We start from the raw sequence: 57,671 nt of genomic DNA, 5'->3' as shown, positions 1-57,671 counted from the left end.
ATATATTTTATATTAATAAATTTAATTTTTTAATCTTATAATTCTAGCACCTAAATTAATTAATTTATTTTCTATATTTTCATAACCACGATCAATATAATTAATATTATTAATAATAGTTATGCCAGTAGCGATACATCCAGCTAAAACTAAACTTATTGCAGCTCTTAAATCGGTTGCTTCAATTTCAGAACCATAAAGTAAATTTACACCTTGACAAAATACTTTATTATTTTTAATAAAAATTTTTGCTCCCATTTTTATTAATTCATATATGTATAAAAAACGATTTTCAAACACAGTTTCTGTTATTATACTTTTACCTAATGCAATACAATTTAATAAAGTAAATTGAGGTTGTATATCAGTAGGAAATTTAGGATATGGACCTGTAATAATATCAATAGCTTTAGGTCTTTTATTATTCATATTAAGGCTACACCAATCTTTACCTATTTTAATTTTTGCACCTACATGTTTTAATTTTTTAAACAAAATATCTAAATTTTTAGGATTAGTATTTTTACATAAAACTTTACCTCGAGATAGAGCAGCAGCTATTAAAAAAGTTCCAGTTTCAATTCGATCCGGCATTATAGTATAAATACCTCCTGTTAATTTTTTAACACCTTTAATTATAATTTTTTTGGTTCCTCCTCCTCTAATATTTGCACCTATCATATTTAAAAAATTAATTAAATCTTCTATTTCAGGTTCTCTAGCTGCATTTTCAATGATAGTTATATTATTAGCATAAATTGCTGCTAAAATACTATTTATTGTAGCTCCTACACTACTTTTTTTCATAAAAATGTAAGCACCCTGAAATCTATTATTTATAGATGCTATAATAAACTCATTTTTAATATAAATATTAGCACCTAATTTTTTTAAATTTTTAATATGTAAATCAATTGGTCTTCTTCCTATAGAACATCCACCTGGTAAATATATTTTTATTTTTTTAAAACGAATTAATAATGGACTTATTAACCAAATAGAAGCTCTAATAGATTGAATTAATTTTTTAGGAAGTATATAATTTTTATATAAGTTATTTGCATTTATTATTAATGATTTACCTTTTTTTATCTTTACACCTAATGTTAAAAGTAGTTTAATAGTTACATCTATATCTTTTAATTTAGGAATATTTTTAATTTCTATTAATTCATTTGTTAAAAGTGATGCAAATAAAATAGGTAAAGCAGAATTTTTTGATCCAGAAATATTAACTTCTCCTTTTAATTGTACTGGACCTTGTATCAAAAATTTATCCATATTAAACTCTATAAATACTAATAAAATGATTAAAAATAATTAATTTTTTTTATATAAAATTTATTTAAAATAAGTAAAATTTTAACGTTTCGAAAATTGTGGACTACGTCTTGCTTTTTTAAAACCAAATTTTTTACGTTCTACTTTACGATCATCTCTAGTAATAAAACCTGCTTTTTTTAAATTTTTTCTAAAAAAATTATCATATTTTATTAAAGCTCTTGTAATACCATGTCTAATCGCTCCAGCTTGTCCTGAAATACCTCCTCCTTTAACAGTAATATATAAATCAAATTTATTATGCATTTCAATTAATTGTAAAGGTTTTAATGCCATAATACGATGTGTATTTCTAGTAAAAAAAGTATTTATTTTTTTTTTATTAATTAAAATATTACCAGTTCCTATTTTCATAAAAACTCTAGAAGAAGAACTTTTTCTTCGTCCTATTGTATGATAATTACAATTTATTTTATTCATAAATATATATCCTTTATAAAATAATTAAATATTTAAAATATTATTTTTTTGTGCTATATGTTTATGTGTTTCCCCTGTATAAATTTTTAATCTATTTAACATTAATGTTCCTAATTTATTTTTAGGTAACATTCCTCTAACAGAATGTTGAATAACTTTACAAGGATTTTTTATCATTAATTTTTCTAATGAGATTTTTTTTAATCCACCTGCATATTCACTATGACTAAAATAAAATTTATTTTTTAATTTATTTCCAGTTATTTTAATTTTGTTGGCATTTATCACTATAATATAATCACCTATATCAATATGAGGTAAATATGAAATTTTATGTTTACCTATTAAGTAATGGGTGATAATACTAGATAATCTTCCTAAAATTTTATTTTTTGCATTTATAAGGAACCATTGACGATCAATTTTTTTATTTAACAAAATATTCATTTTATATATCCAAAAAATAAATAATTTAAATAAAATTATTTATTTTTAATTTTTTAATAAAAAAATACATATTTGTATTAAATTATGATAATATATACGCGTAACAAATGCAATTAGTCTTTTTATTTTTAAAATTATTTTAATAAAACAGAATAAATAATATAATAAATTTTTTTTTAAAAAAAATATTTTTCTTTTGTTTTTTTGGTGAACTTTATGAGTGTAATTTCTATAAAAAAAAAAAAAGCTAATTTAATTAAAACATTTAAAAATTTAATAAAACAAGAAAAATTTAGTACTCAAATTGAAATTGTTCGTGCTTTACAAGAAGAAGGATTTCATAATATTAATCAATCTAAAGTATCTAGAATGTTAACTAAATTTGGTGCAGTAAGAATTAGAAATACAAGAATGGAAATGGTATATTGTTTTCCCTTAGAATTAAATATTCCTAATACAACAAGTCCATTAAAAAATCTAGTATTAGACATCGATTATAATGATGTTTTAATTATTATTCATACAAGTCCAGGAGCTGCACAACTAATAGCAAGATTATTAGATTCTTTAGGAAAATCAGAAGGTATATTAGGAACTATTGCAGGTGATGATACTATTTTTGTAGTACCTACTCGTCTTTTTAAGACTATTAATTTATATAATTCTATCCAAAATTTATTTGAACAAAAATTATAATTATTAAATTTTTTTTGTTTTGATATATTTCATACCATTCATATAAGATTGAAGAATACTAGGTATTTTAATATTTCCGTTTTTAAGTTGATAGTTTTCCATAATTGCGGCTAATGTTCTACCTACAGCTAATCCAGAACCATTTAAAGTATGTATAAATTTAATTTTTTTATCTTTTATTCTTCTATATCTAGCTTTTATTCTTCTAGATTGAAAATCACCCATATTAGAACAAGAAGATATTTCATAATATTGTTTTTTTGAAGGAAACCATACTTCTAAATCATAAGTTTTACTTGATGCAAAACTCATATCTCCTGTACATAATAATACTTTTCTATATGGTAGATTTAATAATTGTAATATTTTTTCTGCATGTGTAGTAATTTGTTCTAAGGTTTTTATAGAATATTGTGGTTTTACTAATTGTACTAATTCTACTTTATCAAATTGATGTGTACGTATTAATCCTTTATTATATTGACCATATGAACCAACTTCAGATCTAAAACAAGGAGTATGAGCAACATATTTAATAGGCAATTTATTTTCTTCAATAATTTTATTATATACTAAATTAGTTAATGGTACTTCTGCTGTAGGAATTAAAAAATATTTACATGTACTATTATTTTTAAAATTTTGTATATGAAAAAGATCTTTACTAAATTTAGGTAATTGTCCTGTCCCATATAAAGTTTCTTGTTTTACTATATAAGGAACATAAATTTCTTGATAATTATGTTGATTTACATGAATGTCTAACATAAATTGAATAAGTATTCTATGTAAATAAGCTATTATTCCTCTTAGTACAAAAAATTTTGATCCACTTAAATTAACACCAGATTCAATATCGATTCCTTTATGTAATAAACCTAATTCTAAATGATCTTTTATCATAAAATCATAATCGGGTATTTTACCCCATTTTTTAATTTCTTTATTTTTTGTTTTATTAATTCCTATAGGAACTTCTTCAAGTGGTAAATTAGGAATAGAAGAATAAATATATTTTATATTTTTTTTAATATTATTTAATACAGATTTATATTTTAATATATTTTTATTGGTAACAATAGATTTTTGTTTTAAATCAGAAATACTATTAACATTTTTTTTAGATAAAATATAAGATATTTTATTTTTTTCTATTTGTAATTTTTCTATTTTAATTTGGAAAAATTTTCTTTCTTTTTCTAATTTATTTATTAAATTAATATCCAAATTAAAATTTCTTTTTTTTAAAATTGTATATACATAATTAATATTATTACGTAATAATTTTACATCTAACATAATGATTTTCTTATAAAAAATATATATAGTATTTTACTATAGAATTAAAATTTATATAAAATTTTTTTTAAAAATTATTAATTGTTTAATATTTTATATATAATATTAAAAATATTTTGATTAATTAAATAATATGAAAAATACAAAAAAAACACAATTACTTATTATAGGTTCTGGACCTGCTGGTTATACAGCTGCTATATATGCGGTAAGAGCAAATTTAAATCCTATTTTAGTAACAGGAAATAATATTGGAGGTCAATTAACAAAAACATCTAATATAGAAAATTGGCCAGGAAATTTTCCTAAAATAACTGGGCAAAAATTAATGGATAATTTACATAATCACACAGTATTTTTAAATACTAATATTATTAATGATACAATAACTAAAATTATTAATTTTAAAAAAACACCTTTTATTGTAGAAGGTAACATACATACATATGTATGTAATAGTATTATTATCGCTACAGGATCAAATCCAAAATTTTTAGGTTTAAATTCAGAAAAAAAATTTATAGGTAAAGGAGTATCTTCATGTGCTATTTGTGATGGTTTTTTTTTCCGAAATAAAATAGTTTCAGTTATAGGTGGAGGTAATACTGCCATAGAAGAAGCAATATATTTATCTAATATTGCATCTGAAGTACATTTAATACATAGAAAAAATATTTTTAATGCTGAAAAAATACTACTTAATAAATTAAAATTTTTAGTAGAAAAGAAAAAAATATTTTTACATATTCCTTATGTACTAAAAGAAATTTTAGGTGATGAAAAAGGAGTTAATAGTATTAATATTAATTCTATAAATAATAATAAAAATGTTATAAATATTTTAACATTTGGTGTATTTATATTAATAGGTACTACCCCTAATAGTAATTTATTTAAAAAATATCTAAAATTAGATAAAAATGGTTATATTACCATAAATAATGATAATTTAAATAATTTAAATTATACACAAACTAGTATTCCTGGTATTTTTGCAGCTGGTGATGTTATAGATAAAAATTATAGGCAAGCAATTACATCATCAGCTACAGGTTGTATGGCAGCATTAGATGCACAAAAATTTTTAAGTAAAATTAATAAATAATTAATTTTATTTTATATTATATTATATATAAAAAGTTTAACGACTACGAAAAATTATTCTACCTTTTTCTAAATCATATGGAGTTAATTCTACAGTAACTTTATCTCCGGTAAGAATGCGAATATAATTTTTTCTCATTTTACCTGAAATATGTGCAGTTATAATATGTCCGTTTTCTAATTTTACATGAAAAATAGTATTAGGTAATGTATTTAATACTACTCCTTGCATTTCTATATTATCTTTTTTAGGCATTACCATTCCTTATTAATATAATGATGTAATTATAATATTATATTATTTTTAATATAATTCCAGTAATATTCTTTTTTATTTATTAAATTATTATGTTTTCCTTTTTCAATTATAGAACCATTATTTATCAAATAAATATAATCCATTTTTTTTAAAATATGAATATTATGTGTTATAATTATAACAGTTTTTTTTTTAAAAAATGATAAAATTAACTTTATGATTTTAAAAGATGAATTTTCGTCTAATCCTTCTGTAGGTTCATCTAATAATATTAAATTTCCATTATGGATTATAATTCTTGCAATACCTAATTTTTTTAATTCTCCTCCAGAAAGTAATCTTCCTCCATCTCCCATCCATGTATTTAAACCTTCATTTTCTAATAATTTTTTTAAACCTACTAATTTTAAAATTTTTTTTAAATAAGAATCATTAATATTTTTATTATTTTGATTATTTAATAAGATATTATTTTTTAATGTATCACTAAAAAGATATATTTTTTGAGTCATTACACTTATATTATTTCTTAATGAAATTAAATCCCAATTTTTTAAATTATATTTATCTAAAAAAATTTTACCTTTTACAGGATCCCATGCTCTAGTTAATAACATAAATAATGTTGATTTTCCACTACCATTATGTCCAGTAATTGCTATTTTTTGATGTTTTTTTATATATAATGATATATTTTTTAAAATATATGGATTTCTTTTATTAAAATAAAAAGATAAATTATCTATTTTTAATAAAATTAAATAATTATTTATTTTTATATTATTTTTTACAAATAAAACAGTAGGTTTTTTTTCTATCAAATAAAAAATTTTTTTAGCTGATAAAAATATTTCATGAATATTTTGAAAAACATTGTTTAATGGAAATAATATTTTATAAAATGTAATAAAAAATAATAAAAATAATATTATTTGATATTTTGATATACTATTATAGTAATATATTAATACTAATAATAAATTAATATTAATTAATATATTCATTAATAATTTAGATTGAATATTATAAGTATTTTTTATTAATTGTATATTTTCTAATTTTAATTCTAAATTTTTTATTTTAAAAGATATATGTTTTATTCCTTCAAATATTTTATATTCTGTATGTTGTAATATAAAATTATTTATATAAAAAAAGTATTTTTCTTTTAAAAAAATATATTTTTCTCCTATTATTTTTCCTTTTTTATAAAAATAAAAAAAATAGAATAATATCAAAAATAATATAGTAACAAATAATATTATAAAAAAAATAAAATTTATAATACTTAAATAAGTTAAAACTATAATAGTTATTATAATAATAACTATTATTGGAACAAATATTTTTATATAGAAAAAATCTAAAATTTCAATGTCTGAAATTAACATATTTAAGATGTCAATATTAAATATTGAAATTAAATTAGTTGGATATAAAGGAAATATTTTATTAAAAATTAATATTCTAAAATTATTTAATAAATATAAAGTATTATTGTGTTGAATTATCTTTTCAAAATACTGTGTAATAGTTTTAATTATAAAAATTATTCTGATAAGAATTATGGGTATTATATAATTATAATATGTACTATTATTTTTTATACCGATTAAAAAAGTATAAGTTAATAAAGATCCAGATATTATAGATAATAATAAATTCATTAAATTATTAATTATTGCTAATAATATACCTAAAATAATTTTTTTTAAAAATTTATTATGATATTTTACATAATTTAATAAATAAAACATTTTAAAAAACTCTTTTAAGAAATAAATTTTCTTTTTTATATAAATTTTTATTAAATGATTTCATTATAATTTTCCCATTTTTCATATGCCAAATTTCATTATAATAATTAATTTGATCAATTTTATGTGTAATAGTGATACTTATTTTTGAAATTGATAAATTTTCTTTTATTGTTTTTATAATATCATTTTGGCTATTAATATCTATATTAGCTATAGGTTCATCTAATAATAACAACATATAATTTTTAATTAATGCTCTAGCAATTATTATTTTTTGCATTTGTCCTATTGATAAACATATATTCTCTCTATTAATAATAGTATTTAATTTATCAGGTAATTTTTTTAAAAAATTTATTATATTAATTCTTTTTAAAATATTATTTATTTTAATATTATCTAATTTTGTAGAAAAAAATAAATTTTTTTTAATTGTTGTGGCAAATAATTGAGGATTTTGTTGAACACATGATATGTATTTATACCAACTATATAAATTAATTTTATTAAATTCAATATTATTAATTTTTAAAGATCCTTCATATGGTGTGATTCCAAGAAAAACATTAAATAATGTGCTTTTACCAGCTCCATTAGGGCCGGTAATAACTATATTTGTTCCAGAAAATATTTTGAATGATAAAGGACCTATTAGTATACGTCCTTTATTGTTTTTAATTACTAAATTATTAGCATGAATTGTTAATTTTTTAATTTGTTTTAAAAAAAAATTTTTTTTTGTATTTAAAATAATAGATTTATTACTTAATAATTTTAAAATATTATTTACGGCCCCAATAGCTTTAGATTTTATATGATATAATTTACCTAAATTATTAAAATTTTGAAAATATTCAGAAATAATAATAAGTATAAAAAAACTATGTAATATTCCGATATTTTTATGATAAAAGCCAATATTAATTATATGTAAATATGAAAAACTGAAATACATAATTACAAAAGCTAAAGTAATAGAAGAAAAAAAATCTAAAATTGTAAAAGTTAAAAAAACAATTTTTAATATTTCAAAATTTTTTTTTCTAAGTTCTTCAATAAATAATATCATTTTGTTTATTTCAATTTTTTGAAAATTAAATATTCTAATAGTTTCTATCCCTTTTAATCTATCAAAAAATATTCCACTTAAAACAGATAAAATTTTAAAATTTTTTTTATTTTTATTTATAGTTTTATCTCCAATTAATATTATAAAAAATATTATTAATACACTAATAATAATAATTATTATTCCAAATATCCAATTAATTGCAAATATAGTAATTAGAGTTATTAATGATGATATTTGAACTGTAAAATATTGAGGTATATATTGATGATAATAATCATGCAAATTTTCTATATTATTTATAATTAAAGATAAATCAGATCCTAAAGCTTGTTTTTTAAAATAATTAAAATATTGAGATGTTAATTTACGTAAAATTTTTTTTCTAATAAAAATTTTAATTTTTTGACTATATAAAAAATTATATTTATCTATTAAAAAAGATAATAATGAATTTATTATTAAGCATAAACATATTATGTTGTAATAATAAAAAATATATTTTTTATTTACTTCTAAAAAAAAAAATTCTATTATTTTTGCTAACACCAAATTTTTTATTATTAAAATAAGTATATTAATAAAATTTAAAAAATAAGATACCATTAATATTTTTTTAGCTAAAAAACTATTTTTTTTTAACCAAAAAAGTATTTTTTTTTCTTTATATATATTCATATTTATTAAATAAATTTATAAAAATAAATCTATACTATGTTGAATATATCAACATAGTCTATAAAAATAATTTATAATTGTTCTTCAATTCTAATTAATTGATTATATTTAGCATTTCTATCAGAACGACTCATAGAACCAGTTTTAATTTGATCTGCATTTGTACCTACAGCTAAATCAGCAATAAATGTATCTTCTGTTTCTCCTGATCTATGTGATATAATAACTTTATATCCTGATTTTTTAGCCATTTTTATAGTTGATAATGTTTCTGTAAGAGATCCAATTTGGTTTAACTTAATTAAAATAGCATTAGCAATATTATTTTTAATACCTTTTTGTAAAAATTTAATATTTGTAGCAAATAAATCATCTCCTACTAATTGAATTTTATCACCTAATGTTTTAGTTTGATATATAAAACCTTTCCAATCATTTTCATCTAAACCATCTTCTATCGAAGTAATAGGATATTTTTGAATTAAATTATATAAAAAATGTGTAAATTCTTTAGAAGAAAGATTAATATTTTCACTTTTTAAATGATATTTATTGTTAAAAAATAATTCAGATGCTGCGCAATCAATAGCAAAAGTGATATCTTTACCAAGAATATATCCTGCATTTTTAACTGCTTGTGATATCATATTGAATGCTTCAGTATTATTTTTTAAATTAGGAGCATATCCACCTTCATCTCCTACTGATGTAATTAATTTATTTTTTTTAAGTACAAATGATAAATGATGAAATATCTCTGACCCATAACGTATTGCTTCTTTAATATTTTTGGCACTAATAGGTTGAATCATGAATTCTTGTATATCCAAATTATTATTGGCGTGTTTCCCACCATTAATAATATTAATCATAGGAATAGGCATAAAAAAATTTTTATTTACACCACCATAAATATTACTAATATGTTTGTATAATGGTATATTATGAAATAAAGCAGATGCTCTAGCATTAGCTAAAGAAACAGCTAAAATAGTATTAGCTCCTAAATTAGATTTATTTTCAGTATTATCTAAATTAATCATAATTTCGTCAATATATGATTGATCAAATGAATTTTGATTAATTAAATATTTATTTAAAATAGTATTAATTATTTTTACTGATTTTAGAACTCCTTGTCCTAAAAATCTTTTTTTATTATTATCACGTAATTCTATTGCTTCTTTAGTTCCTGTAGAAGCTCCAGAAGGAACAGAAGCAATCCCGATAATGTTATTATTTAAATGAACTTCTGCTTCGATAGTAGGATTGCCTCTAGAGTCAATAATTTCTCTACCTATTATTTTTTTTATTTTAGACATTTTATTTCCTTAATATAATTAATAAATATTAATAATAGATTATCTAAGATCTATATACTAAAAAGTATTTAAAAGAAATATAAATTTTTATTTTTTTTTATATAATTTCTATTTATTAATCTTTTTTTTGTTTAAACCTTTTAATAGAAGATAAAATTTCTGTTTGTGCTTGAAGTAAATTTCCCCAACTTTTTGTTTTACACCATTTTTCATTTTCTAAATCTTTATAATGTTGAAAAAAATACATAATTTGTTGTTGTAATAATTTTGGTAAATCTTGAATTTTATTAATTAATAAATATTCTTGTGAAATTTTATTATGTGGTACTGCTATGATTTTTTTATCATCTCCTGATTCATCTATCATATTTAATATTCCTATCGGACGACATCTTATTACTGTACCAGGAATAATAGAATATTTAGTTATAACAACTACATCTAATGGATCATCATCTAATGATAATGTGTTATTTATATATCCATAATTACATGGATAAAACATAGGTGTAGTAATAAAACGATCTACAAATAGTATTCCATATTTTTTATTAATTTCATATTTTATTGGATTTGAATGGGAAGAAATTTCAATAATTACATTAATATCGTTAGGAATATTTTCTCCAGAAGAAATGTTATTATAATTCATATTATTTTAAGCCTTTAATTATATTAAAAATTTTATATATACAAATATTATAAATTTTATAACTTATATATTTTAAATATATGTATAATAATAATTATTACTAATACTATTTTTATAATAAGTAAATGTTTTGTAAAAAAAGGTAATATTATGGCTAGAGTTACAGTAGAAAAAGCTGTTCAAAAAATAGGTAATAGATTTGATTTAGTTATTTTAGCAGCTAAAAGAGCTAGACAAATACAAATAAAAGGTAAAATTCCATTACTGTCAGAAAAAAATGATAAAGCAACTATTTTAGCATTACGTGAAATAGAAAAAGGGTTAATTAATAAAGAAATTATTAATAATTATGAAAAAAATAATATAGAAGAAAAAATTAAATCTATAGATTTAGATAATTATTGATTTAATATTTAGATATTATTTATTTAAAAAATACTTTTTCTATAAATTATTTAATGTTAAAATTAAAAATCAATATTTAATACTTTTAAAGCATTTTCTTTTATAAATAATTTTCTAGGTTCAACTTCGTCACCCATTAAAGTTGTAAATAATTTATCAGCTAAAATTGCATCTTTAATTGTTACTTTTAACATATTACGAGTTAAAGGATTCATAGTAGTTTCCCATAATTGATTTGGATTCATTTCACCTAATCCTTTATATCTTTGTATAGAAAAACTTTTTTTAGATTTTTTTAATAACCATTTGATTCCTTCTTCAAAAGAATTAATGTTTTTATATTTTTCTCCTTTTTTAACACGGAAAATACCTTTTTTTTGTAAAGAATGTAATTTATTACCTAATAAACATATTTTATTATATTCATTACTCATAAAAAAATTTTTATTTAATAAATACTTATTTATATTTTCATATTTATTTTCATAAATTATTAACTCAAAAATATTTTTATTAATGTTTTTATTCATATTACTTGAATATTTAATATTTAAATAATTTTTATTTAAAAATAAAATTAATTCATGTAACCATAAATCTATATTTACAGAATTATTTAATAAATTTAATTTTTTATTATATAATAATGCATGTAATATTTTATTATTAATATTATATTGAGAAAATTTTATAATTTTTTTAATCGAATTATATTCATTCATTAATTCTATTAATTTTTTATCAGTTAATTTTTCTTCGGTTTTTTTAAAATAAAAAACAGCTTTTTCTACAGCTGAATTTAACATAAATATTTCCATTTCTTCATTATTTTTAATATAAAATTTTTTATTGCCTTTTTTAATTCTAAAAAGTGGAGGTTGTGCTATATATATATAACCTTTTTCAATAATTTTAGGTATTTGACGATAAAAAAATGTTAATAATAAAGTACGAATATGTGCTCCATCTACATCTGCATCTGTCATAATAATAATATTATGATATCTTAAATGATCTAAATGATATTTTTCTAGATTAATATTAAAACCTAACGCTGTAACTAAAGTTATTATTTCTTGTGAAGTAATAATTTTATTAAATTTAGCTTTTTCTACATTAAGAATTTTACCTTTTAAAGGTAAAATTGCTTGTGTTTTTCTATTTCTACCTTGTTTTGCTGATCCTCCTGCTGAATCTCCTTCTACTAAATAAATTTCAGATAATGCAGGATTATTTTCTTGACAATCAGATAATTTTCCTGGTAGTCTTGATATACTACTTATATTTTGATTTTTTATTATATTTTTAGTCTTTCTAGCAATATCTCTTATTTTAGCTACATTAATAATTTTTTCTACAATATTTTTGGCATCATTTGGATTTTCTAATAAAAAAAACATTAATTGTTGATTTACATAACATTCTACTAATGATTTTACTTCTGATGATATTAATTTTTCTTTTGTTTGAGAAGAAAATTTTGGATTTAAAATTTTTATTGATATAATTGCGGTTAAGCCTTCTCTAGTATCTTCTCCCTTTAAATTAACATTTTTTTTTTTATTATATCCTTCTTTATCTATATAAAGTTTTATTGTTCTTGTTATAGCTGCTTTTAATCCAGATAAATGAGTACCTCCATTTTTTTGAGGTATATTATTAGTAAAACAATATATTTCTTCATTAAATGAATTATTCCATTGCATGGCAATTTCTATATCAATGTTATTATTTTTAGTATAACAATAAAAAATTTGTTTATTAATAAAATTATTATTTTTACTTAAATATTTTATATATTCTTTTATACCTCCCTTATATTGGAAAACATCTTTTTTTTTTTGTTTGTTATCAATAATTGAAATAATTAATCCTGAATTTAAAAAAGATAATTCTTTTAATCTATTAGATAAAATTTTATAATTAAAATTTTGGATTGTAGTAAAAATATCGTAATTAGGCCAAAATCTAATATGTGTCCCAGTAGTATTACTAATACCAATAATTTTTAATCTTTCTTGAGGTATTCCATAATAATATAATTGTTTATATGTTTTCCCATTTCTTTTAATAATAAGTTCTAATTTTTTAGATAAAGCATTTACTACAGAAATTCCTACTCCGTGTAAACCTCCTGATAATTTATAAAATTTATTATTAAATTTACCTCCTGAATGTAATATAGTCATAATAACTTCAGCAGCTGATATTTGAGCTTCTTTATGTATATCTGTAGGTATACCTCGCCCATCATCAAAAATAGAGATAGAATTATCTTTATGCATAATTACTTGTATGTTTTTGCAATAGCCAGAAAGAGATTCATCTATTGCGTTATCTATTACTTCGAATACCATATGATGTAATCCTGTACCATCATCTGTATTCCCAATATACATTCCTGGTCTTTTTTTAACAGCATCTAATCCTTTTAGAATTTGAATACTTGATGAATCATAATATTTATTTGTCAAATTTAATTCTCATTTTGTTTAAAATTAAAAAAATTTATATTTTCATTGGCATAATTAAATAAATTTTATTTTTATCATAATTATCTTCTATTTTAATACTAGAAGTATTATCAATAAAAGATAGTTTAATAAAGTTACTTTCTAATATATTAATAACATCAATTAAATAATTAATATTAAATGATATTTGGATATCATGCGTTTGTTTATTTCGAAATTTTTCTATTTCTAATATTTCTTCAGCTTTTTCATTATTAATATTACTAGTAAAAATTTTTAAATATTTATTACTAAATAATAAATTAACTCCTTTTGTTTTTTCATTTACTAAAATAGAAATTCTGTTTAAAACATTTTTAAATAATATACGATTAATTTTAATTGTTTGATAGAATGATTTCGGTATAATTTGTTGATAATCAGGGAAATTACTTACAATTAATTTAGATATAAATTTTAAATTTTTAAAAGTAAAACAAATATAATTATTATTAATCTTAATATTAATTAAATCATTAGTATTATTAATTATTTTAGATAATTCAAAAATACTTTTACGAGGAATTATAATACTATAATCTATAAGATTTTTATCTAAAATATATTGATAAAAAGATAATCTATGTCCATCTGTTGATATAATGTTTAAAATATTATTTTTAATTTGTAAAAATAATCCATTTAAATATTTTCTTACATCATTATTTGCTATTGAAAAATATGTAGCATATATTAATTTTTTTAATATTTTATTTGTTAAATTAAATTCTATATCATGTTTTAAAAAATTTATATTTGGAAAATTATTTGCAGGTAAAGTAGTTATTATAAAATAACAATTTTTTGTAGAAATAATCATTTTATTAATATTAAATACTATTTTTATATTATCTTCTTTAGAAAGGGAACGACATATATTATAAAATTTCTTTCCTTGAATTATAACAGAGTAATTTTTATTTAAATATTTACTTTTAATAAAAGATGTAATTTCTATTTCTAAATTAGTACTTTTAAATAAAACTATTCCATTATCTAAAACCTCTATTAAAATATTATTAAGATTAGGATATAAAGATTTATTACTAATAATATTAGTAACATATTGTAATGGTTTAATTATTAATTCTCTATTAACAATAATATTATTTTCCATAATTCTTATTTTAAAATTAATGTATAATATACAAATTTTTAATTTAAAATAATAAAAAAATATATATAAAAAAATTATTTTATGTGATAATTATTATATATTACTTAAATATAAGTGTAAACTAAATGAAACGTACTTTTCAACCATCTATTTTAAAAAAAAATAGATCTCATGGTTTTAGATGTAGAATGAAAACAAAAAATGGTAGACAAATTATAAATCGTCGTCGTGCTAAAAAACGTATTTATTTAAGTATTTCAGATAAAAAAATTAGATAAAAATGTTTAATTTTACAAAAAATAAACGTTTAATTTCATTAAACTTTAATTTTATTTTTAAAAAAAATAATAAACTAAATAATTCATATTTTATTATGCTAAATAAAAAAAATAAAATTAAATATCCTAGAATAGGAATAATTATTCCCAAAAAAATAGTTCATAAAACATATATTAGGAATAAATTTAAAAGAATCATTCGTGAATATTTTCGTTTAAATCAATATTCTATTTTTAATAGAGATTATGTTATTATTTTATATAATAAAAATATATTAAAAATTAATATTTTTTCTTTTAAAAAACATTTAGAAAATATATGGTTTTATTTTAAAAAATAATTTTGTATAAAAATAAGTCAAATTTATTATTTTACGTTATAATTAAATTTATATTTTTTAATTAAAAAATGAGATATGAATCATGAATTCAAAAAATAATATTTTTCTGATTATTTTTTGCTTATTTTGTTTTGTTATTTTAAATAATTGGCAAACAATATTTAGTTATACAAAAAACAATATAATAAAAAATATTATTAATAGTAATCATATTAATTTAAAAAAACAATCTAGAAAAAATTTTAAAAATATAAAAAAAGATAATATTTTAATTAAAACAGATAAATTTTTTATATCTATAAATCTTTATGGAGGTACAATCGAAAAAGTACAATTATTAGATTATTTTGAAAAATTACATTCTAAAAAATTTTTTACTTTACTAAGAAAAAATACTGATTTTATTTATCAAATAAAAAGTGGTGTCATAAAAAATGACAAATTTAAAAAAAATATTAATTTTTATAAAAATTCTAAATTTTTTACAAATTCAAATTTTTTTACATTTAAAAAAAATCAAAACATATTAAAAATACCTTTTTTTTTTATTAAAAATAATATTTTATATGTAAAAACTTTTATCCTTAAAAAAGGAAGTTATTTAATTAAAATTCATCATCAAATTTTTAATTTGGATAATAAACCTATCAGTATAGGTATTTTTGGTCAAATAGATAAATCAAGCATTACTCCTCAAAAATATTTAGATAAAAAACATAATAATGTCACTATGAAAACATTTGACGGAGTAGCTTTTTCAACAAAAAATACAAAATTTAAAAAATATAAATTTCCTTATATTTTAAAAAAAAAAAATATACAGTTTAAAACTTATAATGGATGGATAGCAATGTTACAACAGTATTTTACTTCAGTTTGGATTTTTCCTCATTTTAATCAAGAAAATACTGTTTATATAAAAAAAATATTTACTAATATAATTAGTATTGGTTTTAAATCTCCATTTTATTTAATTTTACCAGGGCAAAAACATAATTTTACATCTCAATTATGGATAGGACCTAAAATCCAAAAAACAATGTCTACAATTGCACCTTTTTTAGATCTAACTATAGATTATGGTTTTTTAGGATTTTTATCTAAATTATTATTTAAATTATTAAACTTTATTTTTAGTATAGTAAAAAATTGGGGAATTTCAATTATTATTATTACTATTATAATAAGAATATTAACATATCCATTATCTAAACAACAGTATATAACTGTTACTAAAATGAGTGATTTACAACCAGAAATACAAAAAATAAAAGAAAAATTTTCTAATAATAAAGAACGTTTAAATAAAGAAATAATTTCATTATACAAAAGAGAAAATTTAAATCCTTTTGCTGGATTTTTTCCATTTATTATACAAATGCCTATTTTTTTAGCTTTATATTATATGTTAATTAGTTCAATTGAATTAAGACATGCTAAATTTATTTTTTGGATACAAGATTTATCATCAGAAGATCCATATTATATATTACCAATAATTATGAGTATTACTATGTTAGTTATACAATATTTTAGTCAAAATAAATATGAGAGTAATAATTTTATAAAAAACAAATTTACATATATAATACCTATTGTTTTTAGTTTCTTTTTTTTATGGCTTCCTTCTGGATTAGTTTTATATTATATAATTAATAATTTAATCACTATTTTGCAACAAAAATGGATTATTTATCAAATAAATAACCAAAATTATAAAATTTTATAATTAAGTTTAAAAAATTTATGGAAAAAGAATATTATACAATAATTGCACGAGCTACTTCTTTAGGTCAAGGTAGTATAGGAGTTATTAGAATATCTGGTAATAAAGTTACTAGTGTAATTAAACATATATTAAAGTTAAAATATATAAAACCAAGATATGCGCATTATCTACCATTTTTTTATAAAAATAAAATTATAGATAAAGGTATTGCATTATTATTTCCTAAACCTAATTCTTTTACTGGAGAAGATATTTTAGAGTTACAATGTCATGGAAATTCTATATTAATAGATTTATTAATAAATGATATTATAATAAATATTAATAACATTAGGATTGCATATCCAGGAGAATTTTCTAAAAGAGCTTTTTTAAATAAAAAAATAGATTTAACTCAAGCTGAAGCAATTGCTGATATTATTTCTGCTAATTCTAAACAAGCTATTTTTTCTGCAATGAATTTAATGAATGGTAAATTTTCTTTATTATTAAAAGATTTTAAAAATTTAATTATTAATATAAGAGTAAAAATAGAATCTTTTTTAGAATTTAATTATGAAAGTGATTTTTCTATTTTTTGTAAAAAAATCTTTATAAAATTAAAAGAATTATTAAAATTTTTAATAAAAATAATAGAATATGTAAAAAATGGAATAAGAATTAAAGAAGGAATTAAAATAGTATTAATTGGTCCACCTAATTCTGGAAAATCTAGTTTAATGAATTTAATAACTAATAAAGATGTTTCTATAGTAACTGATATTCCTGGTACTACTAGAGATGTTTTATATGAAAAAATTTATGTTAATTCAGTACCAATACAAATTGTAGATACAGCAGGTATTAGAAATACTAAAAATAAAATTGAAGTTATAGGTATAGAAAAAACATTTCAAGAAATAAAAAATACAAATTATATATTTTTAGTAGTTGAAGATCAAATTTCAGAAAAAAATTTATCTCAAATAATTAAAAAATATTTAAAAAATTTCATGAATAAAATACCTATTATTATCATACGTAATAAAATTGATATTACAAATAATAATTCAGAAATAATTTATAAAAATTATTATGTAATTATAAAATTATCTGTAAAAAATAAAAAAGGAATATCTATTTTAACAAATTTTATAAATAAAAAAATTATAAATACTAACAATAATGAAGATCAATTTACAGCTAGAACAAGATATATGGATTCCTTAAATTCTATTTACAAATTATTAATAAAAGGACAAGAAAATTTTTTAAAAACTTATTCATTAGAATTAATTGCTGAAGATTTAAGACTAATACAAAAAAATTTAGATTTAATTACTGGAAAATTTACTTCTAAAGATTTATTAAATAATATTTTTTCACAATTTTGCGTTGGTAAATAATTATTATGCCTGAATTACCTGAAGTAGAAGTTATTAAAAATATAATAAAACCTTTATTACGAGGAAAAATAATTAATTATTCTATTGTTAGAATTAAAAAATTAAAATATATTATTTCTAATAATATTATTAAAATAAATAATCAAAAAATTTTAAATATTAAAAGAAGAGGAAGATATATTTTATTAATTTTAATTAATAATACAATTATTATTCATTTAGGTATGACAGGGAAATTATTTATTATGAATAATATAAAAAATTCCTCTCAATATCATAAACATGATCATATTGATTTAATTATTGATAATAATTTAATTTTAAGATATACAGATGTAAGAAAATTTGGGTTTTGGTTATGGGAAACGAAAAATTATAAAACAAATATTTTTTTAAAAAAATTAGGTCCTGAACCATTAACTAATGAATTTAATAATTTATATTTATATAATATTAGTAGGAAAAAGAAAATTCCTATTAAAATATTAATAATGGATAATAAAATTGTAACAGGTATAGGTAATATATATGCAAATGAGTCATTATTTCTATCAAAAATATTACCTATACGTATATCTAATAATTTAAATTTTCAAGAAATTACATTTTTAGTAAAAAATATAAAATTTATTTTAAATAAATCAATTAAATATGGAGGTTCTACTATTATTAGTTATCAATTACCTAATAAAAATATTGGTACTTATTCTAAATATTTCTATGTTTATAGAAAAGAAAATAAATTATGTAAAATATGTCATACAAAAATTATAAAGATAAATCAAAGAAACAGAAGTACTTTCTTTTGTAAGAAATGTCAAAAATAATATATATTTAACATCTATGATATTTATTCTAATAAAGAATTAATTTCATTAAATATTTTATATTTACCTAAAAGAATTTTACTTATAATTACTAAAAATAAAGATATTACTATTAATATAGTTGCTAAAACATTAATTTCAGGAGTAATGCCTATTTTCGCCATTGAATAAATTCTTAATGGTAAAATTTCATATTCTGGTCCAGTTACAAATGTTGATATTGTTATATCATCCATAGATAAAACAAAACTTATCAACCAACTAGAAATAATAACAGGGAATATTATTGGTAATATTATTTTTGTTAAAATAATAGTTTCATTAGCACCTAAGTCTTTAGCTGCTTCTATCATACGAATATCAAAATTTTTTAATCTAGAATAAATATTAATAACTACATATGGGAAACAAAATGTAATATGAGAAAATAATAAAGACCAAAAACCTAAAGGAAAATCTAATAAAATAAATAATAATAATAAAGAAATTCCCATTACAATATCAGGAGAAATAATTACTATAAATAATAAAATATTTATTAAAAATTTTACATATACATTATAATAATATAATGATAGAGCTGTTAATAAACCAATTAAAGTTGTAAAAGTTGCTGTAATAATACTAACACATAAAGAATGATATGTAACTCTTAACAAAGAGCTATTATGTATAGTTAAAAAATACCATTTAGTACTAAATCCTTCCCATATAATTCCAAAACGTGATGAGTTAAAAGAATTTATTATTAATAATATAATAGGTATATAAAACCATAAATAAATTATATTGATAAAAATTATTCTACATATATATTTAAACATTTTTTTTAAATTCCTTTTTATTTAAAAAATTTATAATTTTAAAATATAATATTAAAAAAATACCAGTAAATAATGTAATTATATTACTTGTTGCAGCTCCTAAGGGCCAATCTCTGATATAAAGAAATTGATTTTTAATTATATTTCCAATTAATAAATTTTTAGAACCACCCATTATATCAGAAATATAAAACATTCCCATACTAGGTAAAAAGACTAATAAGCAACCTGCAATAATTCCTGAAGTCGTTAAAGGAATAATTATATGAAAAAAAATTTTCCATGGTTGAGCACCTAAATCTTTAGCTGCTTCTATATAAAATCGATCTAATTTTTCTAAACTAGAATATATTGGTACTATCATAAAAGGTAACAAAATATATATTAATCCTAAAATAACAGCACTAGTAGTATAAATTATATGAATAGGATAATGAATAATTTTAAAATATAATAAAATATTATTCAACCAACCATTAACACCTAAAAAAATTTTTAGACAATATATTCTAACTAAAGAATTTACCCAAAAAGGTAAAAATAAAAAAAATAACATTAAAGATTTTTTTTTTACAGATATTTTAGTTAAACACCAAGCGAATGGATAACCTATTAAAAAACATATTACTGTTGTAATTAATGAAATTATTAAAGTATTTATAAATACTTTAATATATAAATTATTAAATAAATTAAAATAATTATTGAAAGAAAAATTAAATATTATTGAGTCATGATTATCTTTTTTTAGAAAACTAATAATAATTAATATTATGTTAGGTAAAAAAATAAATAATGATAACCAACTAATAATTAAAAAAATTGTAATTTTTTTAATATGTTTTATTATTTTTATCATAAGGTAATACAATCTCCCATGTTTCAATCCAATTGATTAACATTTTTTGATTAAGTGGATGATCAACATAAGGATCATTTTCATTAAAAAATTCACTGACAGTAATAATTTTACCATTATTAAGTTTTAATATAGATTCTAATGTCATACCTTTATAATTTTTTTCTTGTATATAACCTATTAAACCTGTATTTTCATCAGTATTTTGATTAATTTTTTTTATTTTTAAATCTTCTGGTCTTAATAAAACATGTATTTTTTCTCCAGAAGCAATTTCAAATGGTACTTTTATAGTACAAATATAATTTTCTAAATTAGCTTTAAATTGATTACCACTAATTTTTTCTAAAATAGAAGCATTAAATATATTGATATCTCCTATAAATTTTGCTACAAATAAATTTTTAGGTTCTTCATATATTTCTCTAGGAGTACCATCCTGTTCTATTTTACCATTACGTAATAAAATAATTCTATCTGATATACTTAAAGCTTCTTCTTGGTTATGTGTTACTAATATAAAAGTAATACCTAACTTTCTTTGTAATGCTTTTAATTCATTTTGCATTTTTTTCCGTAATCTATAATCTAAAGCTGATAACGATTCATCAAGTAATAATAATCTTGGTTGATTTATTACTGCTCTTGCAATAGCAACTCTTTGTTGTTGTCCTCCAGATAATTCATGTGGTTTACTATTTATAAAATTTTTTAATTGTACTATATCTAAAATTTTTTCTACTTTAGTAATTATTTCTTGATATGTTTTTTTTTGCATTCTTAATCCAAAAGCTATATTATCAAATACAGACATATGAGGAAATAATGCATAACTTTGAAAAACAGTATTAATTTGTCTTTTTTCAGCTGGATATTTTGTTATTTCTGTATTGTTTAATAAAATTAAACCACTATCTACTTGTTCTAAACCTGCTATTAAACGAATAATAGTAGTTTTACCACAACCTGAAGGACCTAATAAAGTAACAAATTCTCCATCATTTATATTTAAATTTAAATTAGAAATAATTTTTTTGCCGTAAAAAGATTTATTAACATTTATAAGATTAATTAATACTTTTTTAAAAATTTTTTTTTTCATAATAATACTCTGAAAAATATTATTTTTTATTTAACTTTAAAAAAAGTTAAAATAATAATTTTAAATATTAAAATTTTATTTTTTAATACAATTATTGTAAATATTTTTTTTATAATTTTAAATTAATGGTATTCCTTTTTCAATAATACCACCTCCTAAACAAATTTTATGATAATAAAATACAGCCGATTGTCCTTGTGTAATACTAGAAATTGGAGTATAAAAATATACTTTAATTTTATCTTTATTTAAAGATATAATTTTACAACTAATATCTTTTTGACAATATCTAGTTTTAATTGTACATGTTTTTTTTATTATTTTAGGATAATTAGTAATCCAAGTAATTTTTTTAATTATTAATCCAATAAAATATAAATATAAATTTTTTCTATTTTGTACAACAATTAAAATATTATTTTTGATATCTTTCTTATATACATACCATGGTTTATTTTTATAAAACATTAATCCACCTAATCCAATTCTTTTTCTTTGTCCTATAGTATAATGAATTAATCCTTTATGTTTTCCTATAATATTACCATTAATATCTGTGATATTACCTTCTAAAGAAGGTAAATATTTATTTAAAAAATTAGGAAAATTTTTTTTACCTATGAAACAAATTCCCATTGAATCTTTTTTAAATGCATTAATAAATTTAAATTTTTTAGCAAAATATCTTACCTCTTTTTTTTTTAAACCTCCTATAGGAAATAAAATTTTTTTTAATTGTTTTTCTTTTATTGTATATAAAAAATAACTTTGATCCTTATCAGAATCTAAACCTTTTAGTAAAAAATAATGATTTTTAATTTTTTTACAACGAACGTAATGTCCTGTACTGATAAAATCAGCTTTTAAATTTTTTATAGCGAAATTCATAAAATATTTAAATTTGATAATTTTATTACATAAAATATCCGGATTTGGAGTATTTCCTTTTTGATATTCAGAAAGAAAATTTTTAAAAACATAATTCCAATATTCAAAAGAAAAATTTATTTTATGTAAAGGAATATTTAATTTTTTACATATAATTTCTGCATAATATAAATCTTTTTCGCTATTACAAATATGATTTGTATCATCTTCTTCCCAATTTTTCATAAATAATCCTTCTACTTGATAATTTTGTTTTTTTAATAACCAAGCAGAAAAAGAAGAATCTATTCCTCCAGACATAGCAATTATAACTTTTTTTTTAAACATTATTATGTATAATGATATTTTTATATAAAATATAATAATAGTATTTTTTATAAAAAAAAAATATATTTATTAATAAAATTTTTATATTTTTTCTATAATATCTATACCTAAAAGGTATAATCCTTGTTTTAAAAATAAGGATGTTAAAAAAACAATTTTTAATCTACTAATTTTTAGTTTAGTATCTTTTATATTTAAAATATTACAATTTTCATAAAAAGCAGAAAATAATACTGTAATTTTATATAACCAATTACACAATAAATGAGGAGTTCCTTTATCAACAATTTTAAGGATAATTTCTTCAAAATCTAAAAATAATACAGCAAGATTGAATTCATAATCAGAAATAAAATTAATTTCTAAATTTAGAAAATTATTTAAATTAATATTAGCTTTTTTTAATAAAGATAAAGTCCTTACATAAGCATACTGAATATATAAAGAAGTATTTCCATTTAATGATAACATTTTTTCCCAACTAAAAATATAGTTATTAATTCTATTCTTAGATAAATCAGCATATTTAATAGCACCTATTCCAATTTTCTTAGACAAATTTTTTAATATTTTTTTTTTAATTAAAGGATTTTTTTCTAAAATTATATTTTTAGATCTAATAATAGATTCATCAATTAAATGATTTAATTTAATATTTGTTCCTTCTCTTGTTTTAAAAGGTTTTTTATCTTTATTTAGAATCATACCGAACATATGATGTTCTAATTTTAAATCATCAGGTATATATTTAGCAATTCTTACTATTTGAAAAATTTGATTAAGATATTGATTTTGACGTGAATCTACATAATAAATAATTCTATTTGCTTTAAAAAAATCGTAACGGTATTTAATACATGCGATATCTATTGTAGCATAAAGATAGGCACCGTCTTTTTTTTGAATAATTACTGCCATTAATTTCCCTTTTTTATTTTTTTTTCCTTTAATAGGAATCATAATTGTTCCGTTATTATTAACGGCAATTTTTTTTTTTTTTAAATCTTTAATAAGATTAGGGATCATATCATGATATTTACTTTCACCCATAGTATCATGATGAGTAAGTTTAATGTTTAATTTATTATATAATTGATAATTATAATTCATAGTAATATTAACTATTTTTTCCCATATCTTTAAACAAGAAATATCTTTTTGTTGTAATTTTACTACATAATATTTAGCTAATTTAGTAAAATTAATATCTTCAATATATTTTTTTTGTGCTTGTTTATATAATTTTTCTATATCAGAAAGTAAAAAATCTATTTTTTTATTCTTTAATTTTAAAAAAGCAATAAGTATACCAAATTGAGTACCCCAATCACCAATATGATTAGATTTAATAACATTATGTCCAACAAAAGAAAGGATACGTACCATAGAATCTCCTATAATTGTAGATCTTAAATGTCCTACATGCATTTCTTTTGCTATATTAGGACTAGAATAATCAACAACTATATTTTTAGATATAATTTTTTCTGTTAATCCTAATTTTTTAGAAGTCATTAATAAATTTATTTGATTAGATAACCATTTTTTATTAAGGGAAAAATTAATATATCCTTTTTTAGATACAGTAATTTTAGATAAAATATGATTCAATTTTAAATTTTTTACTACTTTTTTAGCAAGATCATTAGGATTTTTTTTTAAATGAATAGCTGCAGAAATAATACCGTTTATTTGATAAGTTCCAAATATATTTTTTTTACATGCACGTAAAATAACATTATATTTAGATGGGATACCTGCAAGAATCATTGATTTGTGAATATTTATTGAAAGAAATTTTTTTATATTCATATATTTCCTTTTTTTATATATATAAAATATGTAATAATATTATATTTTAGTATATTAATAAAATAAATTTATAATTAAGTTAAAATTTATTTGTTTTTTATATATAAATTTTTAAAAAATATTATTTATATTAATAAATAAATTATTATTAATAATATTAAATATACAATAAATATGAAATATTATAATATTTGTTATAAATTTTTTATTATTATAATAAAAATAATAATTCTATATATTTTAATATTTTATATATATAAAATATAAATTTATAATTTAATAAATTGAAATATTATATTTTCAATTATTAAATAAATTATAAATATATAAATTTTTATTTTATATAAAAATAAATTTTATATTAAAGTTATTAATTATATAATAAAATTTTTTATAAAAAGGTTTTATAAATGATAGAAAAAATTTTTTGTGGTGAAATTAATAAAAAATTTCTCAATCAAGAAATTGTTCTTTACGGATGGGTACAAAGTTATAGAAATTTAGGAAAATTAATTTTTATTAATTTAAAAGATAGAGAGGGTATAATTCAAGCAGTTTTTAAGCCTGAATATAAAATAGCTTATGATATAGCAAATACATTACGTAATAATTTTTGTATAAAAATTAAAGGAAAAATAGTAAAAAGAAAAAAAAAAAATATAAAATTATTAACAGGAGAAATTGAAATTATTGTATTTGATATTTTGATTTTAAATAAATCTAAATCTTTACCTATAGATACTAATATTAGTAATACAGAAGAAATTAGATTAAAATATAGATATTTAGATCTAAGACGATTTAAAATGATTGAAAATTTAAAATTAAGATCAAAAATAACACATTATATTAGAAATTTTTTAGAAAAAAATAAATTTTTAAATATTGAAACTCCTATATTAACAAATTCTACATTAGAAGGTTCAAGAGATTATTTAGTACCTAGTAGAATTGCTAAACATCATTTTTATGCTTTACCACAATCTCCTCAAATTTTCAAACAATTATTAATGATTTCCGGATTAGATCGTTATTATCAAATTGCTAAATGTTTTCGTGATGAAGATTTACGTTCAGATCGTCAACCAGAATTTACACAAATTGATATAGAAATGTCTTTTATAAAATCAGATAAATTTAGATTATTTATAGAGAAAATAATATTTTATATATGGAAAAAAATAAAAAATATATCTTTAAATAAATTTAAAATTTTTACTTTTAAAGAATCGATGAAAATTTTTGGAACAGATAAACCTGATTTAAGAAATAAATTAAAACTTGTAGATTTAAGTAGCTTATTTATTAAAATAAATAAAAAAAGAATTATTTCTATTAAAGTTAAGAATAAATATTTATCTAATATAAAATTAAAAAATTTAAATAAATATATATTATTTATTAATAAATTTGGTACAAATGATTTAAATATTTTTAAAGTATATCAAAATAAATTAATTAATTTATTTGATAAAAAAAAGATATATTTTCCAGATTTAAATTATTGTAAAATGCAGAGTATTATTATTAAGAATCATGCTTGTGATGGTGATATTATTTTTATTGGAACAGAATATTTATGTGATGATATATCTTCAATGGGATATTTAAGAAAAAAACTGGGCAAAGATTTAAATCTAAGTAAAGAAAACAAATATTATCCATTATGGATAATTGATTATCCATTATTTAAAAAAGATAAAATAAATAATCTGGTTTCTATGAATCATCCGTTTACATCTCCAAAAAATTATTCTGTAAATGATTTATATAATCTTTTAGAAAAAAATCCTAAACAGATAATATCTGATTCATATGATTTAGTTATTAATGGATATGAAATAGGTAGTGGTTCTATGAGAATAAATAATTATAAAATACAAAAAAAAATATTTGATTTTCTTAAAATAAGTAAAATTAATCAACAAAAAAATTTTGGTTTTTTTTTAGAAGCTTTAAAATTTGGTACTCCGCCTCACATAGGAATCGCTTTAGGATTAGATAGATTAGTAATGTTATTAGCAAATATTAATAATATTCGTGATGTTATAGCGTTTCCAAAAACAACATCTGCAAATTGTTTATTAACTCATGCTCCTAACAAAATTGATACTTCTTTACTTAAAGATTATGGATTGTCATATACATTTTAATATATAAAGGAATATTTTATGTCTGGACATAGTAAATGGTCTAATACACGTTATCGTAAAAAGTTTCAAGATAATAAAAAAAATAAAATTTTTTCTAGAATTATTAAAGAATTAAAATCATCTATTCAAATAGGAAAAGGAATTAATCCACAATATAATTCAAAATTACGTTTAGTTATAGAAAAAGCATTAGCTCATAATATGAGCCGTACTACAATTAATAATGTTTTAAAAAAAAATTTCGATAAAGAAGATGAAAATAAGTTAAAAGAAGTATATTATGAAGGTTATGGACCTGAAAATATTGCATTGTTAATAAAATGTTTAACTAATAATAATAATAGAACTATATCTTTTATACGTAAAATCTTGAGTAAGATTGGAGGTAATTTAAAACAAAAAGGAGCAGTAGATTATATATTTAATAAACAGATATTTATTACATATTCATATAAAAATAATATAGATCATATTATAAATATGGCAGAAAAATTAAAAGCAAATGATATTTTTTTAAATAAAAAAAATATTCAAATAATTTTTACAAGAAAAAAATACAAAATTTTTGCGAAAAAAATAAAAAAATTTGAAATAAAACCAATCAAAATTGAATTAAATATAGAACCATTCGTAAAAAAAAAAATTAATATTTTTACAAAAAATAAATTAATTTATTTAAAATCTTTATGTAAAACAAATAAAGATATTAAAAATTTTTATCATAATGCAGAATTTTAATAAATTCTTAATTATAAGAAGTTTGTTTTTATAATAAAATAAAGATCATATTTAATTTTCAAATATTATATAAATATAATATTATTATATTTATATAATAAATATTTATAATTTTGTAAATAATTTTTATTATTAAAAAATATTTCTATAAAAAAATTTATTTGTATATTTCTAATATAGGATCTATACTAGCAATAACATTTCCTGTATATTTTTTAATTTTATTAATTGTATCAATATTAGAAATAACAATAGGAGTATATATAGATTTAGCTTTCTTTTTTAAGAATTCTAAATCTAATTCAATAATGATTTCACCTTTTTTTACAACATTAGTTTTTTCTAAATCAAATTTTCTTGTAAATCCTTGTCCTTTTAAATTTATTGTATCAATTCCAAAATGAATAAATAATTCGATATTATTAATAGTTTTTATTGAAAAAGCATGATTAGTATCAAAAATTTTTCCTATTACTCCATCAACAGGAGATACTATAATATTTCCAGTTGGATCAATTGCGATACCATCTCCTACTATTTTATCTGCGAAAACAACATCAGGAACTTTTTTTATATTTATAATTTTCCCTGAAATAGGAGCAAAAATCCTAGTCATTTCAAGTTTTTTAGATTTTTTTTTAAAAAAATTAGAAAAAATGTTCATCTTTTATCCTTTTAAAAATAGTTTTTTTTATTAAATTCTAGTAATAAATTTTGAATATTTTTAATTGTAGGTTGTAATAAAATATTATTTGCTAATTCTTTAGCTTTACTTATTTTAGTATTACGAATAATATTTTTAATTTTTGGAATAGAAATAGCATTCATACTTAATTCATTTAATCCCATACCTAATAATACAGGAATAAAAAATTCGTCACTTGCTAATTCACCACACATTCCTGTCCATTTACCTTCTTCATGAGAAGCATCTATAACTCGTTTAATAAGACATAAAATTGCTGGATGAATAGGGTTATATAAATGTGAAATTAAATCATTTCCTCGATCTACAGCTAATGTATATTGTGTTAAATCATTTGTACCTATACTGAAAAAATCAATTTCTTTTATTAGAAAATGAGATATTATAGCTGATGCAGGAGTCTCTATCATTATACCTATAGAAATATTTTTATTAAAATCATATTTTTGTTTTTGTAATTCATTTTTTAAATGTTTTAGTTCATCTTTTAAAAAAAGAACTTCATCTATTGAAATAATCATAGGAAACATTATATGTAGATTTCCAAAAGAAGAAGCTCTTAAAATAGCTCTTAATTGTGTGTGTAAAATATCTTTTCGATCGATACTTATTCTAATGGCTCTATAACCTAAAAATGGATTTTCTTCTTTTGGTAAATTCATATATGATATTTTTTTATCACCACCTATATCCATAGTTCTTATAATAACAGGTTTTTTATTCATATTTATTGCTAATGTTTTATAAATATAAAATTGTTCCTCTTCTGTAGGGAGAGAGTTACGATTCATAAATAAAAATTCTGTTCTATACAATCCTATACCATCAGCACCATTATTTTTAATATTTTTTAGTTCTTTTAAAGATCCTATATTACCACAAATTTTAATTTTGTAATTATCTTTAGTTTGAGCAGGTAAATTACTACTTTTTTTTAATTTTTCTTTTTCAATTATATATTTTTTTAATAATATTTTTTTTTCTTTTATTATTTCTTGAGAAGGATTAATAAAAATATGATTATTAATACTATCTAAAATAATATAATCATTTGTTTTAACTTTTTTTGTAATATTACCAGTACCAACAATTGCTGGTATTTCTAATGAACGTGCCATTATAGCTGTATGAGATGTTTTACTTCCTAAATCAGTAATAAATCCTAAAATTTTATTTAAATTTAATTGTGCTGTTTCTGATGGTGTGAGATCTTTTGCAATTAAAATTATTTTTTTATCTATATCATTTAAATTAATAATATTTAAATTTAAAATATTTTTTATTAAACGATTTCCTATATCTCTAATATCAATAGCTCTTTCTTTCAAATATTGATCATGTAAATTTTGTAATATTTTAATTTGAGATTTTATTACAAAATCTACTGCAGCATCTGCTGATATAAATTTTTTTTTTATTAATAAAATAACTTCTTTTGTCATTTCTTCATCTTGAAGTAAAAGAATATGTCCATCAAGAATTGATTTTTTTTCAGAATCACAATTTTTAAGTAATTTTATTTTTATATATTCTAATTGTTCTATAGATTTTTTTTGACTATTTAAAAATTTATTAATTTCTATATCTATTTGATTATCAGTAATTTTTTTACGATTAATAATAATATTATCTATTTTTAATAAAAATGCTCTACCAAATGAAATGCCAGGAGAAGCTAAAATTCCTGAAATCATATTTTTTACCTCTAATGTATTAAAATTATGTATTAAATATTATTCAAACAGTAAAATAATTTTATAAAATTAATGAAATATTTAGAATTAAATTTTTATAAAATTTAATAATTTATTTATAAATTTTGAATAACATGAGATAAATGTTCTATAGCTTTTTTTTCATCTATTCCAGAAGTTTTTAAAATAATTAAAGTTCCCTTAGTTAATCCTAAAGTTTGTATTTTAAATAAGCTTTTAGCATTTACTGTATTACCATTAGATGTAATAGTAATATCAGAGATAAAATTTTTAGCTTCTTTTACAAAAAGTGCCGCAGGACGAGTATGAAAACCATGAGTATTATTAATAATAATTTCTTTTTGTAACATTATTTTTCCCTAAATTTTAATATTTTTAAATAAATTTATATAATTTAAAAAATATAATTTATTTTATTTATATTAAATTATAATAAATTATAATTATAAATTATATAAATAATTATGATATATTTTAAATATCTTATCTAATAAATAATATAAATAAATTATTTTAGCTAGTAAATTAATTAATTAAAATTTTACTAAAGTTTATTTTTTTAAAATAAAATTTTTATATAAAATATATATAATTTTAAAGGTTGATAAGAATGAATATTAAAGTTTTTGATCAAAAATTTAATAAAAATAATATTTCCATTAAAACTATTTTATTTTTGGCAAAAAAGTATCATACCCCATTTTGGTTGTATTGTGCAGAAAATATAAAAAATAAAATTTTTCAATTAAAAAAATTTGATGTAATAAGATTTGCACAAAAATCTTGCTCTAATATAAATATTTTAAAATTAATGAAAAATGAAGGAGTAAAAGTAGATGCTATTTCATTAGGGGAAATAGAAAGAGCTTTAATTGCAGGATATAATCCAAAAAATATAAATGATATTGTTTTTACATCAGATGTTTTTGAAAAAAAAACATTAAAACGTATTATTACTTTAAATATTACTGTTAATATTGGATCAATAGATATGTTACATCAATTAGGAAAAATATCTAAAGGTCATAATATATGGTTAAGAATTAATCCAGGTTTTGGTTATGGACATAATAAAAAAACAAATACAGGAGGAGTAAATAGTAAGCATGGTATTTGGTATAAAGATTTAGAAGAATCTATTTTTTTAATAAAAAAATATAGTTTAAATTTAATAGGCATACATATGCATATAGGTTCAGGAGTAAATTATAAACATTTACAAAAAGTATGTGATTCCATGCTATATAATGTATTACAACCCTATATGCCAAAAATTAATATTATTTCTGCAGGAGGAGGATTACCTATACCTTATAAAAAAACTGATATTATAGTTAATACTCATCATTATTTTGATATATGGAATAAAACAAGAAATATTCTTAAAAATTTTTTTAAAAAAAATATAAAAATAGAAATTGAACCAGGAAGATTTTTAGTAGCTGAATCAGGTATATTAATTTGTCAGGTATGTGCTATAAAAATTATTAAAAATAAAAGATTTGTTTTAGTTAATGTTGGTTTTAATGATTTAATGAGACCTGTAATGTATGGGAGTTACCATTATATATCTGCGATTTCTTCTAGAGGAAGAGATATGTTTAATGATTGTAAAATTGAAACTATTGTTGCAGGACCTTTATGTGAATCAGGAGATGTATTTACTCAATCAGAAAATGGGGAAATTAATTTTTTTATGTTACCAAAAGTTTGTATCAATGATTATTTAATTTTTCATGATACAGGAGCATATGGAGCATCGATGTCTTCTAATTATAACAGCCGACCTTTAATCCCAGAAATTTTAATTGAAAATAATATTCCTAAATTAATAAGAAGACGTCAAAAAATAGAAGAATTAATTAACTTAGAATTATGTTAATAATAATTTTTATTTAAATTGAAATAAAGAATTAAGATATTTTTTTTTAAAATAAAAAGCTTTAGGAGAAATATATAAAATTTTCCCATTTTTATTAATTGTTTTAGTTAGTTGTTTTGTATTACTTTTATTTTTAACTAACAAAATATAACCATTATAATAATTAATATTTTGTAATTGTCCTATAATTAATAATTTTATTAAATTGTTCCAATCATTATCTAATTTTATTTTATCTTTAGTAGAAGGTTCCCAAAAAAACGGATTTCCTATTTTTTTTTTGAATATATGAGTATTTACACTTTTAGTTATTATAGGTATCCATAAAATTTTTGATATTTTTTCATATAATTTTTTTTTATAAAAAGATAAATTATTTTTAATTAATAAAGGAAAAGAACAAATAAAACTATCATTTAAAATTTTATTTTTTAAATTTATAGTAATTGTTTTAATTTCTATTCCTAAATATGGAATATCTTGATTTAATTTGTTGTTTTGTTTTTCTCCTATTAAATAATATTCAACTAATTTACCTATTAATCCTTTATCTTTTATAGAATTATTATTTATCGGATAATTTAACCATTTTATAATATCAATTATATGATATCCAGTTATTAATTTTGCCCTTAAAAATAAAATATTTTCATTTAATATTATTGTAGAAAAAATTTTTTTCATGTATATAAAATTTATTTATTAATCATAATTTATATAATAAATTTAAAATTTAATTTTGATAAGATAATTTTAAAAAAATTATGTTAAAAATATTTAAATTTTAAATTCAATTTATATTATATTTAATATTTTTTTTAAAATATATAGTATTTAATTATACTAGTAATAAATATTTAAATATGTAAAAATATTATATTTTAGTATAAATATTAACTTTTTCATAAAATATAAATATGTTTACAATTTATTATTCAAATAATATTGATGTTTTATTAAATTTAATAAAAACTCAAATTAAAAAATATCCTTTAAAAAAAATATTAGAACCAGAATTAATATTCTGTGAAAAATATAAAAATTTTTCTGAATTAATAAAAATTAAATTTTCAAATATATTAGGGATATATGGAAATATAAATTTTATTAATTTTGATAAATTTATTTGGGATATATTTAAAACAATAATTCCTGATTTAAATAAAGATGATTTTTTATATAAAAAAAATATTGTTTGGTTAATATTTTTATTAATTCCAAAATTAATATCTACAAAAGAATTTAAAAATTTTAGAGAAAATTTTAAATTTAAAATTAAAGATGTTAAATATTTATTTCAATTATCAGAAGAAATATCTAAATTATACGATTATTATCAAAAACATAAACCAGAATTATTATTAATATGGACAAAAAATAAAATTGATCCTTTATTAAATAATAAACATCAAATATGGCAGGCCAAATTATGGAAAACATTATTAAGTTATTATAAAAATATTTTACATAAAAAATTATGGCATTATGGTAAATTATATGATTATTACCAAAAATATAAAAAATATAAAAAATTTAAATATAATTTACTTCCACAAAGAATATTTATTCTAGATATACAAAATATACCTTTAATATATTTAAAATTATTAAAAAAATTAGAAAAATATATAGAAATACATATTTTATTATGTAATCCTTCTAAAGATTATTGGGATAATTTTTTTTATAATAAAAAAAATCAAAAAATTAATTTTAATAAGTTATTATTTTTATGGGGAAATTATACTTTAAATAATATTAATAAATTAGTAGATTTATCAGCTAGATATGTTGAAACATTTATAAAATATGATAATACAATTTTATTAAATCACATCAAAAATGATTTTTTATATATACAAAAAAATAATATAAATTTTAAAAAAAAAATTAATTATTTGGATAAATCTATACAAATAAATGTTTGTGAAGATTTTTATACAGAAATAACATTATTATATAATAATATAATATATACTTTAAAAAAAAATCAAAACTATTTTTTACATGATATAATTATTGTTTCTCCTAAATTAAAATTATATATACCATTTATTAATTCTATTTTTAGAAAAATGAATCTTCCTATTAATATATATTCTAATTTAAATAATATGAAAAATTTAGATATTTTAAATAAATTTTTATTTTTATTAAAAATATCTTATAAAGATTTAACTCCCAATGATATTTTTTTTTTATTAGATAATAAATTTATATCTAAAAATTTTTCTTTATCTACAGAAGATATAAAATATTTGCATTATTGGATAAAATATGTAGGTATTAAGTATAATTTAAATATTAAAAATTTTAATAAAATTTCTTTACCAAAAGATCAAAATACATGGAAACTAGGTTTATATCGTATATTTTTAGGTTTTGCTTTAAATACACATTTTGGCCCTTGGAAAAATATTGTTCCATATGATATATCAATAGGATTATCTAAAGAATTATTAGGAAAATTTATTTATTTTTTATTAAAATTAGAAAAATGGGAAAAAAAATTAAAAAAAAAATTTTCTTTAGAAAAATGGAAAAAAAATTTATTAAATCTTTATTCTGATTTTTTTCTAAAATCTGATTTAGTATCAAAAAATATATATTTTATTTTAAAAAAAATTTTATTTTTTCTTAATCAAGGTATAAATTATCAATATAAAAAAAAAATTTCTATTGATATAATTATAGAAAAAATTAATTTTTTAATTAAAAAAAAATATAAAAATTTTTATTTTTGTATAAATAAAATAAATTTTTGTCCTTTTCATATATTTCAAAATATGGTTTTTAAAAAAGTTTTTATGATAGGAATGAATAATGATTTTTTACCAAAAAAGATAAATCCTATAATTTTTGATGTAACTAATAATTTTTTTAATAAAAAAGAAAAAAATTATTTAGATAAAGAAAAAAATATTTTATTAAAATTAATAATTTCTACAGAAAATAAATTATTTATTAGTTATACAAATAATAATTTAAATAATAATAATAATTTATCTATATTAATTAATGAATTATTATTATATATTTCAAAAAATTATTATTTAAAAAATAATTTAATTAAATATTTTTATAGAAATTATCATAATAATTTTTTAATAAAAAAACAAAATATATTATATTTTAATAATTTTCAAAAATTGAAATTAATAAATATTACTAAATTATCAATTAATAATTTAGTTAATTTTTGGAAACATCCTGTAAAAGGATTTTTTAATCAAAGATTTAAAATATATTTAAAAAATATAAATTATATAACAACATCTGACATAGAATTATTTAAAATTAATCCATTACAAGAATTTTTAATAAAAAAAAAAATATTACATACACTTTTATCAAATAAAAATATTAATGATTTATATATTTATTATTTAAATAAAGGTATTTTACCTTATGGATATTATGGAAAAATATGGTGGGAAGAAAAACTTTGTAAAATAAATCAAATTTTAAATAATCAATTTAAAAAATATCAATATATAGAACAAATTAATAAAATTAACTTAAATATTTCTAACCTCAGATTAAAAGGGGAAATTAACTATTTTAGTTATAAAAATAACTATATTATAATAGAACCTAAAATAATAGATATAAAGTCTATTATAAATTTATGGATCAAACATTTAATTTTGTGTATACAAAATAATAAAAAATTTTTTTTATCTATTTATGGATTAGAAAATACAAAATTTAGTTTTAAATTTTTAGAAAAGAAAAAAGCTTATTTTTTATTAGAAAAATATATTAATGGTTATATACAAGGTATAAATAATCCTATTTTATTACCTATGAAAAGTTCTTGGATGTGGATAAATAACTGTTATGATAAAATTAAAAAATATATTAATATAAATAATTATATACAAAATAAATCAAAAAAAAAATTTTTTTACTATTGGAATAGTAATAATATTATTAATGAATGTAATGATCCATATTTTCAGAAATTAAATTTTTATTTAAATGATAAAAATTGGTTAGATACTAAAAGATTAATAGAAAAATGGATGTTTGATCTACTTTATTATAGTAATTAATACATAATATGATAAATAAATTAATAAATTTTAAAGAATTTAATCCTTTTAAAGAAAATCTTGAAGGACAATTTTTAATTGAGGCATCAGCAGGTACTGGTAAAACATTTAACATTATTATTATATATTTAAGAATGCTTTTAGGTTTACATCAGAAAAAAAACAATATTAAACCATTAAATGTAGAACAAATTTTAGTAGTAACTTTTACTGATATGGCAACACAAAATTTATATAAAAAAATAAAAAACAGTATTTATTTATTAAAAAACGGATGTATACAACAAAAAAGTAAATATGATGTAATTAATAATATTATAAAAGAAATAAAAGATTATAAAACAGCTAATAACTTATTATTAAAAGCTGAAAAAAATATAGATCATGCATCTATTTATACAATACATTCTTTTTGTCAAAAAATTTTAAATTTAAAAAATTATGAAATTTATGATTTTTTATTTAATAAAAAAATTATTAGTAATGAATTAATTTTACAAAAAAAAGCTTCTGTTATATTTTGGAAAATATATTTATATGATTTACCTAAAGAAATAATAAAAATAATTTTATTATTTTGGAAAACACCAGATGATTTATTAAAAACATTATTACCTTTTTTATCACAACAAAAATTACCGATAATAAAATATCCATTTAAAAATCGAAATATTTGTGTACAATTTGATAAAAATAAAAAATATATTAGAAAAATAAAAAAATATTGGATAAAATATAAAAATAATATAATTAGTATAATTAGTAATTCTAATGTTAACAAACATATTTATAATAAAAAATTTTTAAAAAATTGGATAAATATTATTAATAAATGGAGTTTAATAAAAACTAAAAATTATTTTTTTCCAAAAGAATTATTAAGATTTTCTCAAAAAATATTAATTAAAAATACTACTAAAAATAGTAACACACCTATATATGTATTATTTAAATATATTGATATTTTTATAAATAAAATTGTTAATTTAAAATATCTTATTATTATTAAGGCAATTAAATATATAAAAAATTATATATTAAAACAAAAAAAAAAAAATAATGAAATAAGTTTTAATGATTTATTAAATATTTTAAATAAAAGTTTAAATACTAGATTTGGCATCCAAATTATAAAAAATATAAGGAAATTATTTCCTGTAGTATTAATTGATGAATTTCAAGATACGGATATACAACAATATAATATTTTAAAAAAAATCTATTTTAATCAAAAAAATAATTTAATGATACTAATTGGAGATCCTAAACAAGCAATTTATTCTTTTAGAGGTGCTGATATTTTTACTTATTTAAAAGCTTCACTAGAAATAAAAAAATGTTATACATTAACATATAATTGGCGTTCTTCAAGTACAATGATTGATAGTATTAATAAATTATTTTCTAATAGAACTTATCCTTTTTTATTTAAAAATATAGTATTTAATCCTATTAAATATACATGTAAAAAACTAAATGATCATTTTGTTGTTAATAATAAAATTAAATCTGGAATAACTTTTTGGTTTATTGATAAAATTATGGATATAGATTCATATAGAAAAAAAATATCATATATTTGCGCATATGAAATATGCCAATTAATAATTTTAGGAAAAAAAGGAAAAGCTTTTTTACAAAAAAATAATAGAAAAAAAAAGATTAATATTTCAGATATTACTGTTATAGTTCGTAATAAATTTGAAGCTATAATTTTACAAAAAGAATTTAAAAAATTTAATTTACCTTTTATTTATTTATCTAATTCTAATCATATTTTTGAAACACAAGAAGCTAAAGAATTAGTTTTTTTATTAAAAACTATTTTAAAACCAAATGAAAAACAAAAAATTATAAATACTTTATCAAGTACATTATTTAATATTGATTTATCTTTTTTTAGTAAAAAAAAATATATAGAAAAAATAATTAATAGATTTAATAAATATAAATTAATTTGGGAAAAATATGGAATTTTAAGTATGTTAGAAGAAATTTTTGTACAAGATAAATTTATTTCTGAAATAAATATTCCAAATGAACTTATGGAAGAAAAAATAAAAAATATTTTATATTTAGGTGAAATAATACAAACATCATGTTCTGATATAATAGATAATAAACAAATAATAACATGGTTATTAGAACAAATTAAATATAAAAATAAAAATTTATTAAATCAACAAATAAAATTAAATAATGAAAATAATAAAATTAAAATTATGACGATACATAAATCTAAAGGATTACAATTCCCTATTGTTTGGTTGCCATTTATTTCTTCAAATATTATTGAATTTGTAAATAAAAATGGGATTATTTATCATAATAGAAAAAATTTTGAAATAACTTTAGATTTTATACAAGATGAAGAAAGTAAAAAATTATTTTTAGAAGAAACCCTTTCTGAAAATTTAAGACTATTATATGTTTCTTTAACTAGATCAATTTTTCATTGTAGTATTGGTATTACTAATTTAAAATTTTATAATTTTAAAAAAAAAAATTTATATTTATCATATATAAATGCTCTAAATTTTTTATTAAAAAAAAAAAATGATATTTCAGATAATAATTTTAAAAAAATTTTATATAATTTAAAAGATAAAAATATTTCTATTAAAATTTTTAATAAAAAAAAAAAAATAAAATTAGACAATAATATTTTTTTAAAATTAAAAAATAAAAAATTATTTACATTTCCAATAAAAAATTTTTTTTATAAAAATAAAATAGTATCTAGTTTTTCTAAAATAAAAAAACAACAAAATTTTTATTTAAATTATTTAAATATTAATTATCAATATAATTTTTTAAATTTCATTAAAAATAAAAAAAAAACACAATATAATTTCCCCATAGGAAAAAATATAGGAATTATTATTCATAAAATTTTAGAAAAATTAGATTTTACAAAAAAAATTTCTAGAAGTTTTATTAAAAAAGAATTAATAGAAAAAAATATTGATTCTAATTGGCATATCATGATAACTAATTGGTTTAATCATATGTTAAATATACCAATAGGTAAAAATAAAATTATTTTACATCAAATAAATAATCATGAAAAAAAAACAGAATTTAAATTTTGTTTATCTATAAAAAAAAATTTTTCTTCTATAAAATATAATAATATTATAAATAAATATGATATTATTTCTAGTAAATTAAGTAAATTAAAATTTGAAACAATTAGTGGTTTTTTATCAGGAATTATAGATTTAATATTTTTATGGAAAAATAAATTCTATATTATAGATTATAAATCTAATTGGTTAGGTTATAATAGTAAAGATTATGAAAAAAATAATCTTGAAAAAGATATATGTTTAAATCGTTATGATATACAATATCATTTTTATACATTAGCTTTACATAAATATTTAAAATATCGTATTAAAGATTATAATTATAGTAAATGTTTTGGAGGTATTATTTATCTCTATATTAGAGGTCTTAATCAAGAAATAAAAAAATATAATGGTGTATGGGAAACAAAACCATCAAGTAACTTAATTAATAAATTAAATAATTTATTTTTATAAAATTATATTCAATAAAGATTAAATAAAAATAACATGTATTTATTTTTAGAAAAATTATGTAAAATTAAAATTATTCGTCTAATTGATTTATATTTAGCATCTATATTAACAAATAAAAAAAAAGATTTGTTAATGTTTGCAATTGCTTTACTTAGTAATTATGTTGGTAAAGGTAATATTTGTTTACCCATATCTAAGTTATATCTAAATATAGATATTAAAAAAAAAAAAAATAATTCTATTTTAAAAAAAATAAAAGAAATTAATAAAATTAAAAATTGGAAAGAAATTTTATCTTCTTATAAAGATATTGTTAGTAATGGTAAAAAAAATACTCCTATTATTTTAATAAATAATCATTTATATTTACATAAAATGTGGCATGAAGAAAATATAATAGTAAAAAATTTTCTTAATAATAATTTTACTTTTGTAGAACCAAAAAAAATAAAAAAAATTTTAAAATTCTTATGTAAGAAAAAAGATTTTATACAACAACAAGCTATTTGTTCTGCATTAACACATAAAATTAGTATAATTACTGGTTCTCCTGGTACTGGAAAAACTAGTATTATATCAAAAATAATTTTTGCATTTATAAAAATTTTTGATAAACGTTTAAAAATAAAAATTGTAGCTACTACTGGTAAAGCTGCAGTAAGATTAACACAATCTATGAATTTTTTTTTTAAAAATATTTCTGATAAAATAATAAGTAAAGAAAAACAAAAAAATATTCCTAAAAAAGCAACTACTATACATTATTTATTAAAAATGAAAATTTATACTAAAGAAATTAAATTTAATTATTTTAATAAACTTAATATAGATTTATTAATTATTGATGAATCATCAATGATCGATTTTAGTTTAATGTCTATTATTTTAAATATTTTATCTAAAAAAACTAAATTAGTTTTATTAGGAGATGAATATCAATTACCTTCTATAGAATATGGAAATCTATTTAAAGATTTATGTTATTTTAAAAAATTTTACTTTACAGAAAAATATTTTTTATGGTTAAGTTCTATAATAGAATATCAATATAAAAGTCAAGATATAAAAAAATTTTTTTTTCGTAATTTTATTACTGTTTTAAAATATAATTTTAGATATTCGATTAATTCTGGAATTAATCAATTAGCTTTAAATGTAAAAAATGGTTACGTGGAAAAAATAAAAAAAATTTTTTTATTAAAAAGATATAATGATATTAAATATTGTAATATAACAAATATAAATCAATATAAATTAATGATATCTTCTTTTATTAAAGAATATAAAAAATATTTTATTTATTTACAAAAATATCAAATTTATGATAAAAATATCTTTTATAAGTTTAATAATTATCAAATCATATGTGCCATAAAATATGGATTATTTGGTACAAAAAAAATTAATTCTATTATTGAAAAAGAATTATTAAATAATAAAATAATAACAATCCCTTCTTTAGAAAAGAATTGGTATATAGGTAGACCTATTATTATTACTAAAAATGATAATTATTTAAATTTATTTAATGGTGATATTGGCATAACTTTTTTAGATAAAAAAGATCAAAAATTAAAAATTAAGTTTTTTTTATTTAATGACAAACAAAAAATCATGTGTATTGAAAATTTACCATCATATGAAATAGCATATGCAATAACTGCCCATAAATCACAGGGATCAGAATTTAAAAATGTTGCATTAATATTACCAAATAAGTTTTATTCTATATTAACTAGAGAACTAATTTATACTGCCATTACAAGAACTAAAAAAAAAATTACTATTTACAGTAATAAAAATATTTTTTATAAAGCAATAAAATCTAAAATTATAAGATTTTCTAATATGAAAAATAAAATTATTAATCACATATAAATACTTTATTATTTGATAATAAATTTTTATATTAAATATTTTTATATAAAAATATTTGATTAAATTAAACGTTCTTTAATTCTAGCAGCTTTACCTCTTAACTTACGTAAATAATATAATTTTGCTTTTTTTATATAACCTTTTTTTTTTATTTTAATATCATTAATTATTTTAGAATATAAAGAAAAAACACGTTCTATTCCAATACCATTGGATAATTTTCTAATAGTAAAAGAACAATTAAAACTATTTTTTTTAGAAATTGCAATTACAATACCTTCAAAAATTTGAATTCTTTTTTTTAAACCTTCTACTACCCAAATATACATTTTTAATGTATCTCCAGTTCTAAATAATGGAAATTTTTTATAATTTTTAATTTGTTCTTGTTCAATATAATTAATAATATTATTCATATAATAACTCCAAATTATTATTTATTTTTTTAAATAAGAATTTTTAAATTTATTAAATAAAAATTTTTCTTTTTTTGTTAAAATTTTTTTTTTAAATAAATCTGGTCTTTTTAACCAAGTAATTTCTAATGATTTTTTTAATCTCCATTCTTTTATTTTTTTATGATTTCCTGATACTAAAACTTTAGGTACATCATTATATTTTAAATGTTTTAATTTTTTAGGTTTAGTATAATTAGGAAATCCTAATAATCCATCATTAAAAAAAGAATCTGTAGTACATGATGATATTGTATTTAATACTCCAGGAATATTTCTTACCAAAACATCTATTAAAACCATGGCAGGCAACTCTCCTCCACTAAGAATATAGTCTCCTATTGAAATTTCTTCATCTACAAAATTATTAATTACACGCTCATCTATACCTTTATACCTTCCACAAATAAAAATCATATTTTTATATGACAAAAGTTTTTTAATACAAGATATATTTATTTGTTTACCTTGAGGAGATAAAAAAATAATTTTTACATGATGTTTCATTTGTAATTTTGCTTGATAAATAGCTCTTATTAAGGGTTTTGCTTTTAATATAACACCTCCACCACCTCCATAAATTACAGAATCTACTTTTTTATTTTTAGTAAAATCTCGAGGATTAAAAAAATTAATATTTAATAATTTTTTTTTTATACTTTTATTAATTACTCCATATCGTATAATTTCTTTAAACATTTCAGGAAATAAACTAATAATACTAATCCACATAAATATTTTTATTATTTTTTCTTTTAAATAAACTATACATCCCAGTTTACTTTAATAATTTTATTAGTTAAATCTATTTTTTTAATAATATTAGGTTCTATAAAAGGAATTAATATTTCTTTTTTATTAATTTTAAATAAATTAGGTTGGATAATAATTACGTCATGTATTTTTAATTTTATTAAATCAACAACTTTACCTAAAAGAAAATATTTATTAAAAACATAACATCCAATTATTTCATACCAATAATATTCTTTTATATTTTTATATTTTTTTAATTCATTTTTAAAAATATAAATTTTTTGATTAATTAGATTAATAATAGTATTAATACTACTTAAATTTTTTAATTGAACAATATAATTTTTTTTATATACTTTATATTTAAAAAATTTTATAAAATAAATTACATTTATATTATTTAGTATAAATATTTTTTTATATAAAAAAATATTTCTTTTTTTTTGCGTATAAGAGTATAACTTAATCCAACCTTTTATACCATAAGTTTTACCAAATTTTCCTAAAATTATTTTTTTTTTAAAAATATTCATAAATATATAAAATTATTTTATTAAACTATATATTCTTTTAGAAAGAATAGCTCCTTTAGATATCCAAAAATCTATTCTTTTTTTATTTAATTGTAGTTTTTTATTTGAATTTAAAGGATCAAAATAACCTAATTTTTCTATAAATCGTCCATCTCTAGAATTTTTACTATTTGTAACAATTATTTGATAAAAGGGTTTCTTTCTAATTCCTTTTCTAGATAATCTAATTTTAACCATAAACTACTCCTAATTTTTAGAATTAAATAAATTTTTTATATAACTAATCATTTTACTAAAATTATTATTTTTTTTCATTTTTTTAGTAACTAATTTCATTTGGTTATATTGTTTTAGTATAACATTTATTTTAAAAATAGGAACTCCAGACCCTGATGATATTCTTTTTTTTCTAGAAAAATTTAATATATCAACATTATTTTTTTCAAATTTAGTCATAGAATTTATAATTGCTTTTGTATTTTTTATAGTATTATCATCTATATTTAAAATATTCATAATTGGATTAGAAAAATTTTGAATATTATTTGTTTTTATTTTGCTTAGAAAATTAATAATATTTTTACTACCTATTTTTTTTATTTGTTTTATTTGTTCTAAAAAATCCTGTAAATTTAATTGATGTTTATTTTTTAATTTTTCAATTAATTTTTTATTTTTTTTTAAATTTATTTTTTTTTTTATATTATCAATAATAGATAATTCAGAAGACATTCCTAATATTTTAGAAATAATTATTTTAGGATAAAATATTGATATATTACTTATTTTTTCTCCAGTACCAATAAATTTAATAGGTTTTTTTATTATATATTTAGCAGATAAAACAACACCTCCTCTAGTATCACTATCAGTTTTAGTTAAAAAAATTCCAGTAATAGGTAAAGTAGTATTAAATTTTTTAGCACTATTAATAGAATCCTGACCTGTCATAGCATCAATAGTAAAAAGAATTTCTATAGGAGATAATATATGATAAATATCTTTTATTTCGTTCATCATAAAATCATTTACATGAAGTCTACCTGCTGTATCGACTATTAATATATCATAAAAATTTTTTTTAGCATAATTAAGTGCTTTTTTAGCAATATTTATTGGAAATGTATTTTTATCTATATTAAAATAATCAATTTTTATTTTTTCTGCCATAATTTTTAATTGTTTCATAGCAGCAGGTCTATATATATCTGTTGATGTAACAACAATTTTTTTTTTATATTTTTTTTTTAAAAAATATGCTAATTTTATTACACTTGTTGTTTTTCCTACTCCTTGTAATCCTATAAATAAAATTACAGCAGGAGGTTGAGTTGATATATTAATATTTTTATCCGGAGAATCTACAATTTTAATTAAATTTTTATATACTAATTTAATAAATTCTTGTCCTGGAGTAAAATTATTATTTATTTTTTTACCCACAAAATCTTTTTTAATATTTTTTATAAATTTTTTAATAACTTCTAAAGAAACATCTGCTTCTAATAAATTATTATAGATTTTATTTAAAGTTTCTTGTATATTTTTTTCTGTTAAACGTCCATAATTTCTAATTTTTAATAATGTTTTAGATAATTTTTTACTTAAATTTTTAAACATAAAAACTCCTTATATATATTTTTAATATTTAATATTAAATCTTATTTATAAAATTTATTTTTTAAAAAATTAAAATGTAATTATCTATTTTATAAAAAATATATAATTATATAAAATATAAAGAATTATATATATTAATAAAAAAAAGTTAATTAATATGATAAAAAATATAATTTTAGAAAAAATAATTAATAACAAGTTAAAAACTAATTTAAATATACAAGATTATATTCCTAATGGTTTACAAATAGAAGGAAAAAAATATATAAAAAATATTATACTTGGAGTAAGTGCTTGTCAACAATTATTAAATATTGCAATAAAACGTAAAGCTGATGCTATTATTGTTCATCATGGATATTTTTGGAATGATGAATCTCCAGTTATTAAAGGATTTAAAAAAAAAAGAATATATACATTATTAATGAATAATATTAATTTATATAGTTGGCATATTCCTTTAGATATTAATAGTAAAATAGGAAATAATATTTATTTAGCTAAAATTTTAGATATTAAAATACATGGGAAAATTAATCCTTTTATTTTTTATGGATATTTAAAAAAAAAAATTAATATTCAAGATTTTCTTTTAAAAATAAAAAATAAACTAAATCGCATTCCATTACATTGTGGTGAAAATGCACCTAAAAAAATTTATAAAATTGCTTGGTGTAGTGGAGCTGGACAAAAATTTTTAGAAAAAGTTTTACATTTTAATATAGATGTATTTCTAACAGGAGAAATATCAGAGATGAATCTACATATTGCAAATGAAAATAAAATTCATTTTATTAGTGCAGGACATCATGCTACAGAAAGAGGTGGTGTTATTATGTTAAGTAAATGGTTAAAAAAAAAATTAAAACTAAAAACTCATTTTATAGATATATATAATCCAATATAAAAAATTTAAACATATTATATTTTTAATAAAATTTTATTATTGTAAATTAAAAATTATTTATTAATATAATTAAAGGAACTATTTTGAATAAAAAATTAAACTTAATAGCACTTACATCATTAGTTCTTAGTTCCATGTTAGGTGCTGGAGTATTTAGTTTACCCCAAAATATGGCTATTATTGCTAGCCCTTTAGCATTAATAATAGGATGGAGTATAACCGGTATAGGTATTACTTTTTTAGCTTTATCTTTATTATTACTTAATCAATTAGAACCTAATTTACAAGGAGGTATTTTTTCTTATGCTAAAAACGGATTTGGTAATTTGATTGGTTTTTATTCTACCTGGGGATATTGGTTATGTGCTGTTATTGCTAATATTTCTTATTTAGTAATTGTATTTTCTGCAATAGGTATTTTAATTGATACTCCAAATCATATTATTTTTGGTGCTGGAAATACATGGATATCTATTTTAGGAGCTTCTATTCTATTATGGATAATTCATTTTTTATTATTACAAGGGACACAAACTGCCTCTAACATTAATATAATTACTACATTATGTAAATTAATTCCTTTAAGTATTTTTATAATTTTAGCTTGTATAATTTTTAATTTTAAATTATTTAGTACAGATTTTTTAGGATTACAAACAAAAATTTCTATCTTTAAACAAATTAAAGATACTATGTTAGTTACTTTATGGGTATTTATTGGTTTAGAAGGTGCTGTTATTCTTTCAGATAAAGCAAAAAATCCTAAAGATGTAGGAAAAGCAACATTATTAGCAATTTTTATTGCTTTATTTATATATGTACTTGTAACCTTATTACCATTTGGTATTATGTCTAGAACAGATTTAGCTAAAATCAAAAATCCTTCTATGGCTAATCTTATGACTATTTTAATTGGAAAATGGGGAAATATTTTTATTTCCTTAGGATTAATTATATCAGTATGTGGCGCATATTTAAGTTGGACTATAATGGCAGCTGAAGTACCTTGGATTGCTGCTAAAAATAAAATTTTTCCTAAAATATTTTCTAAACAAAATAACTATCATGTACCATCATATGCTTTATGGTTTACTAATATTAGTATGCAAATATTTTTAATATTAATTTGGATAACAAAAATAGATTATAATAAATTATTAGCTATTGCTTCTGAAATGATATTAATACCATATTTTTTAGTTGGTGCTTATTTAATAAAGATTTCTTATAAAAAAGAAATAAATAAATTAAATTTATTTATTGGAATAGGTTCTTGTGTTTATTCTATTTGGTTACTATATGCAGCTGGATTTATAAATTTATTATTATCTATAATATTATATACACCCGGATTAATATTTTTAATATTAACTAAAATAATAAATCCAAAAATTCTTTTTTTAAATAAAAAAGAAAAATTATTATGTTTTGTTTTATTCATTATATTTTTTTATGCTTTATATTTTTTATCGAATTAAAATTTTAGAATAAAAATATATCATGACTATTTGTTAAAAGTCATGATATTATTAAAATTAAAGTTTAAAATTTTTAAATTCTTGAATATTTACAGAAGAATCTATTTGTCCTATTAAATAGGAACTTATTTCTACCTCTTGAGGAGCCATTTGTACATTATCAGATATTAACCAAGAATTAATCCATGGGAGAGGATTTTTTTTAATTTTAAAAGGTGATTTTAAACCTACTTTTTCCATTCTAATATTAGTAATATATTTTATATATTGACATAATATATTTTTATTTAAACCTATCATTGAACCGTTAGAGAATAAATATTCTGCCCATTGTTGTTCTTGTATGGAAGCATCAAGAAATAATTTATAACACTGTTTTTCACATTCAAGAGCAATTTTTGCCATTTCTTTATCCTCTTCTCCTTTTCTCATATTATTAATTATGTATTGTGTGCCTATTAAATGTAAATATTCATCACGTGCTATAAATCTAATAATTTTAGCATTACCTTCCATTAATTCTCTTTCAGCAAAGGCAAAAGAACAAGCAAAACTTACATAAAACCTTATTGCTTCTAAAATATTAACATTCATTAAGCATAAATATAATTTTTTTTTTAAATCATATAAATTAATTTTAATTTTTTTTTTTTTATATAAAAAAGTATTTTCACCAAATAAATGCCAATAATTAGTCATTTTAATAAGTTCATCATAATATTTAATAATATCTTTTGTCCTAAGAAGAATATTATTATTAGTAATAATATCATTAAAAATTATTGATGGATCATTTACAATATTTCTAATTATATGAGTATAAGATCTTGAATGTATTGTTTCAAAAAAAGACCAAGTTTCTACCCATGTTTCTAATTCCGGGATAGAGATTAGAGGAAGTAATGCTATATTAGGACTTCTTCCTTGAATTGAATCTAATAAAGTTTGATATTTTAGATTACTAATAAATATATGTTTTTCATTTTTTGGTAAATTTTGATAATGAATACGATCATATGATATATCTATTTCTTCAGGTCTCCAAAAAAAACTTAATTGTTTTTCAATTAATTTTTCAAAAATTTGATGTTTTTGTTGATCATAACGTGCAATATTTACAGATTGTCCAAAAAACATAGGTTCTTTTAATTGATCATTTTTTTTTTTTGAAAAAGTAGTATAACTCATTTTATTATCCAAAGAAAAATTTAAAATTATTTAAAAATTAAAGTATGCAAGAACCATTTAAACATATATTACTTTTTTCTAAAGTATTAACATCATGAATATTTTGAGCACCATCTCTAGTATTTTGATAATATAATGTTTTTATACCTAATTTATATGAAATTAATAAATCATATAATAACTGTTTTATTGGTATTTTATTTTTTTTAAAACGAGTAGGATCATAATTAATATTTGAAGAAATAGATTGATCAATAAATTTTTGTATTATACCAATTAAATTTAAATATCCGTTGTTATTTGGAATATTCCATAACAATTCATATTTTTTTTTTAGTTTTAAAAATTCAGGAACTACTTGTTTTAAAATTCCATTTTTAGATGCTTTTATACTAATAAATCCTCTAGGTGGTTCTATTCCGTTAGTAGCATTTGATATTTGAGAAGAAGTTTCTGAAGGCATTATAGCAGATAATGTAGAATTACGTAATCCATATTTTTTTATATTTTTTCTTAATTTATCCCAATTATGGTGTAATTTTTCTGTATGAATACTATCTACATATTTTTTATATGTATCTATAGGTAGAATGCCTATCGCATAATTTGTTTCTTTAAATAAAGGACAATAACCTTCAGTTTTTGCTAAATTATTAGATGCTTGTAATAAATAATATTGTATTGTTTCAAATGTTCTATGTGTTAAATTATTTGCACTATTATCAGAGTAACGTACATTATTTTTTGCTAAATAATAAGCAAAATTTATTACTCCTATTCCTAAAGGTCTACGACCTAAAGCTGAATTTTTTGCTGAAGGAATTAAATATTTTTGATAGTCTAATAAACAATTTAGTGCTCTTACAATTAAATTTGATAAATTTTTAATTTCACTTAAATTTTTAATTTTTCCTAAATTAAATGCAGCTAAAGTACATAATCCTATTTCACCTTTAGGATCATTAATATTATTTAATATTTTAGTAGGTAAAGTTATTTCTAAACAAAGATTTGATTGTCTTATTGGAGCTATTTTAGGATTAAAAGCAGAATGTGTATTACAATGATCAACATTTTGAATATATATTCTTCCAGTTGAAGTACGTTCTTGCATCATTAATGTAAATAAATTAACAGCATTAACAATTTTTTTCCTAATTTTATTATTTTTTTCATATTTTTTATAAAGATTATTAAACTTTTTTTGATCTGAAAAAAAATATTCATATAAATCAGGAACATCTGAAGGGCTAAATAAAGTAATTTTCTCTCCTTTAATTAAACGTTGATATAATAATTTGTTAATTTGTACACAATAATCAAGATGTCTTACTCTATTATCTTCTACCCCTCTATTATTTTTTAATACTAATAAATTATTTATTTCTAGATGCCATAAGGGGTAAAATAATGTACCTGCGCCTCCTCTTACTCCTCCTTGAGAACAAGATTTAATAGCAGTTTGAAAATGTTTATAAAAAGGAATACATCCAGTATGAAATGCTTCCCCATTTCTAATGGGACTTCCTAACGCACGTATACGTCCTCCATTAATACCAATTCCTGCTTTTTGAGACACATATTTTACTATACTACTAGTTGTAGCATTAATAGAATCAATATTATCACCACATTCGATTAAAATACATGAACTAAATTGTTTAGTTAAAGTACGTACTCCAGACATTATAGGTGTTGGTAAAGAAATTTTAAAAGTAGAAATAGCATCATAAAATTTTTTAATATAATAAATTCTTTTTTTTGAAGAATATTGAGAAAATAAACAAGCTGCAATTAATATATATAAAAATTGAGCACTTTCATAAATTTTCCCTGTTATTCTATTTTTTACTAAATATTTACCTTCTAATTGTTTTACTCCTGCATATGAAAAAGTCATATCACGATTATGATTAAGAAATTTTTCCATAATTAAAAAATCTTTTTTAGTATATTTTTTTAAGAGTAATGGATCATATTTTTTTAAAAAAATCATATTTTTTACATGATTATATAACTTTGGGGGAGTAAATGTTCCGTATGCTTCTTTTCTTAAATAAGATATAGCTAATCTAGCTGCCATATATTGATAATCAGGGTTTTTTTCTGAAATAAGATCTGCTGTGATTTTAATTATAATATTATGAATTTTAACTGTACTAATTTCATTATAAAGTTGTAAACATAATTGTTTTTTTATTTGTAAAAAAGATATATTTTTTAAATTTTGAGAAGTATGAGTTAATAAAACGTTTATTTTTTTCATATTTATTAATTCTTTACATTTATTTCTTTTAATAACGAATAAATTTTTTTTCATATTTAATACCTTTTAAAATAAAAAATATTCATAATATTTATTAAATTAGTTTCAAATTTTAATTAGTTAAAATCTAAAAAAGTAATTTTAAACAAACATTTATTATTAAATAAAGATTAATTTTTTTTTAATAAAAATTAATTTTATTAAATTATAAAAATAATTAATATTTTATTATTTAGTATTAACTATATAAATTTAATATTTTTATATATAAAATAGAAAATAATATATCATATATGTATAATAATACTAATATTTTATTGTTTAGAAAATAAGATTTATTAATAATATATAATTTTTATATTTTAATAATCATATGATATTAATAATATATAAAATTTTTAAATAATATTATTTTTTTATAAATATAAAAATTATATATTATTAATAAATCTTATTTTAAATTTTTTAATTTTAATTAAAATTTATTTAAGATAATTTAAACATATTAAATTTTTAAAATTATTATAAGAATAATAACATTTATAAATTTTTTATTATTATAAATTTTAAGTTACATATTTTTTATATAAAATTTTAGTTTTGTATAAAAAAAACACATTATATTAATAAATTTAATTAATTTTTATATTAATTAAACGAACATTTATTATATATAAATAATAAAAAAAATTTTAAGTATATATTTAATTATACAATTTATAATTGAATAAAAATTTTATTTTAGTAACTTATTTTTTAATAAATAGATCATAAGTATTGAAATATCTGCTGGTGTTATACCTGGTATTCTTGAAGCCTGTCCAAGTGTATAAGGTTTATAATAATTAAATTTATCTATTGCTTCATAAGATAAGCTTTTAATATTATCAAATTTAATATTTATAGGTATTAATGTATTTTCATTTTTTTTTTGTTTTTTTATATGTTTTTCTTGTCTTTTAATATATCCTTGATATTTCACTTGTGTCTCGATATATTCAAAAATTTCTACCTTTTTTTTATTAAAAGTAAGTAAATTTAATTTTATTAAATCTTTATAATTTATTTCAGAACGTTTTAATAAATTTATCCCACTAATATTTTTTATATTAGAATTTTTAAATAGATTATTAAATTTTTTAAATTTTTGTTTATCATTAAAATTAATTGAAAAATTTTTAATTTTTCGATATTCTTTTTCAATATCTTCTATTTTTTTATTAAATTTTTTCCAACGAAAATCATCTACTAAACCTAATTTACGTCCTATTTCTGTTAATCTTATATCAGCATTATTTTCTCTTAATAATAGTCTATATTCTGCCCTTGATGTAAACATACGATATGGTTCTTTTGTACCTAAAGTACATAAATCATCTAATAAAACTCCCATATATGCTTGATTTCTTAATGGGTACCATTGTTGTTTATCATCTATTAACAGAGCTGCATTTAATCCAGCTATTAATCCTTGCGCTGCTGCTTCTTCATAACCAGTAGTTCCATTAATTTGTCCTGCAAAAAATAATCCTTCTATAAATTTACTTTCCATTGTAAGTTTTAGTCCTCTTGGATCGTAAAAATCATATTCTACAGCATATCCTGGTCTAGTAATGTATGCATTTTCTAAACCTTTAATTGATTTTATAATTAAAGATTGTATATCAAATGGTAAACTTGTAGAAATTCCATTAGGATATATTTCATGATTAATAATACCTTCTGGTTCTAAAAAAATTTGATGTTTTTTTTTATTTGAGAATTTAATAATTTTATCCTCAATAGAGGGACAATATCTAGGACCTTTAGCTTTTATTAAGCCACTATATATGGGACTATTGATTATATTATCCAATATAATTTGATGTGTATTTTTATTAGTATATGTTATATAACAAGGTAATTGTTTAGGATGTTGTTGTGCGTTTCCGATATAAGAAAAATATGGTAAAGGATCATCACTATTTTGTATTTCTAATGTAGAAAAATTAATACTTCTTTTATCAAGACGAGGAGGAGTACCTGTTTTTAATCTTCCTTTATTAATTGGTAATTCATTTAAAAAATTAGCTAAACTAATAGATGAAATATCATTAATTCTTCCACCTATATATTGATTATTTAATCCAATATAAATTTTACCATTTAAAAAAGTACCAGTTGTTAAAATTACGACTTGTGCATTAATAATATCATTATTAATAGTTAAAATACCGATTATTTTATAATTTTTAATTATAATTTTTTTTACTTCTTGTTGGAAAATAAATAAATTTTCTTCTTTTTGTAATAAATATTTTATTTGAGTTTTATATAATTCTCTATCTGCTTGTGCTCTTGTAGATCTAACAGCTGGTCCTTTACTATAATTAAGTATTTTAAAATTAATACCAGAATAATCAATCGCAGTAGCCATAATACCATTTAATGCATCTATTTCTTTTACTAAATGACTTTTACCAATACCTCCTATTGCTGGGTTACAAGACATTTGTCCAATTGTATCTATATTATTTGTAATTAAAAGAGTTTTTTTTTTCATTTTAGAACTAGCAAAAGCAGCTTCTGTACCTGCATGGCCACCACCTATTACTATTACATCAAATTTATTAAAAGAATACATAAAATTATATACCAAGTTTAAAAAACATTTAATTATTCTATATAATAGAACTAATAATTAAATTGGATCAACATTAATGGTAAGTTTTATTTTATTAAAATGCATAATTTTTTTTATAACAGAAAAAATATGTTTTATAATTAATTTTAATTGTTTTTTAAAAGAATGTTGTAAAATTAATTGTTTTCTAAAAAAACCTTTTCTTTTATGTTGTTTTAATGATAAAGGACCAATAATAATAAAATTTTTTTCATTTATATATTTTTCCATTATTTTTTTTTTTAAAATATTTAAAAAATTTAATAGAATGTTTTTATTTTTAGATTCGAAAATAAGAGAAATATGATTAGTAACAGGAGGTAATAACATTAATTTTCTCTCTTTTAAAATGGAATTAATTATATCATAATAAGTTTTATATTCTCTAAAAATTTTTAAAAATATTTTATTTTGTGGATAATATGTTTGAATAACAACAGTTTTTTTTTCTCCATCTAAATGGTTATTTAATATATTAAAAATATACTGTACAAAATATTCTATAGTTTTAAAATTTTTAGAAAAAAAAATATAATCCATGTTAAAAAATATAATTAAATTATTTTTTAAAAAAGAAAAATATTCTTTATATAAAATTTGAGAAGAAATAATTATTGATGGTTTTTTATTATCAATAATAAAAATTTTTTTAAAAAAATTTTTATTATTAATGTTTAGTATTAATATATTTGGGAAAATATTACTTAATAATTCTATTAATTGTTCTGTGCCGATACCTAATGGTATAAAAAAATTTTTTTTACAAAATGGACACATAGTAAACATATCAATAATTTTTTTACAACAATAACAATATAATTTCCATATTTTTTTATAAAAAATATAATTATTATTACAATCAATACATTTTAAAATTTTTTGACAAAAATAACATAAAATATTAGTTGAATATCCAATATATTTATAATAAATAATAATTTGTTTATTATTTTTAATACATCTTAATATCATTTGTATTAAAATATTAGGAAATAATTGAGATTTAAATATTTTTTTATTTTTATCTATTATTAAAAACTTAAAAAAATGTTTATATGATATTGTTACATTTTTTTTAAAAAAAAACTTATATTTGCCAATATTAATATTATATACTGTTTCTATATCTAATGTGTTAGAATCTAATATTATCGGAATATTTTCTATTTTTGCTCTTAAAATAGCCATTTTTCTTATATTATATTTATATATATTTGTTTTTTTGTATATAAAATTATGTTCTTCTATTAGAATTATTAATCCTAATTGTAAAAATTGTGTAAAAATAGAAAATTTAGTACCTATTACTATAGGTATTATTCCATTTTTAATACTTTCCCATATTAATAAAGTTTTTTTACTAGTAAAATTTGAATATAATAAACAAATATTTATATCTAATTTAGATGAAAAATATTCATATAGTTGAAAAAAAAAATAATGTTGAGGAACTATTATTAGTATTTGTTTTTTTTGTGATAAAATCATTTTAATAACATTTAAATATATATCAATTCTTTCTAAGAAAAAAATATTGTTTTGTGTAATCCAAACAAAAAATTTTTTCTTATAAAATTCTTTTTCAAAATTTTTTAATATATTTTGTATATTTTTTTTTTTTTGAAAAAAACTTAATTGATTTTTATATAAACTAATGATTTTTTTTTGATTATAAAATATAAAATTAATTTTTTTAATTTCATCTAAATTATAATATTTTATAATTTTATTATTATTTAATAAATTAATTTTTTTAATTTGCAAAATATCTATTTTTTTTATAAAAAATTTATTTTTTTTTCTTAAAAAAGAAGGTATTATTTGAAACAAAATACTTCCGATAGAATATTGATAATATTGAGAAATTTTTTTTGCAAAATTTAATATCAAAGGATTAAAAATAGATTTTTTATCTAAAATTTTAGATATATATTTTAATTTATCCATGGATTTTTTAGAAGAAGAAGCAATTTGTATTACTATACCTATATAATTTTTTTTTTTAATTGATATTAAAACTCTACATCCAATGGAAATAATAACATTTTCTGGTAATAAATAATCAAATTTATTATTAATAATAGGATTATTAATTACAACTTTAATAATTTTCATGGTTTAAAATTTTTATTTTTTTATAAAATTTACTTGTAATAAAATTTTTTATTTATAAAATATATAAATTACTTTTAATAAAAAAAAAACTATAATATGAAAAAAAATATTCATCCTCAATGTAATAATATTACAGCTAAATGTTCTTGCGGTAATTTAATTAATATTAAATCAACTTTAAAAAATAATAAAGAATTAAATTTAGATGTTTGTTATTTATGCCATCCTTTTTATACAGGAAAACAAAAAATAACAGATAATAAAGGACGTGTGGAAAAATTTAGAAAAAAATTTAAAAATTTTAAAATATTTAAATAAATATTTAATTTTTAAAAAAAATAATATTAAAATTAATCAATAATAATTTTTTTAATTATTATTGATTAATAATTAATAAAAAAATTATTTTATTTAATTTTTTTTTCTTTATATAAAATATGTTTTCTTAATAAAGGATCAAATTTTTTCACTAATAATTTTTTTATATTTTTTTTATTTTTAGTAGTAGTATAAAAATGTCCAGTATTACCAGATGAAACTAATTTAATGATTACACGTTTTTTTTTTGCCATAAGATTATTATCCTTTATTTTTTGTTAAATTTAATATTTTCTATACCTTTTTTATTAATTAATCTCATTCCTTTTGTAGATATTCTTAAAGTAATAAATTTTTTTTCTTTGATTAACCAAAATTTATGATAGTGAATATTTGGTAAAAATTTTCTTTTAGTTGCATTCATTGCATGAGAACGATTATTACCTTTTATTGTTCTTTTATTAGTTATTTGACAAATTTTAGTCATTTATTAATCCTCTTAATAAGTTTTAATTATTAAAATAATAATATGTTCATTTACTATACAATAGTTAACAAACATATTATTATATATTTATCTTAATTATTTAAATTTTCTTTTATTTTAGATACAATAACCATTGCTGGTCTTAATAATCTTCCATTAAGAATATATCCCTTTTGTAAAACTTCTATTATATAATTTTCTTTTATTTTATCTGATTTTATTATTGACATTGCTTGATGTTTAGATGGATCAAAAGGTACATTAATTTCATTTATAATTGTTACACCAAATTTTTTAATTAACATTTTTAATAATTGTAAAGTTAATTTAATACCTTCTATTATAGAAATTTTAAAAGAATCTTCTTTTTGTATTTTTAATTCTAAAGATCTTTCTAAGTTATCTATAACAGGTAATAATTCATAAATAAATTTTTCTAAAGAAAATTTATAGGCATTTTCTATATCTAAAGATGATCTACGTTTTATATTTTCTATTTCTGATTGAGAACGTAATTTTACATCCCATATTTTTTGTTTAATTTTTTTAATTTTGTTTTGTAACTCAAAAATTTTTATTTTTAAAATATCATTTTTTTCTTTAAAATATTCAATTGTATATTTTTTTTTATGTCTATCAATAGGTAGATTATCATTTTCATCTAATTCTGTATTTTTGATATTATTATCATTTTCATCTAATTCTGTATTTTTGATATTATTATCATTTTCATCTAATTCTGTATTTTTGATATTATTAT

Annotated in this window: 49 protein-coding genes; 17 read left to right on the top strand and 32 right to left on the bottom strand. The window is 18.0% G+C overall.

The features are described 5' to 3' along the window. Positions 1-21: 21 nt before the first annotated feature. The 3 genes from murA to rplM all read right to left on the bottom strand — a co-directional run bounded on the left by murA (position 22) and on the right by rplM (position 2,208). A complete protein-coding gene (murA, locus tag GJT99_RS02195; RefSeq protein WP_168894075.1) occupies positions 22-1,281 on the bottom strand; it encodes a UDP-N-acetylglucosamine 1-carboxyvinyltransferase in 1,260 nt (419 codons plus the stop codon). 81 nt (positions 1,282-1,362) lie between these two features. Next, the gene (gene rpsI, locus GJT99_RS02190; RefSeq protein ID WP_168894074.1) at positions 1,363-1,761 is read right to left on the bottom strand and encodes a 30S ribosomal protein S9; all 399 of its coding nucleotides are present in this window, start codon (positions 1,759-1,761) and stop codon (positions 1,363-1,365) included. A 24-nt stretch (positions 1,762-1,785) separates the two neighbouring features. Beyond that, positions 1,786-2,208 (bottom strand): 50S ribosomal protein L13, encoded by a 423-nt coding sequence (gene rplM / locus GJT99_RS02185; protein ID WP_168894073.1) that lies wholly within the window; start codon positions 2,206-2,208, stop codon positions 1,786-1,788. A gap of 216 nt (positions 2,209-2,424) precedes the next feature. Here rplM and argR point away from each other — a divergent pair, with 216 nt between their 5' ends. After that, positions 2,425-2,904: a transcriptional regulator ArgR gene (argR, locus tag GJT99_RS02180; RefSeq protein WP_168894072.1), complete on the top strand. Its 480-nt coding sequence runs from the start codon at positions 2,425-2,427 to the stop codon at positions 2,902-2,904. A 3-nt stretch (positions 2,905-2,907) separates the two neighbouring features. Here the strand turns inward: argR and serS are convergent, their stop codons facing one another. After that, positions 2,908-4,203 (bottom strand): serine--tRNA ligase, encoded by a 1,296-nt coding sequence (gene serS / locus GJT99_RS02175; RefSeq protein WP_168894071.1) that lies wholly within the window; start codon positions 4,201-4,203, stop codon positions 2,908-2,910. A 133-nt stretch (positions 4,204-4,336) separates the two neighbouring features. Between serS and trxB the strand changes: the two genes are divergently transcribed. Continuing rightward, positions 4,337-5,308, top strand: coding sequence for a thioredoxin-disulfide reductase (trxB, locus tag GJT99_RS02170; protein ID WP_168894070.1), 972 nt, complete (start codon positions 4,337-4,339; stop codon positions 5,306-5,308). Positions 5,309-5,344: 36 nt separating this feature from the next. Here trxB and infA read toward each other — a convergent pair whose 3' ends face one another. From infA to ppa, 5 genes are all read right to left on the bottom strand, one after another. Then, positions 5,345-5,563 carry a translation initiation factor IF-1 gene (gene infA / locus GJT99_RS02165; protein WP_168894069.1) on the bottom strand — a complete coding sequence of 73 codons (219 nt, stop codon included), beginning with the start codon at positions 5,561-5,563 and terminating at the stop codon, positions 5,345-5,347. A 29-nt stretch (positions 5,564-5,592) separates the two neighbouring features. Continuing rightward, positions 5,593-7,323 carry an ATP-binding cassette domain-containing protein gene (locus GJT99_RS02160; RefSeq protein WP_168894068.1) on the bottom strand — a complete coding sequence of 577 codons (1,731 nt, stop codon included), beginning with the start codon at positions 7,321-7,323 and terminating at the stop codon, positions 5,593-5,595. Between the two features lies 1 nt (position 7,324). After that, complete coding sequence (locus GJT99_RS02155; protein WP_168894067.1) at positions 7,325-9,073, bottom strand: ATP-binding cassette domain-containing protein; 1,749 nt, start codon at positions 9,071-9,073, stop codon at positions 7,325-7,327. 71 nt (positions 9,074-9,144) lie between these two features. Beyond that, complete coding sequence (eno, locus tag GJT99_RS02150) at positions 9,145-10,395, bottom strand: phosphopyruvate hydratase (RefSeq protein WP_168894066.1); 1,251 nt, start codon at positions 10,393-10,395, stop codon at positions 9,145-9,147. A gap of 115 nt (positions 10,396-10,510) precedes the next feature. After that, a complete protein-coding gene (ppa, locus tag GJT99_RS02145; protein ID WP_168894065.1) occupies positions 10,511-11,047 on the bottom strand; it encodes an inorganic diphosphatase in 537 nt (178 codons plus the stop codon). A 150-nt stretch (positions 11,048-11,197) separates the two neighbouring features. Between ppa and rpoZ the strand changes: the two genes are divergently transcribed. After that, complete coding sequence (rpoZ, locus tag GJT99_RS02140; protein WP_168894064.1) at positions 11,198-11,452, top strand: DNA-directed RNA polymerase subunit omega; 255 nt, start codon at positions 11,198-11,200, stop codon at positions 11,450-11,452. A gap of 62 nt (positions 11,453-11,514) precedes the next feature. Here the strand turns inward: rpoZ and gyrB are convergent, their stop codons facing one another. Then, the gene (gene gyrB, locus GJT99_RS02135) at positions 11,515-13,926 is read right to left on the bottom strand and encodes a DNA topoisomerase (ATP-hydrolyzing) subunit B (RefSeq protein ID WP_168894063.1); all 2,412 of its coding nucleotides are present in this window, start codon (positions 13,924-13,926) and stop codon (positions 11,515-11,517) included. Positions 13,927-13,960: 34 nt separating this feature from the next. Next, entirely contained in the window at positions 13,961-15,082 is a 1,122-nt protein-coding gene (gene dnaN, locus GJT99_RS02130; RefSeq protein ID WP_168894062.1) for a DNA polymerase III subunit beta, read from the bottom strand. A gap of 125 nt (positions 15,083-15,207) precedes the next feature. Between dnaN and rpmH the strand changes: the two genes are divergently transcribed. The 5 genes from rpmH (at position 15,208) to mutM (ending at position 19,642) form a co-directional block, all read left to right on the top strand. Beyond that, positions 15,208-15,360 (top strand): 50S ribosomal protein L34, encoded by a 153-nt coding sequence (gene rpmH, locus GJT99_RS02125; protein WP_168894061.1) that lies wholly within the window; start codon positions 15,208-15,210, stop codon positions 15,358-15,360. Between the two features lie 2 nt (positions 15,361-15,362). Further along, positions 15,363-15,701: a ribonuclease P protein component gene (gene rnpA, locus GJT99_RS02120; RefSeq protein ID WP_168894060.1), complete on the top strand. Its 339-nt coding sequence runs from the start codon at positions 15,363-15,365 to the stop codon at positions 15,699-15,701. 82 nt (positions 15,702-15,783) lie between these two features. Then, positions 15,784-17,430 (top strand): membrane protein insertase YidC, encoded by a 1,647-nt coding sequence (gene yidC / locus GJT99_RS02115; protein ID WP_168894059.1) that lies wholly within the window; start codon positions 15,784-15,786, stop codon positions 17,428-17,430. A gap of 17 nt (positions 17,431-17,447) precedes the next feature. Further along, positions 17,448-18,815 carry a tRNA uridine-5-carboxymethylaminomethyl(34) synthesis GTPase MnmE gene (gene mnmE / locus GJT99_RS02110; RefSeq protein WP_168894058.1) on the top strand — a complete coding sequence of 456 codons (1,368 nt, stop codon included), beginning with the start codon at positions 17,448-17,450 and terminating at the stop codon, positions 18,813-18,815. Positions 18,816-18,820: 5 nt separating this feature from the next. Next, positions 18,821-19,642, top strand: a complete 822-nt coding sequence (mutM, locus tag GJT99_RS02105; RefSeq protein ID WP_168894057.1) for a bifunctional DNA-formamidopyrimidine glycosylase/DNA-(apurinic or apyrimidinic site) lyase — start codon at positions 18,821-18,823, stop codon at positions 19,640-19,642. 23 nt (positions 19,643-19,665) lie between these two features. On the opposite strand, the gene potC is transcribed toward mutM, so the two are convergent. From potC to argS, 5 genes are all read right to left on the bottom strand, one after another. Next, positions 19,666-20,466: a spermidine/putrescine ABC transporter permease PotC gene (potC, locus tag GJT99_RS02100; RefSeq protein WP_168894056.1), complete on the bottom strand. Its 801-nt coding sequence runs from the start codon at positions 20,464-20,466 to the stop codon at positions 19,666-19,668. Continuing rightward, the gene (gene potB / locus GJT99_RS02095) at positions 20,459-21,325 is read right to left on the bottom strand and encodes a spermidine/putrescine ABC transporter permease PotB (RefSeq protein ID WP_168894055.1); all 867 of its coding nucleotides are present in this window, start codon (positions 21,323-21,325) and stop codon (positions 20,459-20,461) included. The genes potC and potB overlap by 8 nt, the downstream gene beginning before the upstream one ends. Continuing rightward, positions 21,300-22,427: a spermidine/putrescine ABC transporter ATP-binding protein PotA gene (gene potA / locus GJT99_RS02090; RefSeq protein ID WP_168894054.1), complete on the bottom strand. Its 1,128-nt coding sequence runs from the start codon at positions 22,425-22,427 to the stop codon at positions 21,300-21,302. Before potA ends, potB begins: the two co-directional genes overlap by 26 nt. A gap of 117 nt (positions 22,428-22,544) precedes the next feature. Continuing rightward, positions 22,545-23,642, bottom strand: a complete 1,098-nt coding sequence (gene mnmA / locus GJT99_RS02085; RefSeq protein ID WP_168894053.1) for a tRNA 2-thiouridine(34) synthase MnmA — start codon at positions 23,640-23,642, stop codon at positions 22,545-22,547. A gap of 81 nt (positions 23,643-23,723) precedes the next feature. Then, positions 23,724-25,454, bottom strand: coding sequence for an arginine--tRNA ligase (gene argS / locus GJT99_RS02080; RefSeq protein WP_168894052.1), 1,731 nt, complete (start codon positions 25,452-25,454; stop codon positions 23,724-23,726). 413 nt (positions 25,455-25,867) lie between these two features. Between argS and aspS the strand changes: the two genes are divergently transcribed. Beyond that, positions 25,868-27,607 carry an aspartate--tRNA ligase gene (gene aspS, locus GJT99_RS02075; protein ID WP_425482534.1) on the top strand — a complete coding sequence of 580 codons (1,740 nt, stop codon included), beginning with the start codon at positions 25,868-25,870 and terminating at the stop codon, positions 27,605-27,607. Between the two features lie 18 nt (positions 27,608-27,625). Further along, positions 27,626-28,345 (top strand): YebC/PmpR family DNA-binding transcriptional regulator, encoded by a 720-nt coding sequence (locus GJT99_RS02070; protein WP_168894050.1) that lies wholly within the window; start codon positions 27,626-27,628, stop codon positions 28,343-28,345. Positions 28,346-28,502: 157 nt separating this feature from the next. Here the strand turns inward: GJT99_RS02070 and crr are convergent, their stop codons facing one another. The 3 genes from crr to GJT99_RS02055 all read right to left on the bottom strand — a co-directional run bounded on the left by crr (position 28,503) and on the right by GJT99_RS02055 (position 31,116). Further along, the gene (gene crr / locus GJT99_RS02065; protein WP_168894049.1) at positions 28,503-29,009 is read right to left on the bottom strand and encodes a PTS glucose transporter subunit IIA; all 507 of its coding nucleotides are present in this window, start codon (positions 29,007-29,009) and stop codon (positions 28,503-28,505) included. 11 nt (positions 29,010-29,020) lie between these two features. Continuing rightward, positions 29,021-30,745: a phosphoenolpyruvate-protein phosphotransferase PtsI gene (gene ptsI / locus GJT99_RS02060; RefSeq protein WP_168894048.1), complete on the bottom strand. Its 1,725-nt coding sequence runs from the start codon at positions 30,743-30,745 to the stop codon at positions 29,021-29,023. A gap of 116 nt (positions 30,746-30,861) precedes the next feature. Further along, positions 30,862-31,116 carry an HPr family phosphocarrier protein gene (locus GJT99_RS02055; protein ID WP_168894047.1) on the bottom strand — a complete coding sequence of 85 codons (255 nt, stop codon included), beginning with the start codon at positions 31,114-31,116 and terminating at the stop codon, positions 30,862-30,864. Positions 31,117-31,376: 260 nt separating this feature from the next. On the opposite strand from GJT99_RS02055, the gene lysA reads away from it, so the two are divergent. Beyond that, positions 31,377-32,648 (top strand): diaminopimelate decarboxylase, encoded by a 1,272-nt coding sequence (lysA, locus tag GJT99_RS02050; RefSeq protein ID WP_168894046.1) that lies wholly within the window; start codon positions 31,377-31,379, stop codon positions 32,646-32,648. Positions 32,649-32,657: 9 nt separating this feature from the next. On the opposite strand, the gene GJT99_RS02045 is transcribed toward lysA, so the two are convergent. Beyond that, positions 32,658-33,332 carry a MutH/Sau3AI family endonuclease gene (locus GJT99_RS02045; RefSeq protein ID WP_168894045.1) on the bottom strand — a complete coding sequence of 225 codons (675 nt, stop codon included), beginning with the start codon at positions 33,330-33,332 and terminating at the stop codon, positions 32,658-32,660. Between the two features lie 233 nt (positions 33,333-33,565). Between GJT99_RS02045 and GJT99_RS02040 the strand changes: the two genes are divergently transcribed. The 3 genes from GJT99_RS02040 to recD are packed head-to-tail and all read left to right on the top strand — an operon-like array spanning position 33,566 to position 42,126. Then, on the top strand, positions 33,566-36,703 hold the full coding sequence (locus tag GJT99_RS02040; protein ID WP_168894044.1) for an exodeoxyribonuclease V subunit gamma: 3,138 nt from the start codon (positions 33,566-33,568) through the stop codon (positions 36,701-36,703). An 8-nt stretch (positions 36,704-36,711) separates the two neighbouring features. Next, positions 36,712-40,248, top strand: a complete 3,537-nt coding sequence (gene recB / locus GJT99_RS02035; RefSeq protein ID WP_168894043.1) for an exodeoxyribonuclease V subunit beta — start codon at positions 36,712-36,714, stop codon at positions 40,246-40,248. A gap of 33 nt (positions 40,249-40,281) precedes the next feature. Continuing rightward, positions 40,282-42,126, top strand: a complete 1,845-nt coding sequence (gene recD / locus GJT99_RS02030; protein ID WP_168894042.1) for an exodeoxyribonuclease V subunit alpha — start codon at positions 40,282-40,284, stop codon at positions 42,124-42,126. Positions 42,127-42,185: 59 nt separating this feature from the next. On the opposite strand, the gene rplS is transcribed toward recD, so the two are convergent. Genes rplS through GJT99_RS02005 form a run of 5 tightly spaced genes read right to left on the bottom strand, consistent with a single transcriptional unit; the run spans position 42,186 to position 45,490 of the window. After that, positions 42,186-42,542 carry a 50S ribosomal protein L19 gene (gene rplS, locus GJT99_RS02025; protein ID WP_168894041.1) on the bottom strand — a complete coding sequence of 119 codons (357 nt, stop codon included), beginning with the start codon at positions 42,540-42,542 and terminating at the stop codon, positions 42,186-42,188. Between the two features lie 21 nt (positions 42,543-42,563). Then, complete coding sequence (trmD, locus tag GJT99_RS02020) at positions 42,564-43,313, bottom strand: tRNA (guanosine(37)-N1)-methyltransferase TrmD (RefSeq protein ID WP_168894040.1); 750 nt, start codon at positions 43,311-43,313, stop codon at positions 42,564-42,566. Positions 43,314-43,345: 32 nt separating this feature from the next. Then, positions 43,346-43,870 (bottom strand): ribosome maturation factor RimM, encoded by a 525-nt coding sequence (rimM, locus tag GJT99_RS02015; RefSeq protein ID WP_168894039.1) that lies wholly within the window; start codon positions 43,868-43,870, stop codon positions 43,346-43,348. Between the two features lie 12 nt (positions 43,871-43,882). Further along, complete coding sequence (rpsP, locus tag GJT99_RS02010; RefSeq protein WP_168894038.1) at positions 43,883-44,107, bottom strand: 30S ribosomal protein S16; 225 nt, start codon at positions 44,105-44,107, stop codon at positions 43,883-43,885. Between the two features lie 9 nt (positions 44,108-44,116). Beyond that, entirely contained in the window at positions 44,117-45,490 is a 1,374-nt protein-coding gene (locus tag GJT99_RS02005; RefSeq protein ID WP_168894037.1) for a signal recognition particle protein, read from the bottom strand. Positions 45,491-45,647: 157 nt separating this feature from the next. Here GJT99_RS02005 and GJT99_RS02000 point away from each other — a divergent pair, with 157 nt between their 5' ends. Then, complete coding sequence (locus tag GJT99_RS02000) at positions 45,648-46,397, top strand: Nif3-like dinuclear metal center hexameric protein (protein ID WP_425482531.1); 750 nt, start codon at positions 45,648-45,650, stop codon at positions 46,395-46,397. An 83-nt stretch (positions 46,398-46,480) separates the two neighbouring features. Continuing rightward, the gene (locus tag GJT99_RS01995; RefSeq protein ID WP_168894036.1) at positions 46,481-47,875 is read left to right on the top strand and encodes a basic amino acid/polyamine antiporter; all 1,395 of its coding nucleotides are present in this window, start codon (positions 46,481-46,483) and stop codon (positions 47,873-47,875) included. Between the two features lie 57 nt (positions 47,876-47,932). Here GJT99_RS01995 and nrdB read toward each other — a convergent pair whose 3' ends face one another. From nrdB to priA, 4 genes are all read right to left on the bottom strand, one after another. Beyond that, on the bottom strand, positions 47,933-49,063 hold the full coding sequence (gene nrdB, locus GJT99_RS01990) for a class Ia ribonucleoside-diphosphate reductase subunit beta (protein ID WP_168894035.1): 1,131 nt from the start codon (positions 49,061-49,063) through the stop codon (positions 47,933-47,935). A gap of 37 nt (positions 49,064-49,100) precedes the next feature. Beyond that, a complete protein-coding gene (nrdA, locus tag GJT99_RS01985; RefSeq protein WP_168894034.1) occupies positions 49,101-51,383 on the bottom strand; it encodes a class 1a ribonucleoside-diphosphate reductase subunit alpha in 2,283 nt (760 codons plus the stop codon). A gap of 682 nt (positions 51,384-52,065) precedes the next feature. Next, positions 52,066-53,952, bottom strand: a complete 1,887-nt coding sequence (gene mnmG / locus GJT99_RS01980; RefSeq protein WP_168894033.1) for a tRNA uridine-5-carboxymethylaminomethyl(34) synthesis enzyme MnmG — start codon at positions 53,950-53,952, stop codon at positions 52,066-52,068. A 57-nt stretch (positions 53,953-54,009) separates the two neighbouring features. Continuing rightward, positions 54,010-56,106, bottom strand: coding sequence for a replication restart helicase PriA (priA, locus tag GJT99_RS01975; RefSeq protein ID WP_168894032.1), 2,097 nt, complete (start codon positions 56,104-56,106; stop codon positions 54,010-54,012). Positions 56,107-56,202: 96 nt separating this feature from the next. Between priA and rpmE the strand changes: the two genes are divergently transcribed. Beyond that, positions 56,203-56,424 (top strand): 50S ribosomal protein L31, encoded by a 222-nt coding sequence (rpmE, locus tag GJT99_RS01970; RefSeq protein WP_168894031.1) that lies wholly within the window; start codon positions 56,203-56,205, stop codon positions 56,422-56,424. 89 nt (positions 56,425-56,513) lie between these two features. Here rpmE and rpmG read toward each other — a convergent pair whose 3' ends face one another. The 3 genes from rpmG to grpE form a co-directional block, all read right to left on the bottom strand. Further along, positions 56,514-56,678, bottom strand: coding sequence for a 50S ribosomal protein L33 (gene rpmG / locus GJT99_RS01965; protein ID WP_168894030.1), 165 nt, complete (start codon positions 56,676-56,678; stop codon positions 56,514-56,516). 14 nt (positions 56,679-56,692) lie between these two features. Continuing rightward, the gene (rpmB, locus tag GJT99_RS01960) at positions 56,693-56,911 is read right to left on the bottom strand and encodes a 50S ribosomal protein L28 (RefSeq protein ID WP_168894029.1); all 219 of its coding nucleotides are present in this window, start codon (positions 56,909-56,911) and stop codon (positions 56,693-56,695) included. A gap of 92 nt (positions 56,912-57,003) precedes the next feature. Continuing rightward, the coding region (gene grpE / locus GJT99_RS01955; RefSeq protein ID WP_343033252.1) for a nucleotide exchange factor GrpE at positions 57,004-57,671 on the bottom strand (668 nt) is incomplete at its 5' end.

The organism is Enterobacteriaceae endosymbiont of Donacia cincticornis, from assembly GCF_012568845.1.
Taxonomy (GTDB): Bacteria; Pseudomonadota; Gammaproteobacteria; order Enterobacterales; family Enterobacteriaceae.
Note: the sequence above shows the minus strand (reverse complement) of the source record. Positions and strands in the feature narration are given on the sequence as shown.

Excerpts from the sequence above, each read along its gene's own strand:
- ptsI (WP_168894048.1), bottom strand. The coding sequence starts at position 30,745 with ATGATTTCAGGAATTTTAGCTTCTCCTGGCATTTCATTTGGTAGAGCA.
- GJT99_RS02045 (WP_168894045.1), bottom strand. The coding sequence starts at position 33,332 with ATGAAAAAAATTTTTTCTACAATAATATTAAATGAAAATATTTTATTT.
- trxB (WP_168894070.1), top strand. The coding sequence starts at position 4,337 with ATGAAAAATACAAAAAAAACACAATTACTTATTATAGGTTCTGGACCT.
- GJT99_RS02070 (WP_168894050.1), top strand. The coding sequence starts at position 27,626 with ATGTCTGGACATAGTAAATGGTCTAATACACGTTATCGTAAAAAGTTT.
- crr (WP_168894049.1), bottom strand. The coding sequence starts at position 29,009 with ATGAACATTTTTTCTAATTTTTTTAAAAAAAAATCTAAAAAACTTGAA.
- eno (WP_168894066.1), bottom strand. The coding sequence starts at position 10,395 with ATGTCTAAAATAAAAAAAATAATAGGTAGAGAAATTATTGACTCTAGA.
- GJT99_RS02155 (WP_168894067.1), bottom strand. The coding sequence starts at position 9,073 with ATGAATATATATAAAGAAAAAAAAATACTTTTTTGGTTAAAAAAAAAT.
- argR (WP_168894072.1), top strand. The coding sequence starts at position 2,425 with ATGAGTGTAATTTCTATAAAAAAAAAAAAAGCTAATTTAATTAAAACA.
- infA (WP_168894069.1), bottom strand. The coding sequence starts at position 5,563 with ATGCCTAAAAAAGATAATATAGAAATGCAAGGAGTAGTATTAAATACA.
- GJT99_RS02160 (WP_168894068.1), bottom strand. The coding sequence starts at position 7,323 with ATGTTTTATTTATTAAATTATGTAAAATATCATAATAAATTTTTAAAA.
- GJT99_RS02005 (WP_168894037.1), bottom strand. The coding sequence starts at position 45,490 with ATGTTTAAAAATTTAAGTAAAAAATTATCTAAAACATTATTAAAAATT.
- recB (WP_168894043.1), top strand. The coding sequence starts at position 36,712 with ATGATAAATAAATTAATAAATTTTAAAGAATTTAATCCTTTTAAAGAA.
- rimM (WP_168894039.1), bottom strand. The coding sequence starts at position 43,870 with ATGAATATTTTTAAAAAAAAAATAATTTTAGGAAAATTTGGTAAAACT.
- rplS (WP_168894041.1), bottom strand. The coding sequence starts at position 42,542 with ATGAATAATATTATTAATTATATTGAACAAGAACAAATTAAAAATTAT.
- rpmG (WP_168894030.1), bottom strand. The coding sequence starts at position 56,678 with ATGGCAAAAAAAAAACGTGTAATCATTAAATTAGTTTCATCTGGTAAT.
- GJT99_RS02055 (WP_168894047.1), bottom strand. The coding sequence starts at position 31,116 with ATGTTACAAAAAGAAATTATTATTAATAATACTCATGGTTTTCATACT.
- dnaN (WP_168894062.1), bottom strand. The coding sequence starts at position 15,082 with ATGGAAAATAATATTATTGTTAATAGAGAATTAATAATTAAACCATTA.
- rnpA (WP_168894060.1), top strand. The coding sequence starts at position 15,363 with ATGTTTAATTTTACAAAAAATAAACGTTTAATTTCATTAAACTTTAAT.
- GJT99_RS02000 (WP_425482531.1), top strand. The coding sequence starts at position 45,648 with ATGATAAAAAATATAATTTTAGAAAAAATAATTAATAACAAGTTAAAA.
- rpmH (WP_168894061.1), top strand. The coding sequence starts at position 15,208 with ATGAAACGTACTTTTCAACCATCTATTTTAAAAAAAAATAGATCTCAT.
- argS (WP_168894052.1), bottom strand. The coding sequence starts at position 25,454 with ATGAATATAAAAAAATTTCTTTCAATAAATATTCACAAATCAATGATT.
- ppa (WP_168894065.1), bottom strand. The coding sequence starts at position 11,047 with ATGAATTATAATAACATTTCTTCTGGAGAAAATATTCCTAACGATATT.
- trmD (WP_168894040.1), bottom strand. The coding sequence starts at position 43,313 with ATGTGGATTAGTATTATTAGTTTATTTCCTGAAATGTTTAAAGAAATT.
- murA (WP_168894075.1), bottom strand. The coding sequence starts at position 1,281 with ATGGATAAATTTTTGATACAAGGTCCAGTACAATTAAAAGGAGAAGTT.
- rpsP (WP_168894038.1), bottom strand. The coding sequence starts at position 44,107 with ATGGTTAAAATTAGATTATCTAGAAAAGGAATTAGAAAGAAACCCTTT.
- potA (WP_168894054.1), bottom strand. The coding sequence starts at position 22,427 with ATGAAAAAAAAAATTTTTAAAAAAGTATTAATTAATCTTATAAATGTT.
- rpmB (WP_168894029.1), bottom strand. The coding sequence starts at position 56,911 with ATGACTAAAATTTGTCAAATAACTAATAAAAGAACAATAAAAGGTAAT.
- rpoZ (WP_168894064.1), top strand. The coding sequence starts at position 11,198 with ATGGCTAGAGTTACAGTAGAAAAAGCTGTTCAAAAAATAGGTAATAGA.
- rplM (WP_168894073.1), bottom strand. The coding sequence starts at position 2,208 with ATGAATATTTTGTTAAATAAAAAAATTGATCGTCAATGGTTCCTTATA.
- mnmA (WP_168894053.1), bottom strand. The coding sequence starts at position 23,642 with ATGTTTAAAAAAAAAGTTATAATTGCTATGTCTGGAGGAATAGATTCT.
- nrdA (WP_168894034.1), bottom strand. The coding sequence starts at position 51,383 with ATGAAAAAAAATTTATTCGTTATTAAAAGAAATAAATGTAAAGAATTA.
- recD (WP_168894042.1), top strand. The coding sequence starts at position 40,282 with ATGTATTTATTTTTAGAAAAATTATGTAAAATTAAAATTATTCGTCTA.
- lysA (WP_168894046.1), top strand. The coding sequence starts at position 31,377 with ATGAATATTAAAGTTTTTGATCAAAAATTTAATAAAAATAATATTTCC.
- mutM (WP_168894057.1), top strand. The coding sequence starts at position 18,821 with ATGCCTGAATTACCTGAAGTAGAAGTTATTAAAAATATAATAAAACCT.
- potC (WP_168894056.1), bottom strand. The coding sequence starts at position 20,466 with ATGTTTAAATATATATGTAGAATAATTTTTATCAATATAATTTATTTA.
- rpsI (WP_168894074.1), bottom strand. The coding sequence starts at position 1,761 with ATGAATAAAATAAATTGTAATTATCATACAATAGGACGAAGAAAAAGT.
- yidC (WP_168894059.1), top strand. The coding sequence starts at position 15,784 with ATGAATTCAAAAAATAATATTTTTCTGATTATTTTTTGCTTATTTTGT.
- GJT99_RS02040 (WP_168894044.1), top strand. The coding sequence starts at position 33,566 with ATGTTTACAATTTATTATTCAAATAATATTGATGTTTTATTAAATTTA.
- mnmG (WP_168894033.1), bottom strand. The coding sequence starts at position 53,952 with ATGTATTCTTTTAATAAATTTGATGTAATAGTAATAGGTGGTGGCCAT.
- nrdB (WP_168894035.1), bottom strand. The coding sequence starts at position 49,063 with ATGAGTTATACTACTTTTTCAAAAAAAAAAAATGATCAATTAAAAGAA.
- priA (WP_168894032.1), bottom strand. The coding sequence starts at position 56,106 with ATGAAAATTATTAAAGTTGTAATTAATAATCCTATTATTAATAATAAA.
- potB (WP_168894055.1), bottom strand. The coding sequence starts at position 21,325 with ATGATAAAAATAATAAAACATATTAAAAAAATTACAATTTTTTTAATT.
- serS (WP_168894071.1), bottom strand. The coding sequence starts at position 4,203 with ATGTTAGATGTAAAATTATTACGTAATAATATTAATTATGTATATACA.
- mnmE (WP_168894058.1), top strand. The coding sequence starts at position 17,448 with ATGGAAAAAGAATATTATACAATAATTGCACGAGCTACTTCTTTAGGT.
- rpmE (WP_168894031.1), top strand. The coding sequence starts at position 56,203 with ATGAAAAAAAATATTCATCCTCAATGTAATAATATTACAGCTAAATGT.